The organism is Ferrovibrio sp. (genome assembly GCF_046297595.1).
Lineage (GTDB): Bacteria > Pseudomonadota > Alphaproteobacteria > Ferrovibrionales > Ferrovibrionaceae > Ferrovibrio.
In genome coordinates, this window is the sequence record NZ_JBKBHT010000005.1 from 108,448 (window position 1) to 160,915 (window position 52,468).

Annotated in this window: 64 protein-coding genes and 1 pseudogene (2 of these 65 running past the window's edge); 25 read left to right on the top strand and 40 right to left on the bottom strand. The window is 65.3% G+C overall.

Annotated features, from left to right (window positions below; all coding sequences use genetic code 11):
• The 5 genes in view from ACK4FJ_RS14400 to ACK4FJ_RS14420 are tightly spaced (at most 11 nt apart) and all read right to left on the bottom strand, a layout consistent with a single transcriptional unit that may run on beyond the window.
• Positions 1-171, bottom strand: partial view of a hypothetical protein gene (locus tag ACK4FJ_RS14400; RefSeq protein WP_409767411.1) — the start only. It extends 222 nt beyond the left edge of the window; the window shows 171 of its 393 coding nt (coding positions 1-171); its start codon is at positions 169-171; the stop codon falls past the left edge of the window.
• The gene (locus ACK4FJ_RS14405) at positions 168-539 is read right to left on the bottom strand and encodes a MaoC/PaaZ C-terminal domain-containing protein (RefSeq protein WP_409767412.1); all 372 of its coding nucleotides are present in this window, start codon (positions 537-539) and stop codon (positions 168-170) included. Before ACK4FJ_RS14405 ends, ACK4FJ_RS14400 begins: the two co-directional genes overlap by 4 nt.
• A 5-nt stretch (positions 540-544) precedes the next feature.
• Positions 545-2,044 carry an acyl-CoA synthetase gene (locus ACK4FJ_RS14410; RefSeq protein ID WP_409767413.1) on the bottom strand — a complete coding sequence of 500 codons (1,500 nt, stop codon included), beginning with the start codon at positions 2,042-2,044 and terminating at the stop codon, positions 545-547.
• Between the two features lie 11 nt (positions 2,045-2,055).
• Positions 2,056-2,826 (bottom strand): enoyl-CoA hydratase/isomerase family protein, encoded by a 771-nt coding sequence (locus ACK4FJ_RS14415; protein WP_409767414.1) that lies wholly within the window; start codon positions 2,824-2,826, stop codon positions 2,056-2,058.
• Positions 2,827-3,474, bottom strand: a complete 648-nt coding sequence (locus ACK4FJ_RS14420) for a TetR/AcrR family transcriptional regulator (RefSeq protein ID WP_409767415.1) — start codon at positions 3,472-3,474, stop codon at positions 2,827-2,829.
• Positions 3,475-3,750: 276 nt separating this feature from the next.
• Here ACK4FJ_RS14420 and ACK4FJ_RS14425 point away from each other — a divergent pair, with 276 nt between their 5' ends.
• The 8 genes from ACK4FJ_RS14425 (at position 3,751) to ACK4FJ_RS14460 (ending at position 10,709) form a co-directional block, all read left to right on the top strand.
• Positions 3,751-4,947 carry a substrate-binding domain-containing protein gene (locus ACK4FJ_RS14425; RefSeq protein ID WP_409767416.1) on the top strand — a complete coding sequence of 399 codons (1,197 nt, stop codon included), beginning with the start codon at positions 3,751-3,753 and terminating at the stop codon, positions 4,945-4,947.
• Between the two features lie 76 nt (positions 4,948-5,023).
• A complete protein-coding gene (locus ACK4FJ_RS14430; protein WP_409767417.1) occupies positions 5,024-5,806 on the top strand; it encodes an ABC transporter ATP-binding protein in 783 nt (260 codons plus the stop codon).
• Positions 5,803-6,528, top strand: coding sequence for an ABC transporter ATP-binding protein (locus tag ACK4FJ_RS14435; RefSeq protein WP_409767418.1), 726 nt, complete (start codon positions 5,803-5,805; stop codon positions 6,526-6,528). The genes ACK4FJ_RS14430 and ACK4FJ_RS14435 overlap by 4 nt, the downstream gene beginning before the upstream one ends.
• Positions 6,525-7,544 (top strand): branched-chain amino acid ABC transporter permease, encoded by a 1,020-nt coding sequence (locus tag ACK4FJ_RS14440; RefSeq protein WP_409767419.1) that lies wholly within the window; start codon positions 6,525-6,527, stop codon positions 7,542-7,544. The genes ACK4FJ_RS14435 and ACK4FJ_RS14440 overlap by 4 nt, the downstream gene beginning before the upstream one ends.
• A gap of 15 nt (positions 7,545-7,559) precedes the next feature.
• Complete coding sequence (locus tag ACK4FJ_RS14445) at positions 7,560-8,642, top strand: branched-chain amino acid ABC transporter permease (RefSeq protein WP_409767420.1); 1,083 nt, start codon at positions 7,560-7,562, stop codon at positions 8,640-8,642.
• A 26-nt stretch (positions 8,643-8,668) separates the two neighbouring features.
• Positions 8,669-9,511 (top strand): alpha/beta fold hydrolase, encoded by an 843-nt coding sequence (locus ACK4FJ_RS14450; protein WP_409767421.1) that lies wholly within the window; start codon positions 8,669-8,671, stop codon positions 9,509-9,511.
• Between the two features lie 72 nt (positions 9,512-9,583).
• Positions 9,584-10,081, top strand: coding sequence for a Fur family transcriptional regulator (locus tag ACK4FJ_RS14455; protein ID WP_409767422.1), 498 nt, complete (start codon positions 9,584-9,586; stop codon positions 10,079-10,081).
• 157 nt (positions 10,082-10,238) lie between these two features.
• A complete protein-coding gene (locus ACK4FJ_RS14460; protein WP_409767423.1) occupies positions 10,239-10,709 on the top strand; it encodes an aminoacyl-tRNA deacylase in 471 nt (156 codons plus the stop codon).
• A 23-nt stretch (positions 10,710-10,732) separates the two neighbouring features.
• On the opposite strand, the gene ACK4FJ_RS14465 is transcribed toward ACK4FJ_RS14460, so the two are convergent.
• From ACK4FJ_RS14465 to metC, 3 genes are read right to left on the bottom strand one after another with little or no spacing between them, the layout of a single operon-like run.
• Positions 10,733-11,488: an enoyl-CoA hydratase gene (locus ACK4FJ_RS14465; protein ID WP_409767424.1), complete on the bottom strand. Its 756-nt coding sequence runs from the start codon at positions 11,486-11,488 to the stop codon at positions 10,733-10,735.
• Positions 11,489-11,500: 12 nt separating this feature from the next.
• Positions 11,501-12,355: a GNAT family N-acetyltransferase gene (locus tag ACK4FJ_RS14470; RefSeq protein ID WP_409767425.1), complete on the bottom strand. Its 855-nt coding sequence runs from the start codon at positions 12,353-12,355 to the stop codon at positions 11,501-11,503.
• A 1-nt stretch (position 12,356) separates the two neighbouring features.
• Positions 12,357-13,538, bottom strand: a complete 1,182-nt coding sequence (gene metC / locus ACK4FJ_RS14475; RefSeq protein WP_409767426.1) for a cystathionine beta-lyase — start codon at positions 13,536-13,538, stop codon at positions 12,357-12,359.
• 129 nt (positions 13,539-13,667) lie between these two features.
• On the opposite strand from metC, the gene ACK4FJ_RS14480 reads away from it, so the two are divergent.
• The 7 genes from ACK4FJ_RS14480 (at position 13,668) to ACK4FJ_RS14510 (ending at position 20,293) form a co-directional block, all read left to right on the top strand.
• Positions 13,668-15,077, top strand: coding sequence for a M20 family metallopeptidase (locus tag ACK4FJ_RS14480; protein ID WP_409767427.1), 1,410 nt, complete (start codon positions 13,668-13,670; stop codon positions 15,075-15,077).
• On the top strand, positions 15,074-15,547 hold the full coding sequence (locus ACK4FJ_RS14485) for a YqaA family protein (protein ID WP_409767428.1): 474 nt from the start codon (positions 15,074-15,076) through the stop codon (positions 15,545-15,547). The genes ACK4FJ_RS14480 and ACK4FJ_RS14485 overlap by 4 nt, the downstream gene beginning before the upstream one ends.
• Positions 15,548-15,606: 59 nt before the next feature.
• Entirely contained in the window at positions 15,607-16,626 is a 1,020-nt protein-coding gene (locus tag ACK4FJ_RS14490) for an amino acid ABC transporter substrate-binding protein (RefSeq protein ID WP_409767429.1), read from the top strand.
• A 111-nt stretch (positions 16,627-16,737) separates the two neighbouring features.
• Complete coding sequence (locus tag ACK4FJ_RS14495; protein ID WP_409767430.1) at positions 16,738-17,931, top strand: amino acid ABC transporter permease; 1,194 nt, start codon at positions 16,738-16,740, stop codon at positions 17,929-17,931.
• 1 nt (position 17,932) lies between these two features.
• Complete coding sequence (locus ACK4FJ_RS14500; protein WP_409767431.1) at positions 17,933-19,021, top strand: amino acid ABC transporter permease; 1,089 nt, start codon at positions 17,933-17,935, stop codon at positions 19,019-19,021.
• A 14-nt stretch (positions 19,022-19,035) separates the two neighbouring features.
• Positions 19,036-19,776, top strand: coding sequence for an amino acid ABC transporter ATP-binding protein (locus tag ACK4FJ_RS14505; protein ID WP_409767432.1), 741 nt, complete (start codon positions 19,036-19,038; stop codon positions 19,774-19,776).
• A gap of 55 nt (positions 19,777-19,831) precedes the next feature.
• Positions 19,832-20,293 carry a hypothetical protein gene (locus ACK4FJ_RS14510; protein ID WP_409767433.1) on the top strand — a complete coding sequence of 154 codons (462 nt, stop codon included), beginning with the start codon at positions 19,832-19,834 and terminating at the stop codon, positions 20,291-20,293.
• Positions 20,294-20,302: 9 nt separating this feature from the next.
• Here ACK4FJ_RS14510 and ACK4FJ_RS14515 read toward each other — a convergent pair whose 3' ends face one another.
• Both ACK4FJ_RS14515 and ACK4FJ_RS14520 read right to left on the bottom strand, forming a co-directional pair.
• Positions 20,303-20,623 carry an AzlD family protein gene (locus ACK4FJ_RS14515; RefSeq protein WP_409767434.1) on the bottom strand — a complete coding sequence of 107 codons (321 nt, stop codon included), beginning with the start codon at positions 20,621-20,623 and terminating at the stop codon, positions 20,303-20,305.
• Complete coding sequence (locus ACK4FJ_RS14520; protein ID WP_409767435.1) at positions 20,613-21,344, bottom strand: AzlC family ABC transporter permease; 732 nt, start codon at positions 21,342-21,344, stop codon at positions 20,613-20,615. Before ACK4FJ_RS14520 ends, ACK4FJ_RS14515 begins: the two co-directional genes overlap by 11 nt.
• Before the next feature lie 52 nt (positions 21,345-21,396).
• Here ACK4FJ_RS14520 and ACK4FJ_RS14525 point away from each other — a divergent pair, with 52 nt between their 5' ends.
• Positions 21,397-22,032, top strand: coding sequence for a CGNR zinc finger domain-containing protein (locus ACK4FJ_RS14525; protein WP_409767436.1), 636 nt, complete (start codon positions 21,397-21,399; stop codon positions 22,030-22,032).
• Here ACK4FJ_RS14525 and ACK4FJ_RS14530 read toward each other — a convergent pair.
• The 6 genes from ACK4FJ_RS14530 to ACK4FJ_RS14555 form a co-directional block, all read right to left on the bottom strand.
• Positions 22,029-22,637 (bottom strand): GNAT family N-acetyltransferase, encoded by a 609-nt coding sequence (locus ACK4FJ_RS14530; protein WP_409767437.1) that lies wholly within the window; start codon positions 22,635-22,637, stop codon positions 22,029-22,031. The two genes, ACK4FJ_RS14525 and ACK4FJ_RS14530, sit on opposite strands and share 4 nt — an antisense overlap.
• A 14-nt stretch (positions 22,638-22,651) precedes the next feature.
• Positions 22,652-23,509 carry a 3-mercaptopyruvate sulfurtransferase gene (gene sseA, locus ACK4FJ_RS14535; protein WP_409767438.1) on the bottom strand — a complete coding sequence of 286 codons (858 nt, stop codon included), beginning with the start codon at positions 23,507-23,509 and terminating at the stop codon, positions 22,652-22,654.
• 28 nt (positions 23,510-23,537) lie between these two features.
• The gene (locus ACK4FJ_RS14540; RefSeq protein WP_409767439.1) at positions 23,538-24,260 is read right to left on the bottom strand and encodes an alanyl-tRNA editing protein; all 723 of its coding nucleotides are present in this window, start codon (positions 24,258-24,260) and stop codon (positions 23,538-23,540) included.
• 2 nt (positions 24,261-24,262) lie between these two features.
• Positions 24,263-25,264 (bottom strand): cysteine synthase A, encoded by a 1,002-nt coding sequence (locus ACK4FJ_RS14545; RefSeq protein WP_409767440.1) that lies wholly within the window; start codon positions 25,262-25,264, stop codon positions 24,263-24,265.
• A 62-nt stretch (positions 25,265-25,326) separates the two neighbouring features.
• Positions 25,327-25,974 (bottom strand): NUDIX domain-containing protein, encoded by a 648-nt coding sequence (locus ACK4FJ_RS14550; protein ID WP_409767441.1) that lies wholly within the window; start codon positions 25,972-25,974, stop codon positions 25,327-25,329.
• Positions 25,959-26,489: a gamma-glutamylcyclotransferase family protein gene (locus tag ACK4FJ_RS14555; RefSeq protein WP_409767442.1), complete on the bottom strand. Its 531-nt coding sequence runs from the start codon at positions 26,487-26,489 to the stop codon at positions 25,959-25,961. Before ACK4FJ_RS14555 ends, ACK4FJ_RS14550 begins: the two co-directional genes overlap by 16 nt.
• A 4-nt stretch (positions 26,490-26,493) precedes the next feature.
• On the opposite strand from ACK4FJ_RS14555, the gene ACK4FJ_RS14560 reads away from it, so the two are divergent.
• The 4 genes from ACK4FJ_RS14560 to ACK4FJ_RS14575 are packed head-to-tail and all read left to right on the top strand — an operon-like array spanning position 26,494 to position 29,001.
• Positions 26,494-27,189, top strand: coding sequence for a ChrR family anti-sigma-E factor (locus tag ACK4FJ_RS14560; RefSeq protein WP_409767443.1), 696 nt, complete (start codon positions 26,494-26,496; stop codon positions 27,187-27,189).
• Positions 27,168-27,800 carry a DUF6134 family protein gene (locus tag ACK4FJ_RS14565; RefSeq protein WP_409767444.1) on the top strand — a complete coding sequence of 211 codons (633 nt, stop codon included), beginning with the start codon at positions 27,168-27,170 and terminating at the stop codon, positions 27,798-27,800. Before ACK4FJ_RS14560 ends, ACK4FJ_RS14565 begins: the two co-directional genes overlap by 22 nt.
• On the top strand, positions 27,797-28,558 hold the full coding sequence (locus ACK4FJ_RS14570; RefSeq protein ID WP_409767445.1) for an SDR family NAD(P)-dependent oxidoreductase: 762 nt from the start codon (positions 27,797-27,799) through the stop codon (positions 28,556-28,558). Before ACK4FJ_RS14565 ends, ACK4FJ_RS14570 begins: the two co-directional genes overlap by 4 nt.
• Entirely contained in the window at positions 28,555-29,001 is a 447-nt protein-coding gene (locus ACK4FJ_RS14575; RefSeq protein WP_409767446.1) for a nuclear transport factor 2 family protein, read from the top strand. The genes ACK4FJ_RS14570 and ACK4FJ_RS14575 overlap by 4 nt, the downstream gene beginning before the upstream one ends.
• On the opposite strand, the gene ACK4FJ_RS14580 is transcribed toward ACK4FJ_RS14575, so the two are convergent.
• The 7 genes from ACK4FJ_RS14580 to ACK4FJ_RS14610 all read right to left on the bottom strand — a co-directional run bounded on the left by ACK4FJ_RS14580 (position 29,002) and on the right by ACK4FJ_RS14610 (position 36,248).
• On the bottom strand, positions 29,002-30,357 hold the full coding sequence (locus ACK4FJ_RS14580; protein WP_409767447.1) for a class I SAM-dependent methyltransferase: 1,356 nt from the start codon (positions 30,355-30,357) through the stop codon (positions 29,002-29,004). It abuts the gene before it with no gap.
• 20 nt (positions 30,358-30,377) lie between these two features.
• Positions 30,378-31,163 carry a DUF1365 domain-containing protein gene (locus ACK4FJ_RS14585; RefSeq protein ID WP_409767448.1) on the bottom strand — a complete coding sequence of 262 codons (786 nt, stop codon included), beginning with the start codon at positions 31,161-31,163 and terminating at the stop codon, positions 30,378-30,380.
• Positions 31,160-32,491: an NAD(P)/FAD-dependent oxidoreductase gene (locus ACK4FJ_RS14590; protein ID WP_409767449.1), complete on the bottom strand. Its 1,332-nt coding sequence runs from the start codon at positions 32,489-32,491 to the stop codon at positions 31,160-31,162. The genes ACK4FJ_RS14585 and ACK4FJ_RS14590 overlap by 4 nt, the downstream gene beginning before the upstream one ends.
• Positions 32,488-33,972: a cryptochrome/photolyase family protein gene (locus ACK4FJ_RS14595; RefSeq protein WP_409767450.1), complete on the bottom strand. Its 1,485-nt coding sequence runs from the start codon at positions 33,970-33,972 to the stop codon at positions 32,488-32,490. Before ACK4FJ_RS14595 ends, ACK4FJ_RS14590 begins: the two co-directional genes overlap by 4 nt.
• A 113-nt stretch (positions 33,973-34,085) precedes the next feature.
• The gene (locus ACK4FJ_RS14600; protein WP_409767451.1) at positions 34,086-34,949 is read right to left on the bottom strand and encodes a LuxR C-terminal-related transcriptional regulator; all 864 of its coding nucleotides are present in this window, start codon (positions 34,947-34,949) and stop codon (positions 34,086-34,088) included.
• Positions 34,950-35,114: 165 nt separating this feature from the next.
• Positions 35,115-35,741: a LysE family translocator gene (locus ACK4FJ_RS14605; protein WP_409767452.1), complete on the bottom strand. Its 627-nt coding sequence runs from the start codon at positions 35,739-35,741 to the stop codon at positions 35,115-35,117.
• Between the two features lie 63 nt (positions 35,742-35,804).
• Positions 35,805-36,248, bottom strand: a complete 444-nt coding sequence (locus ACK4FJ_RS14610) for a helix-turn-helix domain-containing protein (protein WP_409767453.1) — start codon at positions 36,246-36,248, stop codon at positions 35,805-35,807.
• A 105-nt stretch (positions 36,249-36,353) separates the two neighbouring features.
• Between ACK4FJ_RS14610 and ACK4FJ_RS14615 the strand changes: the two genes are divergently transcribed.
• The 3 genes from ACK4FJ_RS14615 to ACK4FJ_RS14625 all read left to right on the top strand — a co-directional run bounded on the left by ACK4FJ_RS14615 (position 36,354) and on the right by ACK4FJ_RS14625 (position 37,490).
• Positions 36,354-36,839 (top strand): DUF2938 domain-containing protein, encoded by a 486-nt coding sequence (locus ACK4FJ_RS14615; protein WP_409767454.1) that lies wholly within the window; start codon positions 36,354-36,356, stop codon positions 36,837-36,839.
• A 32-nt stretch (positions 36,840-36,871) separates the two neighbouring features.
• Positions 36,872-37,096 carry a DUF2798 domain-containing protein gene (locus tag ACK4FJ_RS14620; protein ID WP_409767455.1) on the top strand — a complete coding sequence of 75 codons (225 nt, stop codon included), beginning with the start codon at positions 36,872-36,874 and terminating at the stop codon, positions 37,094-37,096.
• A gap of 163 nt (positions 37,097-37,259) precedes the next feature.
• Complete coding sequence (locus tag ACK4FJ_RS14625; protein WP_409767456.1) at positions 37,260-37,490, top strand: type IV toxin-antitoxin system AbiEi family antitoxin domain-containing protein; 231 nt, start codon at positions 37,260-37,262, stop codon at positions 37,488-37,490.
• Between the two features lie 155 nt (positions 37,491-37,645).
• Here ACK4FJ_RS14625 and ACK4FJ_RS14630 read toward each other — a convergent pair whose 3' ends face one another.
• From ACK4FJ_RS14630 to ACK4FJ_RS14670, 9 genes are all read right to left on the bottom strand, one after another.
• A complete protein-coding gene (locus ACK4FJ_RS14630) occupies positions 37,646-38,896 on the bottom strand; it encodes an MFS transporter (protein WP_409767457.1) in 1,251 nt (416 codons plus the stop codon).
• Entirely contained in the window at positions 38,893-39,702 is an 810-nt protein-coding gene (locus ACK4FJ_RS14635) for an endonuclease/exonuclease/phosphatase family protein (RefSeq protein ID WP_409767458.1), read from the bottom strand. The genes ACK4FJ_RS14630 and ACK4FJ_RS14635 overlap by 4 nt, the downstream gene beginning before the upstream one ends.
• Positions 39,703-39,714: 12 nt before the next feature.
• A complete protein-coding gene (locus ACK4FJ_RS14640) occupies positions 39,715-40,257 on the bottom strand; it encodes a Chromate resistance protein ChrB (protein WP_409767459.1) in 543 nt (180 codons plus the stop codon).
• Between the two features lie 91 nt (positions 40,258-40,348).
• The gene (locus tag ACK4FJ_RS14645) at positions 40,349-41,140 is read right to left on the bottom strand and encodes a TSUP family transporter (RefSeq protein WP_409767460.1); all 792 of its coding nucleotides are present in this window, start codon (positions 41,138-41,140) and stop codon (positions 40,349-40,351) included.
• Positions 41,137-42,246 carry a molybdenum ABC transporter ATP-binding protein gene (gene modC / locus ACK4FJ_RS14650; RefSeq protein WP_409767461.1) on the bottom strand — a complete coding sequence of 370 codons (1,110 nt, stop codon included), beginning with the start codon at positions 42,244-42,246 and terminating at the stop codon, positions 41,137-41,139. Before modC ends, ACK4FJ_RS14645 begins: the two co-directional genes overlap by 4 nt.
• The gene (gene modB / locus ACK4FJ_RS14655) at positions 42,246-42,914 is read right to left on the bottom strand and encodes a molybdate ABC transporter permease subunit (RefSeq protein WP_409767462.1); all 669 of its coding nucleotides are present in this window, start codon (positions 42,912-42,914) and stop codon (positions 42,246-42,248) included. Before modB ends, modC begins: the two co-directional genes overlap by 1 nt.
• A gap of 4 nt (positions 42,915-42,918) precedes the next feature.
• Positions 42,919-43,752, bottom strand: a complete 834-nt coding sequence (gene modA / locus ACK4FJ_RS14660) for a molybdate ABC transporter substrate-binding protein (protein ID WP_409767463.1) — start codon at positions 43,750-43,752, stop codon at positions 42,919-42,921.
• A 77-nt stretch (positions 43,753-43,829) separates the two neighbouring features.
• Positions 43,830-44,201 (bottom strand): winged helix-turn-helix domain-containing protein, encoded by a 372-nt coding sequence (locus tag ACK4FJ_RS14665; protein ID WP_409767464.1) that lies wholly within the window; start codon positions 44,199-44,201, stop codon positions 43,830-43,832.
• A 59-nt stretch (positions 44,202-44,260) separates the two neighbouring features.
• Positions 44,261-45,232 (bottom strand): arsenic resistance protein, encoded by a 972-nt coding sequence (locus ACK4FJ_RS14670; protein ID WP_409767465.1) that lies wholly within the window; start codon positions 45,230-45,232, stop codon positions 44,261-44,263.
• 466 nt (positions 45,233-45,698) lie between these two features.
• Between ACK4FJ_RS14670 and ACK4FJ_RS14675 the strand changes: the two are divergent.
• Positions 45,699-46,118 (top strand): annotated as a pseudogene (locus tag ACK4FJ_RS14675) (LysR family transcriptional regulator); the annotation flags it as partial.
• 28 nt (positions 46,119-46,146) lie between these two features.
• Positions 46,147-46,581 carry a LysR family substrate-binding domain-containing protein gene (locus ACK4FJ_RS14680; protein WP_409767466.1) on the top strand — a complete coding sequence of 145 codons (435 nt, stop codon included), beginning with the start codon at positions 46,147-46,149 and terminating at the stop codon, positions 46,579-46,581.
• Here ACK4FJ_RS14680 and ACK4FJ_RS14685 read toward each other — a convergent pair.
• The 8 genes from ACK4FJ_RS14685 to trbE form a co-directional block, all read right to left on the bottom strand.
• The gene (locus tag ACK4FJ_RS14685; protein ID WP_409767467.1) at positions 46,554-46,796 is read right to left on the bottom strand and encodes a DUF2274 domain-containing protein; all 243 of its coding nucleotides are present in this window, start codon (positions 46,794-46,796) and stop codon (positions 46,554-46,556) included. The genes ACK4FJ_RS14680 and ACK4FJ_RS14685 overlap by 28 nt on opposite strands.
• Before the next feature lies 1 nt (position 46,797).
• Positions 46,798-47,940 (bottom strand): TrbI/VirB10 family protein, encoded by a 1,143-nt coding sequence (locus ACK4FJ_RS14690; protein ID WP_409767571.1) that lies wholly within the window; start codon positions 47,938-47,940, stop codon positions 46,798-46,800.
• Between the two features lie 74 nt (positions 47,941-48,014).
• Positions 48,015-49,040, bottom strand: a complete 1,026-nt coding sequence (gene trbG, locus ACK4FJ_RS14695; RefSeq protein ID WP_409767468.1) for a P-type conjugative transfer protein TrbG — start codon at positions 49,038-49,040, stop codon at positions 48,015-48,017.
• Positions 49,037-49,720: a conjugal transfer protein TrbF gene (gene trbF, locus ACK4FJ_RS14700; protein ID WP_203192636.1), complete on the bottom strand. Its 684-nt coding sequence runs from the start codon at positions 49,718-49,720 to the stop codon at positions 49,037-49,039. The genes trbG and trbF overlap by 4 nt, the downstream gene beginning before the upstream one ends.
• The gene (gene trbL, locus ACK4FJ_RS14705) at positions 49,720-51,066 is read right to left on the bottom strand and encodes a P-type conjugative transfer protein TrbL (RefSeq protein WP_409767469.1); all 1,347 of its coding nucleotides are present in this window, start codon (positions 51,064-51,066) and stop codon (positions 49,720-49,722) included. Before trbL ends, trbF begins: the two co-directional genes overlap by 1 nt.
• 4 nt (positions 51,067-51,070) lie before the next feature.
• Positions 51,071-51,454, bottom strand: coding sequence for a putative entry exclusion protein TrbK-alt (gene trbK-alt, locus ACK4FJ_RS14710; protein WP_409767470.1), 384 nt, complete (start codon positions 51,452-51,454; stop codon positions 51,071-51,073).
• A gap of 11 nt (positions 51,455-51,465) precedes the next feature.
• Complete coding sequence (gene trbJ, locus ACK4FJ_RS14715; protein WP_409767471.1) at positions 51,466-52,227, bottom strand: P-type conjugative transfer protein TrbJ; 762 nt, start codon at positions 52,225-52,227, stop codon at positions 51,466-51,468.
• Positions 52,224-52,468, bottom strand: partial view of a conjugal transfer protein TrbE gene (trbE, locus tag ACK4FJ_RS14720; RefSeq protein WP_409767472.1) — the 3' portion only. Its footprint extends 2,194 nt past the window's final position; only the last 245 of its 2,439 coding nucleotides appear in the window; its start codon lies off the right edge, out of view; its stop codon occupies positions 52,224-52,226. The genes trbJ and trbE overlap by 4 nt, the downstream gene beginning before the upstream one ends.

Consider the following 52,468-nt stretch of genomic DNA (forward strand, 5'->3'; position numbering starts at 1 on the left):
CAGGTAGGAGAACAGCGCGCCGATCAGCGGCTCGGGCACGGCCTGCAATGTCGCGCCGTCATGGGCGGCGAGTTGCTGGAACTGCCGCAGGTTGTCGGCCGAGAAACTGCGGGTGACGCTGGCATGGTCGCCGACGCGCATGCCCTTCAGGATAGCGGGAGCGTCGGTCATGGCAGGGCGATCTCCGTCTGGCCGTCCAGCACCACGGCGCCATCGGCGACGCGGGTGACTTTCGCGGCATAGCTGCGCCGGCCATCGCCGGCGGCGGTTTCATCCAGTTTGAAACGCAGGGCCTCGCCCGCATAGGCGGGGTTGGGGAACATCATGCTGTGGCTGATCTGGCGGGCGCCCGGATGCTGTTTCTGCAGCAGGCCCCACAAAACGGAGTAGAGCAGCATGCCGTGGCTGACGGTACGGCCGAAGCGCGTGCGGGCCGAGAAATCCGGGTCGACATGGATCGGGTTATTGTCGCCGCTGACTTTGGCGAAGAGGTCGAACTCGGCCTGGGTCAGAATGCGGTCATGGCTGATCGAGGGCATGGCACTCACTTTCCGGCTGCGCGGCTGCGCAGCACGTGTTTCTGGATCTTGCCGGCGGCGGTGCGCGGGAAATCTTCGACGATGTCGATGTATTTCGGCACCTTGTAGGCGGCGAGGTTCTGCCGGCAGAAGGCGCGCAGGGCTTCCGCATCGATGCTGGCGCCGGGCTGCGGCAGCACGCAGGCGCGGCCGACCTCGCCCCATTTCTCGTCCGGTACGCCCAGCACGGCGCATTCCAGCACGCCGGGGAATTTGTAGATCACGATTTCGACTTCGGCCGGATAGACGTTTTCGCCGCCCGAGATGTACATGTCCTTGATGCGGTCGACGATGTAGTAATAGGCATCCTCGTCGCGCCTGGCCACGTCGCCGGTCTTGAGCCAGCCGTCGCGCGTGAAGGCTGCTTTCGTCGCGGCCTCATTGTTCCAGTAGCCCGGCGTGACGCCGGGGCCGCGGATCTGCAATTCGCCGGCCTCGTTGGCGGGCAGGGGATTGTCGTCCAGGTCGACGACGCGCACCTCGGCCAGGATCTGCGGCTTGCCCACTGAACCGATCTTGGCTTCGGCATGGGCGGTATCCATCAGGAATACCGTCGGGCCGGTTTCGGTCATGCCCATGCCGTTGCAGACTTTCACGCCGCGCGCGGCGAATTGCGCGATCAGCGTGGCCGGCAGCGGCGCACCGCCGCAACCCCAGGAGCGCACCTTGGAGAAATCGGCCCTGCCGAAATCCTTATGCAGGCTGATCGCCTGATAGATCGCCGGCACGCCGAAGAAGGCGGTGCAGTCGCCCTTCTGTAGGGCGGCCATCACCGGATCGATCTCGAATTTCTTGAGTACCCGTACAATGCCGCCATGCAGCAGCACCGGCAGGGTATGCAGGTTGATGCCGGCCGTGTGGAACAGCGGCAGGAAATTCAGCGTCGTCTCGGTCGAGGTCAGGTCGATGGCCTGGCCGATATTGATGGCATTGGCATAGGCCATGCCCGGTGTCTGGATCACGGCCTTGGGCTTGCCCGTGGTGCCCGAGGTATAGAGCATGTACCAGACGCGGTCGCTGGCCCAGTAGGTATCGAAGGCCGCCGGTGCCGTGGCGGCGATGGCGGTTTCGTATTCCGCATAGGACAGCAGGTCGAGGTCGTAGACCCGCGCCAGTTCGTCGGCCACGGCGGCATTGTCGGCATCGAAGATCAACAGTTTCGGTGCGGCATCCTGCACCACGGGGCCGAGTTCCGGTGCCGGCTGGCGCCAGTTTAGCGGCACCAGGATCGCGCCCAGCTTGCCGCAGGCGAACAGGATTTCGAAAAAGGTCGCGCTGTTCAGGCAAAGGATCGCGACGCGGTCGCCGGCAGCCACGCCGCTGTTGCCGAGCCAGGCGGCGAAGCGGCAGGCGCGGTCGTCCAGGTCGCGATAGCTGAGGGTGCGGCCGCTTTCCAGTTCGATGAAGGCGGTCTGGTTCGGCGTCAGTTCGGCGCGCCGTGCCGCGATGTCGAAAACCTTGTGCATGGTTTCCCCCGTTATGCCGACTTGGCCAGGAAACGCGCCATGCCGTGATGCGCCTCCTCGCTGTCGATCTGTTCGAGAAAGGACTGTTTTTCCATTTCCAAAGCCGCGGCGATGGCGGCGCGGCGTGCGGGTGGCAACAGGTTGGTTTTGGTGCGGCGCATGGCGCCGGGCTGCTTGGCGACGACCTCGGCCAGCCATCCGTCGATGGTGGCATCCAATGCCTCCGGCTCCACCAGCGTGGTGGCCAAGCCAAGCTGAACGATTTCGGTGGCAGCAATGCGGCGGTTACGTAATTGAATCTCACGCGCGGCCGCATCGCCGATGCGGGTGGGCAGCAGGGCGGTCCAGCCGCCATCGGGACTGAAACCGACTTCCGTGTAGTAGGGCTGGATGAAGACCTGCGGCGTGATGGCGGCGAGATCGCAGGCGAGCAGGAACCCGAGCGAGCCGCCGGTGACCGGTCCCTGGATACGGCCCAGCACGGGCATCGGCAGGTCGAGCAGGGCAAGGATGCAGTCGTTCAGGCCGCCGACCAGTCCGTCGGCATAAGCGCGGCGCTGGCCGCGCGGCACGGCGAAGAAGCCGCCGACATCGCCGCCGGTGGAAAAACTGCGGCCTTCGGCCTGCAGCACCAGTGCGCGCAGATCGGGCATGGCGGCGATGCGCGCCAGGTCCTGTTTTAGCGTGTCGACCAGCGCCGGCACCAGGCTGTTATGCCGTTCCGGTCGATTGAGCGTCAGCCGCGCGACCGGCCCGGCGATATCAAGGCGGGCGAGGGACATTCAGCGCGCAGGGGCTTTGGGAGCGGCCATGCCATGCGCCAGCAGCGCGGTGGCGACATCGACGATGGGATCGAGCGGCGCCTTCGGGTCCCACAGGCCATAGCGCTGGCCGAGGAAAACCGCGATGCCCATCAGCATCCAGGCACGCACCTCGGTGGCATTCTCGGTGCCGCCGGGCGTGATCTCGCCGCGCTTCTCGGCCGCCGCCAGGGCGATGCGGTAGGATTTTGCGAATTCGGTGTAGTACTGGCGGTAGACCTTCTCGTCGACGAACTGCGATTCCTCCACCACCTTGTAGAGGTCGGGATTGCGGCGCACGAAATCGAGGAAGGCGCGCAGGCCCAGTCGTTCGGCCTCGATGCGGTTCGTCGCATCTTCGGTGGCCTCGGTCAGGTGGTGGCGCAGCATGCGGCCCATATGCAGGACCAGCTCGCGCATCACGTCTTCCTTGCTGCGGAAGTAGATGTAGAAGGTGCCCTGGGCGACTCCGGCCTCGGCCGTGATGGTGCTGATCGAGGCCTCGGCGAAGCCGCGACGGCCGATCTCGCGCTTGGCGGCATCCAGAATCTTGCGGCGGGTCATCTCGCCCCGGCCGGTCTTGGGCAGGGGCAGGGCGCGTTTTCTGGTTCTCGGGGCGGTGTTTAACATGATTCGACCGTCATGTTTGGTTTATCCGTCGTTTCCTCCGCCCACGGCTGAAATCGCTGGATTCCGGCTTGACGGGCTTATGGCGCAAGGCTACGAATAGTCGAGACATGAATCAAGTGTCATGTTTGGCGGGCGTCCATTGCGGACAACGCCCGCTACCGGCACCGGGACCACCCGGGCCGCAGGAAAGGGAGGAGCACGATGTCGCGCATCACGCACGCCTGTAGTCGCGTCTCCATCGCCATTCGTCCGCAACCGTCGCAAGGGAGAGACATAATGCAGCGCGTGATGAAGACGGTGGCTTTTGCCACCGCCCTGATCGCCGGCAGCGCCATGACCGCGCAGGCCGCCGATCTGAAAATCGCCCTGATCGCCAGCAAGACCGGTCCGCTCGAGGCTTATGCCAAGCAGACCGAGACCGGCTTCATGATGGGCCTGGAATATCTGACCAAGAACACCATGACCTGGCAGGGCCGCAAGATTCAGGTGATCGTCAAGGACGACCAGTTCAAGCCCGACGTGGCCAAGTCGCTGCTGGAGCAGGCCTATGGCGACGACAATGTCGACATCGCCATTGGCACCACCGGTTCGGGCGCCGCGCTGGCCATGCTGCCGGTGGCCGAGGAATACAAGAAGATCCTGATCGTCGAACCGGCCGTGGCCGATGCGATCACCGGCGAGAAGTGGAACAAATACATCTTCCGCACCGCGCGTAACTCGATGCAGGATGCCTATGCCGGCGCCGCGTCCTTCCCGACCTCGGGCGAGGTGAACGTGGCTACCCTGGCGCAGGATTACGCCTTCGGCCGCGATGGCATCAAGGCGATGAAAGAGGCGCTGGCTACCCTGCGTCCGAACGTGAAGGTGGTGTTCGAGGAATACGCCCCCACCCAGACCACCGACTTCACCGCCTCGGCCCAGCGCCTGTTCGACGCGCTGAAGGACAAGCCGGGCAAGAAGATCATCGCCATCGTCTGGGCCGGTCCGCATCCGCTGCCCAAGATCGCAGACTTGAAGCCGGAGCGTTTCGGCATCGAGATCGCGCCGGGCGGCAACATCCTGCCGGTGATGAAGCTCTACAAGCCGTATCCGGGCATGGAAGGCGCCGTCTATTACTACTACGATTTCCCGAAGAACCCGATGAATGACTGGCTGGTGAGCGAGCACAAGAAGAAGTTCGGCACGCCGCCCGACTTCTTCACCGCCGGCGGTTTCGCCGCCGCCTCGGCCGCGCTGACCGCCATCCAGAAGGCCGGCGGCACCAACACCGACAAGCTGATCGCCGCCATGGAAGGCATGGCCTTCGACACGCCGAAGGGCACCATGTTCTTCCGCAAGGAAGATCATCAGGCGATGCAGCAGATGTATCACTTCCGGGTCAAGAAGGACGGCAAGGACGAGAACGACCTGCTCGAGCTCGTGCAGGTGATCCCGGAATCGGCCATGCCGCTGCCGATCCGCAACAAGCGCTGATTATTGCCCAACCGGCCGGGACGATCTGTCGTCCCGGCCATTTTCATATCCGGTCTCCATTTTCATATCCGGTCTGATGTCTGCCACGCCAACGCTAGAAACCCGCGACCTGACGATCCGCTTCGGCGGCCATGTCGCCGTGAATGCCGTCAGCTGCGCCTTCCATCCCGGCACGCTGACCGCCATCGTCGGGCCGAACGGCGCCGGCAAGACCACCTATTTCAATCTGATCTCGGGTCAGCTCAAGGCGACCGCCGGCAGCGTGCTGCTGCACGGCCATGATGTGAGTGGACTGACAGCCTCGGCGCGCACCAAGCGCGGCATGGGGCGTGCGTTCCAGCTCACCAACCTGTTCCCCAATCTTACGGTCATGGAAAACGTGCGCCTGGCCGTGCAGTCGCGCGCCGGCGCCGGCCTGCAGCTGCTGCAGCTCTGGAGCCATCGGCGCGACCTGATCGAAAAGGCCGACGGCCTGCTCGACTCCGTGAAGCTGCTCGACAAGCGCAACGCCATGGCCGGTGCGCTGCCCCATGGCGACCAGCGCAAGCTGGAGGTGGCCCTGCTGCTGGCGCTGGAACCCGACGTGTTCATGTTCGACGAACCGACCGCGGGCATGTCGGTGGATGAAGTGCCGACGGTGCTGGACCTGATCCAGGGCATCAAGGCGCGCGGCGACAAGACCGTGCTGCTGGTCGAGCACAAGATGGACGTGGTGCGCAGCCTGGCCGACCGCATCATCGTGCTGCATAACGGCGCGCTGGTGGCCGATGGCGAGCCGGCCACGGTGATCGCTTCGCCGGTGGTGCAGGAGGCCTATCTCGGCATCTCGCCGGGAGCCGCACAGGAGGCCGCGCGATGAAAGACGCGATCCTGCGCCTGGAAGGCGTGCATACCCATATCGGGCAGTACCACATCCTGCACGGCGTCGACCTCGTGGTGCCGCGCGGCCAGCTCACCATGCTGCTGGGCCGCAACGGCGCCGGCAAGACCACCACTCTGCGCACCATCATGGGCCTGTGGCAGGCGTCGAAAGGCCATGTGCAGTTCGATGGCCGCGATATCACGAAACTGCCCACGCCCGAGATCGCTCAAGCAGGCATCGCCTACGTGCCCGAGAATATGGGTATCTTCGCCGACCTCACCGTGCGCGAGAACATGATCCTGGCCGCCCGCAACGGCGAGATCGATCCGAAACGCCTGAAATGGATCTTCGGCCTGTTCCCGGCGCTGGAGAAATTCTGGTCGCTGGCCGCCGGCACGCTGTCGGGCGGACAGAAGCAGATGCTGGCGATTGCCCGCGCCATCGTCGAGCCGCGCGAGCTGCTGCTGATCGACGAGCCGACCAAGGGCCTGGCGCCGGCCATCATCATGAACATGATCCAGGCCTTCCGCGAACTGAAATCCACCGGCGCCACCATCCTGCTGGTAGAGCAGAATTTCATGGCCGCCAAGATGCTGGGCGATGCCGTGGCCGTGATGGACGATGGCCGCATCGTGCATCGCGGCGCCATGGCCGAACTGGCTGAAGACACCTCGCTGCAGCAGAAACTGCTGGGCCTGAGCATGGACGCGCATCAATGAGCAATGCTGTCGCCGCCACCGAAACCGCTTCGCTGCCCAAGGTGAAGACCGACTGGCTGCCGGCCCTGCTGGTGCCGATCCTGGCCATCGCCGCCCTGCCGCTGGTGGGCAGTTTCTCCACCTGGGTCACGCTCACCGTGGCGGCGCTGGCCATGGGCATGATGATCTTCCTGATGGCGTCCGGCCTCACGCTGGTTTTCGGCCTGATGGATGTGCTGAATTTCGGCCATGGCGTGTTCATCTCGTTCGGCGCCTATGTCAGCCTGATGGTGCTGGGGCCGCTGACCGGCTGGGTCGAGAGCCCGAATATATGGCTCAATATCGGCGTGCTGCTGGCCTGCATCCTGGTCGCCATGCTGGTGACCGGCGCCCTGGGCTATGCCTTTGAGCGCGTTGTGATCCGCCCGGTCTATGGCCAGCATCTGAAGCAGATCCTGATCACCATGGGCGGCATGATCGTGGCCGAACAGATGATCCATGTGATCTGGGGGGCTAGCCCGATCCCGCTGCGGCTGCCCGAAGGCCTGCGCGGCGCCATCGTGGTGGGCGAGGCGGCGATGGAGAAATACCGCGTGATCGCCGTGGTGCTGGGGCTGCTGGTTTTCGGCCTGATGCATCTGATGCTCAACCGCACCAAGATTGGGCTGCTGATCCGTGCCGGCGTGGAGAATGCCGAGATGGTGGAAGCCCTGGGCTACAAGATCCGCCGCCTGTTTGTCGGCGTGTTCATCGCTGGTTCGGCCCTGGCCGGGCTGGGCGGCGTGCTCTGGGCCTTCTACCGCCAGACGCTCACCGCCGGCATGGGCATGGAAGTGAACGTGCTGATCTTCATCGTCATCATCATCGGCGGCCTCGGCTCTATCGGCGGCTGCTTCGTCGGCGCCATCCTAGTGGCGCTGGTGGCGAATTACACCGGCTTCCTGGCGCCCAAGCTGGCGTTGGGGTCCAGCATCCTGCTGATGGTGCTGATCCTGCTATGGCGGCCGCAGGGCCTTTATCCCGTGGCCAAGCGGTAAGAGGAGGGACGCATCATGCTGCCGAGCAATCCCATCCACAGCATCCTCTCCGGCGATTATCCGCGCTCGAAGGCGCTGTCGGTCGCGCTGGCCATCGTGCTGTTCAGCCTGGCCTTCGCGCCCTTCCTGTTTCCGGGCAGCCAGCCGCTGAACGTCGCCGCCAAGATCTGCGTCTTCGTGATCCTGGTGGCCAGCTACGATCTGCTGCTGGGCTATACCGGCATCGTGTCGTTCGCCCATACGATGTTCTACGGCATTGGCGGTTATGGCGTGGCGATTGCCATGTACAATTTCAATGCCGGCTGGGGTGCGCTGGGGCTGGGCGTGCTGGCAGCCCTTGTGCTGGCCATGCTGCTGGCTCTGCTGATCGGCCTGTTTTCCCTGCGGGTGCGGGCAATCTTCTTCGCCATGATCACGCTGGCGGTGGCCTCGGCCTTCGCCATCCTGGCTTCGCAACTCAACGAGATCACCGGCGGCGAGGATGGCCGCAGCTACCGCATCCCGGAAATGCTGCGCCCGGCCTTCCGCCTGTTCGACGAACCGGTGCTGGGCGTGATGATCAATGGCCGCATCCTGACCTACTACCTGATCTTCTTCGCCGCTCTGATCCTGTTCCTGCTGGCTTTGCGCGTGGTGAATTCGCCCTTCGGCCGCGTGCTGCAGGCCATCCGCGAGAATGATTTCCGCGCCGAGGCCCTGGGCTATCGTGTTGTGGTCTACCGCTCCATCGCCAACTGCCTCTCGGCCGGCATGGCCACGCTGGCCGGCGTGCTGATGGCCCTGTGGCTGCGCTATACCGGGCCGGATACCACGCTCAGCTTCGCCATCATGATCGACATCCTGCTGATGGTGGTGATCGGCGGCATGGGCACGCTGTATGGCGCCGTGCTGGGCGCCACCATCTTCATCCTGGCGCAGAATTACCTGCAGGTGCTGATGGGCCAGTTCAGCGGCATGCTGGAAGCCGCCGGCATCCCGCTGCTGCCCGGCCTGTTCCATGCCGACCGCTGGTTGCTCTGGCTCGGCATCCTGTTTGTGCTCAGCGTCTATTTCTTCCCGGTCGGCATCGTCGGCAAGCTGCGGCAGATGAAGTCATAACGCATGAAACCATGGCGCATGAAATCATGACTGGGCGCTCGCGCTATTACGACCTGCTCGGCCGGTCGGTCCATTGCCTGGAATGGGGCGACGAGGCCGCGCCGGCGGTGGTCCTGTGGCACGGCTTCGCCCGCAACGCCCATGATTTCGAGTATCTGGCCGCCGCTTTGGCCGGGCGTTACCGCCTGATCGCGCCCGACACCATCGGCCGGGGCCTGAGCGCCTGGAGCCCGGAACCCGATGCGGAATACACCGTGCCGTTTTATGCCCGGCAGGCCGCGGCATTGCTGGATATGCTGAAGCTGCAGAGCGTGCGCTGGGTCGGCACCTCGATGGGCGGCCTGATCGGCATGGTCTGCGCGGCGACAGCCCTGAAGGCGCGCATCACCCATCTGGTGCTGAACGACGTGGGCCCGGCCATCGCGCCGGGTGCCGTGCAGCGCATCCTCTCCTATGCCGGCACGCCGCCCAGCTTTGCCAGCCTGCCCGAGCTGGAGCAGTATTTCCGCACCATCTATGCGCCGTTCGGCATCGCCTCGGATGATGGCTGGCGCCGCCTGGCGGAAACTTCGGCGCGGCGGTTGCCCGATGGCCGGCTGACCACCCATTACGATCCCGAGATCGCCGCCGTGCTGGGTCGCCAGAGTGCGGGTACCTCGGGCGATGCCTGGCCGATCTACGACCAGATCGTGGCCAGGACGCTGCTGCTGCGTGGCGCCGTGTCCGACCTGCTGAGCGATGAGACCGCCGCCGAGATGACCCGGCGCGGCCCGAAGGCGCGGCGTGTCGACATGCCCGGCATCGGCCATGCCCCGGCGCTGGATACCGCCGAGCAGGTGGCCCTGATCGCGCAATTCCTGGCCGAATAGGGGACTTCCGGGCCCCGGCGGGCCCTCGGGCAGGCGGTTGGCCGGAACAGCCTGCCGTCCTATACTGGTTGTATGTCCAGCGCCTCGCCCCAGCCCCACAATCACGCCCACAGCCATCGGCACGGCCACGACCATGCGGCCTGCATCAGTGATGCCTTGAGCCAGGCCGAAGCCCATTGCGCATCGACTGGCGCCAAGCTGACGCCGATCCGCCGCCGTGTGCTGGAACTGATCTGGCAGAGCCACAAGCCGGCCGGCGCCTACGATCTGCTGGCGCAGATGGGCGGCGACGGCCAGAAGGTGGCGCCACCCACCGTGTATCGCGCGCTGGATTTCCTGGTCGAACAGGGGCTGGTCCATCGCGTCGAAAGCCTGAACGCCTTCATCGGCTGTACCCATCCGGGCCATGCCGTGCAGCAGGAAATCTTCATCTGCAAAACCTGCGGCACCGCCATCGAGATCAACGATCCCGAACTCAGCCAGCGCATCCTGCAGGATGCCAAGGGGCTGGGCTTCATGGTCGAGCGCCAGACCATCGAAGTGGTCGGCATCTGCCGCGACTGCCGCTGAAGTGCCACGTTAGGCCGGGATTCCGCCAAAACAGATTCCTTGCGCATCGCCTGATCGGGTGTAGCCTGTAGGCATCGGCGGCGCGGCCGAAAAAAGCTTCATCATTCAGGCGGCGACCGTCCCCTTGCCAGAGGCTCCCTTGCCAGAGGAGGAAGCGATGGGACTTGCGATCAGCCTGCAGGAATATCTTGAGCGCTGCGATGTGCCCTATGAGGTGATCGAGCATCAGCGCGCCACCACGATGCTGGCGGCGGCACATTGCGCCGGTGTGCCGGAAGAAAAGGTAGCCAAGGCCGTGCTGCAGGAAGACGAAGACGGCTACATGCTGGCCCTCGTGCCGGCGGCCTGCGCCGTCGAACTCGGCCGGCTCAGCCGGATGTTGCAGCGGCGGATCGGGCTGGCGACGGAGAGCGAGGTGGCCGAACTGTTCGGCGATTGCGAAACCGGGGCAGTTCCGGCGCTCGGCACGCCCTATGGCGTCGAAGTGCTGATCGACGACCGGCTGGACGGCTGCGACGACCTCTATTTCGAGGGCGGCGACCACCGCAGCCTGGTGCATATCCGCGGCCGCGACCTGCGGCGCCTGCTGCCCGAAGCCCTGCATGCAAGGATCGGCACAGCCCACTAGCTGGATGCGCTAGCCGAATTTGCCTAGGAGAATTTCGGTGGCCGTTTCTCGAAGAAGGCCGTCATCGCTTCGCGGGCTTCCGCCGATTTCAGCTGGCTGCGGAAATGCACGCCCTCGGCGGCCATCTGGCCGGCGATGTCGCCGCGTGTCTGACGCAACAGCTGTTTTGTCAGGCGTAGCGCCGTCGGCGGTTTGGCAGCCAGCTTCGCCGCCACCTGCATCGCCTCGGGCAGTACTCGGGCATCGGGGAAGATGGCGTTGGCGATGCCATAGGCTTTCGCGGTCTCGGCATTGAACGGTTCACCCAGCAGCAGCAGTTCGGCGGCACGGTGATAACCGATCATGGCCGGCAGCAGCAGCGAGGAAGCAGCCTCGGGCACCAGCGCCAGGTTGACGAAGGGCAGCGACAGGCGGGCATCGGTGCCGACATAAACCAGGTCGCAATGCAGCAGCATGGTGGTGCCCACGCCGACGGCAACGCCGCTCACGGCCGCGACCAGCGGCTTGGACGCCGTGCTGATCGCGCGCAGGAAACGGAAGACCGGGCTTTCGTCGCCCTGCGGCGGGGTGTTGAGGAAATCCAGCAGGTCGTTGCCGGCAGTGAAGGCGCCGCCATTGCCGGCGAACACGATCACGCGCACGGCAGCGTCGGATTCGGCGGCTTCCAGCGCATCGGCCATCGCGGCGTACATGGCGCTGGTCAATGCGTTCTTCTTGTCGGGCCGGTTGATCGTGATGGTCAGGATGCCATCGGCCTTGGCTGTCAGAATCTCGCTCACGGCGCTGCTCCCCTACTGTTTGAACAGCAGGATCGCATAGTCGCCGACGGGGGTGAAGCCTAACGCAGCGTAAGCCGTCCTGGCCGCTTCATTGTCGACTGGCGTGAACAGCACGGCGAGGGCGGCCCCGGCCTGCCGGGCGGATGCCAGCGCGCCGGCCACCACGGCGCGGCCATAGCCGCGGCTGCGCAGGTCGGGCGGTGTCCAGACATTGCCGACCTGCACGGCATCGGGCAGGCGCGCATTGAAGCAGCAGCCCGCCACCGGGCGGGTGCCATCGAACAGCAGGAACTGGTCGCCTTCGGCCACCCAGCGCTCGACCTCGGCGCGGCAATGCTGCGACACCGTCTGCGACGGTGTGGCGCTCAGCGTTTCCTGGGTGAAGGCGAGACGCCATTCGGTCAGCAGATCGAGATCGGCTTCCGTCGCGCGCCGGCAGGTGAGCGACTGGTTGGGCAGGGGTGCCGGCTGGCGCAGCGCGTCGAGCCGGAGCGTCATCAGCACTTCCTTCGAGCGCAGGGTGCGATAGCGGTCGTCCAGCGCCAGCGCTTCCTGGGCATCCAGTGCCTGCTGCCAGGGGCCAAGGATGCCGGCCACCGGGCGGTCCGATACGGCAGCCCGCGCCACGGCACCGGCATGGTCCGGCGCGAACACGAGCAGCATGCCCTGCCAGTAATGCGCGGCTACGCCGAGGATGCGGTCGCCATCGAAGGCCGCGGCATACCGGCCCTGGTAGGGCTGGTCGCCATCGACAATACCGCCTCGGGCCAGATTGCCGCGCAGGATCATCGTCTCGGCCAGATGGGCATGCAGGAAGGCTTCCAGTTTCGGCTGGTCCTGCGGCGTGAGGATGCGGATATCGGCCATGTTACCCCTGCGCCTTGTTCAGCCGGTCGAAGCCGGCCTTCAGGTCGGCGATCAGGTCGTCGGTCGCTTCCAGGCCGATATGCAGGCGCAGCAGCGGCCCGTGGTCGCGCCAGGGTTCGGCGCTGCGGATGCCATGGGGCTTGGCCACCGTGACCAGGCTCTCGAAGCCGCCCCAGGAATAGCCGATGCCGAAGAGTTCGAGATGATCAACGAATTCCGCCACGGCCTCTTCGCCGTATTTGCGGTCCAGCTCGAAGGAGAACAGCCCGCAGGCGCCGAGGAAATCGCGTTTCCAGATCGCATGGCCGGGATCCTGCGGCAGGGCTGGATGCAGCACGCTGGTGACTTCCGCGCGGCCGCGCAGCCAGTCGGCCACGGTGATGCCGCTTTCCATATGGCGCGGCAGGCGCACCGCCATGGTGCGCAGGCCCCGCAGGCCCAGGAACACCTCGTCCGGGCCAGCATTGTTGCCCAGCGCGCGGGCGCTGTCGCGCAGCATCGGCCAGCTTTCCTTATTGGCAATCACCACGCCCAGCATCGCATCGGAATGGCCGACGATGTATTTCGTCGCCGCATGCACCGAGAGATCGACGCCGTGGCTGAAGCTCTTGAAATAGAGCGGCGTGCCCCAGGTATTGTCCATCACCACCTTCGCGCCGTGCTTGTGCGCGATTTCGGCCATGGCCGGCACGTCCTGCATCTCGAAAGTGAGCGAGCCTGGCGATTCCAGGAAGATCAGCGCGGTGTTCGGGCGCAGCAGATCCTTGATCCCGGCATTGATCGTGGGGCGGAAATACTCGGTCTCGACACCCAGCCGCTTCAGCACGGTGTCGCAGAAATGCCGGGTCGGGCCATAGACGCTGTCGGTGACCAGGATGTGATCGCCGGCCTTCACCGCGCTGAGGATCGCGCCGGAACAGGCTGCGGCGCCGGAGGGAAAACTGATGGCGCGATAGCCGCCCTCTAGTTCGGCCAGGGTATTCTCGAAGGCATAGGTCAGGGGCGTGCCGATCCGGCCGTAGGACGTCACCTGCTCGTCGCGCTCGCGGGCGGCGTAGACCTCCTTCAGTGCCTTCAGGCTGGGCTGCAGGATGGTCGAGGCGCGATAGACCGGGATATTCACCGCGCCGTGGTGGCCGTCGGGATCGCGGCCCAGCGCGGCGAGCTTGGTTTCGTCTTTCATGGCGGAACTCCAAATCTGAGCCCCAACTATCGCAAAGGCCGGCGGCCATGAGAAGACTTGGCCGGGTCGTGACAGGCTTCCCAGCCGCGCGGCGCGGCGTTATGAAAAGAAAAAGGAGTTTTTTTGCCAATGACCCGCGAAGCCGCCATCAAAGCCGCCACCGACTATCTCGACCAGGGCGGTTTCACAGCCGATCTGGCCCGCCGCGTTGCCATCCCGACCGAAAGCCAGAACCCCGATCGCCGGCCGGCCCTGGCGGATTACCTGGAAAAGGAAATGCGAGGCACTCTGGAGAAACTCGGTTTCTCCTGTGCGGTCCATGACAACCCGTCGCCAAAGGGCGGGCCGTTCCTGGTCGCCACCCGGCGCGAACCCGGTGCTACGAAAACGGTATTCTCCTATGGCCATGGCGATGTGATCCGCGGCCAGGATGCGCAGTGGCGCAGCGGTCTCAATCCGTGGCAGGTCGTGCAGGAAGGCGAGAAGCTCTATGGCCGTGGCACCGCCGACAACAAGGGCCAGCATACGGTGAATATCGCAGCGCTGGAGGCCGTGCTGAAGGCACGCGGCGGCAAGCTCGGTTTCAATGTCGTGCTGCTGATCGAAACCGGCGAGGAAGTCGGTTCGCCGGGCCTGAACGAATTCTGCGCAGCCCATAAGGCGGAGTGGGGCGCGAACCTGTTCCTTGCCTCCGATGGGCCGCGCCTGTCGCCGGAACGGCCGACATTGTATTGCGGCGCGCGCGGCGGCCTGAATTTCGACCTGACGGTCAACCTGCGCGAGGGTGCACACCACTCGGGCAACTGGGGCGGGCTGCTGGCCGATCCGGGCATCATCCTGGCCCATGCCATCGCCAGCATCGTCGGCCCGACCGGGCAGATCCGCATTCCGGAATGGGTGCCGACAGAACTGCCGGCCGGCGTGCGCCGCGCCCTGGCCGATTGCGAAGTGGGGGGCGGCAGCGACGGCCCGGCCGTCGACGCGTGGTGGGGCGAGCCGGGCCTGTCGCCGGCCGAACGCGTCTATGGCTGGTGCAGTTTCGACGTGCTGGCCTTCAAGACCGGCAATCCGGAAGCGCCGGTGAACGCGATCCCGGGCTTTGCGACCGCGCATTGCCAGATCCGGTTCGTCGTCGGCCCCGATCACACGCAGTTCCTGCCCGCCCTGCGCCGCCATCTCGACCGTCACGGTTTCCCGCAGGTGCAGGTGGCGCAGGCGCGCGCCGATATCTTCAAGGCCACGCGCCTCGATCCCGATCATCCCTATGTGCATTTCGCGCTGGCCTCGGTGGAGCGCACCATGGGCCGCCGGCCGGCCCTGCTGCCCAATCTGGGCGGCTCGCTGCCCAACGATGTTTTTGCCGACACAATGGGCCTGCCCACGGTGTGGATGCCGCATTCATACGCTGCCTGTTCGCAGCATGCGCCGAACGAGCATGTGCTGCTGCCGGTGATGCGCGAAGGCCTCGCCATGATGGCGGGCCTGTTATGGGATCTGGGCGAGGCGAACCACGACATCACCGGCAGACGCGCGGCGTGATCCCCGATCCGGCGCTGGCCGCGCAGTTCGGCGTCGCGGGGCTTTTCCTCTGGTCGCTGCTGGCCGCCACCCTTGTGCCGCTGTCGTCCGAGGCGGCACTGGCGGCTGCACGTGCGGCGGAAATTGCGCCGCCCCTGATTCTTTTTGCAGCGGCGACTGGCGGAAATGTGATTGGTGCACTGATCAACTGGCTGCTCGGGGCATGGTGCCTGCGCTTTGAGCATAAGCGCTGGTTTCCGATCACACCTGTGCAAATGCACAAAGCGCAACTGCAGTTTCAGCGCTGGGGTGCGATAGCCCTGCTTTTCTCTTGGATTCCAGTGATTGGCGACCCGCTGACCTTTGCTGCAGGTGCGTTGCGCTATCCCTTGGCCCGTTTCTTGATAGCAGTCAGCCTCGGCAAGGCAGCCCGTTACGCGGCGGTTCTGTGGATAACTGAGCTTGTCTTGCCGGTTTTTGCAGCGTCGTGATAATTTCACCACGGTTCTGCGGAAACGCAGTCCAAGTCACAACAGGGAAGGGTAACAAGATGAAACTTCTGCAAACGGCCGCAGCCGCGGCGGTGTTCGTATTCGCTGCGCACGGGGCGCAGGCGGGTGCCACGTTCGACGCCGTCAAGGCCAAGGGCTTCGTGCAGTGTGGAACCAACACCGGTCTGGGCGGTTTCGCTGCCCCGGACAGCCAGGGTGTCTGGAAGGGCCTCGACGTCGATGTCTGCCGAGCGGTTGCCGCTGCGGTGTTCGGCGACGCCTCGAAGGTCAAGTATACCGGTCTGACCGCCCAGCAGCGCTTCACCGCCCTGCAGTCGGGTGAAGTCGACCTGCTGTCGCGCAACACCACCCAGACGCTGACCCGTGATGCCTCGCTGGGCCTGATCGGCGTCGGCGTGAACTATTACGACGGCCAGGGCTTCATGGTCCGCAAGTCGCTTGGCGTGAAGAGCGCCAAGGAACTGAACGGCGCCACCGTCTGCGTGCAGCCCGGCACCACCACCGAGCTGAACCTCGCCGACTACTTCCGCGCCGAGAAGATGACCTTCAAGCCGGTCGTGATCGAGAAGCTGGACGAAGTGGTGGCCGCCTATGATTCGGGCCGCTGTGACGTCTACACCACCGACGCTTCGGGCCTGGCCGCTACCCGCGCGACCCAGCTCGCCAAGCCGGACGATCACCTGATCCTGCCGGAAATCATCTCCAAGGAGCCGCTCGGCCCGATGGTCCGTCAGGGTGACGACCAGTGGCTGGTCGTGGTCCGCTGGGCGCTGAACGCGATGATCGAGGCCGAGGAATACGGCATCACCTCAAAGAACGTCGACGAGATGCTGAAGAGCGAGAACCCGAACATCAAGCGCATCCTCGGCGTCACCCCCGGTGGCGGCAAGGCGCTGGGTCTCGACGAAAAGTGGGCCTACAACATCATCAAGCAGGTCGGCAATTACGGCGAGAGCTTCGAGCGTAATGTCGGCATGGGCAGCCCGTTGAAGCTCGCTCGCGGCGTCAATCAGCAGTGGTCGAAGGGCGGCGCTCTGTACGCCTGGCCGATCCGCTGATGCACTGACGCGCAGGACCGGCGGCGAAACAGGGCGCCGCCGGTCTCTGCACGTCAGGCTGTGCTTTCAGTTTGCAGTTTGCGTTTGTTTCGTAACAGCCATGGGGGGCACATGGCCAAAGGTAGTGTAGACGGCGCGCGATCCGCGCCGCCGCGGCGTCTGAGCTGGAACGACCCGGATGTCCGTTCGATTGTCTATCAGGCGGTCGCGCTGGTTCTGGTGGTCGTGATCGGCTGGTTCCTGGTTTCGAACACGCTGCATAATCTTTCGACCCGCAATATCTCTACGGGTTTCGATTTTCTCTCCAGGGAATCCGGTTTTGCCATCGGCGAATCGCCGATCGCCTACGGGCCGGAAAACACCTATGCCCGCGCGGTTCTGGTTGGTGTGCTGAACACCATCCGGGTCGCCGTCGTCGGCATCATCCTGGCCACCATCATCGGCACCATCATCGGTATCGCGCGCCTGTCGAAGAACTGGCTGGTTGCCAAGCTGGCGATGGTCTACGTCGAGGTGATCCGCAACATTCCGCTGCTGCTGCAGCTGTTCTTCTGGTACGCGATCATCACCGAAACGATGCCGGGCCCGCGGCAGGCGCTGAACCTGCTGCCGGGTGTGTTCATTTCGAATCGCGGCGTGAAGGTGCCGGCGCCGACCGACCACTTCGCCTATGATCTAGCGGCCATCGGTTTCCTGTTCGCCATCCTGCTGATCATCATGGTCGTGCGATTTGCCCGCAAACGGCAGGACGCCACGGGCCAGGCTTTTCCGGTCTACCGCACTGGCATCGCCCTGCTGCTTGGCATGCCGCTGCTCGGCTGGCTGATCGGCGGCGCGCCGCTGGAACTGGATGTACCCAAGCTGCAGGGGTTTAATTTCGTCGGCGGCGCCACGCTCACGCCTGAATTCGCCGCCCTGCTGTTCGGCCTCGTGCTCTACACGGCCGGCTTCATCGCCGAAGTGGTGCGCTCGGGCATCCAGGCCGTGAATTACGGCCAATGGGAAGCGGCCGCTGCGCTGGGCCTCAGTCGGGCCCAGACCCTGCGCCTGATCGTGCTGCCGCAGTCGCTGCGCGTGATCATCCCGCCGATGACCAGCCAGTATCTGAACCTTACCAAGAACAGCTCGCTGGCCGTGGCGATCGGTTATCCCGACATCGTCTCCATCGCCAATACGACGCTGAACCAGACCGGCCAGGCCATCGAAGGCATCCTGATCATCATGGCGGTCTACCTGACCATCAGCCTGTCGATCTCGGTCTTCATGAACTGGTACAACAAACACATTGCGCTGGTGGAGCGGTAAGATGACGACAGCCAGCGAATCCCTGCCGCCGCCGACCTCCACCACCGGGCCGATTGCCTGGGTGCGCGAGCGCCTGTTCTCTTCGCCGCTCAACGCCATCCTGACCATCCTGTCGGTCTGGATACTGCTGATGGCGATCCCCCCCTTCGTGGAATGGGCGCTGATCAAGGCGAATTTCACCGCCGGCACCTATCAGGAATGCCGCGCCAGCGGCGGAGCCTGCTGGGCCTTTATCGGTCAGAAATACCGCCTGATCCTGTTCGGCCTGTATCCCTACGAGGAACAGTGGCGACCGCTGATCAGTGCGGTCCTGCTGATCGCGATGATCGTCATGAGCTGCATGCCGCGATTCTGGAATCTCAGTCTGATCGGCATCTGGATCGGAGGCCTGGTCGCAGTGGCGATCCTGATGTGGGGCGGAATCTTCGGCCTGCGCTATGTCGAGAATACCCTGTGGGGCGGCCTGCCGCTGACCCTGATCCTGGCCACCTTCGGCATCGCCCTGGCTTTCCCCTTCGGCGTGCTGCTGGCCCTGGGCCGGCGGTCGCGCATGCCGGCGATCAAGACGCTGTGCGTCATGTATATCGAACTGATCCGCGGCGTGCCCCTGATCAGCATGTTGTTCATGTCGTCGGTGATGCTGCCGCTGTTCCTGCCGGAAGGCTACAGCATCGACAAGCTGCTGCGCGCCCAGATCGCCATCATCATGTTCTCTGCCGCCTATCTGGCCGAGGTGGTGCGCGGCGGCCTGCAGGCGATCCCGAAGGGGCAGTATGAGGGCGCCGAATCGCTGGGCCTGAACTACGCGCAAAAGATGGGGCTGGTGATCCTGCCGCAGGCGCTGAAGATCGTGATCCCGCCGCTGGTCAGCCTGTTCATCGCGGTGTTCAAGGATACCTCGCTGGTGGTGATCATCGGCATCTACGACCTGATGCAGTCGGCCAAGGTCTCGCTCACCGATCCGGCCTGGCGCGGCTTCTCCATCGAGGCCTATGTCTTCGTATCGGCGATCTACTTCGTCTTCTGTTACTCCATCTCCAAATACAGCCAGTCGCTCGAAGCGCGTCTGGCCACCGGACACAAGCGTTAAGGGAACCGCCGCTCATGGCCGCACCGATCATCGAACTGCAGAAAGTCAACAAGTGGTATGGTGAGTTCCACGTGCTGCGCGACATCAACCTGTCGGTGGCGCGTGGCGAGCGCATCGTGATCTGCGGGCCTTCGGGCTCGGGCAAGTCAACGATGATCCGTTGCATCAACCGGCTGGAGGAACACCAGCAGGGCCACATCATCGTTGATGGCACCGAACTGACCAACGACCTGAAAAACATCGATGCCATCCGCCGCGAGGTTGGTATGGTTTTCCAGCATTTCAACTTATTCCCCCATCTTACCGTGCTGGAAAACCTCACCATCGGTCCGGTCTGGGTGCTGAAGAAGCCCAAGGCCGAGGCCGAGGCCACCGCGATGAAATACCTGGAGCGCGTGCGTATCCCCGAGCAGGCCAAGAAATATCCCGGTCAGCTTTCCGGCGGCCAGCAGCAGCGCGTCGCCATTGCCCGCTCGCTTTGCATGAACCCCAAGATCATGCTGTTCGACGAGCCGACTTCGGCGCTCGACCCGGAAATGGTCAAGGAAGTGCTCGACGTGATGGTCGGTCTGGCGGAAGAGGGTGGCATGACCATGCTCTGCGTTACCCACGAGATGGGTTTCGCCCGCAAGGTGGCCAACCGGGTGATCTTCATGGATCGCGGCGAGATCATCGAGCAGAACACGCCCGATGAATTCTTCTCCAACCCGCAGAACGACCGCACCAAGCTGTTCCTGAGCCAGATCCTGCACTGACCTCGGCTGATTCCATGCTATGCTCCTGCCCGGCTCATAACCGGGGAGGAGCGTCATGCGCAGCATCGCCGCCATTCTTCTTGCGTTGTTACCTGCGGCTGCCGCCGCTCAGTTGCCGGCGGTCGACCCGGCCGGACAATACCGGCTGATTGGCCCGGCCGAGCGCAGCGACAGCCGCTGCATCGGCCGGCCGGAAACCCCGCTCTGTGCCGTCGAAACCCTGCTGGCCTGCTTCGCCCGTCGCGATGCCGCACTCTGCCGTGCCGTCTGGCCGCAGGCGGCTTCGCTGGATTTCACCCGGGCGGGGCATATCCGCTACTGGTGGAGCTATCGCGTCGCCGCTGCCGAGCAGGCCAATCCGGACGAGGCGGTGATCGCCATTGCCGGGCGCAATTGCGGCCTGCAGATGGCCGAACCCGATTGCATCACCACGCCGGCGCCGCCGACGCGCTACCGCGTGCAGCGGCAGGGCAATGCTTGGCGCGTGGTGGAATGGTCGTCGCCGCCCGGCAACTGAGAGGCTAATTTAAAGCGGCAGCCAGCGCAGGCCGGCTGCCACCGCCATGCCGATCAGGATCGCCGTCATCGGCCGACGGAAGGCCAGCATCACGGCAAAGGTGGCGCCCAGGCCGCACCACATGGTCCAGTCGCCATTCATGGCCGCCGCTGTCACGATGGCGATCAGTACGCCGCCGGCGGTCTGGCGCAGGAAGCGTTCGATGCGCGGCGAGATGGTGACATAGCCCATCAGCCAGAAGCCGCCGGCCCGCGTCACGTAGGTGGCCAGCGCCATGCCGATGATGGCCAGCAGCGCGATGCTGTTGATGCCCAGGATCTCAGTCGGCATGGCGCAGCAGCCCCACAAGGCCGGCACAGAGGCCGCCGATCAGGATATACCAGTTGCCGGGCAGCCAGAGCAGGCTGGCCGCCGTGCCCGCAATGGCGGCGGCCCAGGGCAGTGCGTCGCCGCGTCCGCGATACAGGCCGATGACGGAGGTGGCGAACACGCCGGCGATCAGCACGTCCAGACCCCAGCGTTTCGGCTCCAGTCCGGCGCCGCCGACCAGGGCGCCGGCCAGCGTGCCGCCGGTCCAGACCGGCCATTGCATGATGATGGTGCCGAGCAGGATCCCGAGGTCGCGCCGGCCGCGCATCATTTCCTGCAGGGTGATGGCCCAGCCGGCATCGGTCATGCCGCCAGCCAGCGGCAGCACCAGCTTGCGCGGCAGGTTGGAAATGAAGGGGTGCAAAGCCGCGCCCATTACCACATGGCGCGCATTGACCAGAAAGGCCGTCAGCACCATCGCCATCAGCGGCAGCGGCGTGACCCACAGGCTGAGCACGGCGAACTGCGCGCTGCCGGCAAAGAGCAGCGCACTCATCAGCGTGGCCTCGCCCGGCGTCACGCCCACGCCGGCCGCTGCCGCGCCATAGGCCAGGCCGAAGGGCAGCGCGCTGATGCTGAAGGGCAGGGTCAGCTTCATGCCGCGCCAGACACCGGCGCGGGTGAAGACGGCCGGTTCGGCCTCGGCTTGCTGGGGGGCGGATTGCTGGGAGGCTGATTCCATCGGGCGGAAACTAGGCATTGGCGGCGGGGCAGTCAACCGGTATGATGGTTATATGAAAGAGCCGCTCCGCGTCCTCGACCTTGGCCTGCTCGGCGGGCATCCGGCGCTCGATTTCGTCAACACGCTCGACTGGCGCGGGCGCACGGCGGCCGAGGGTGGGCCGGAGGAAACCCTGGTCTCCTACGCCGCCCTGCTGGCCTGGTGCCGGCGGGCCGGAATCCTGACTGCACCAACGGCGACCGAACTCGAACGCCTGGCTGCCAAGGCGCCGGCCCGGGCGGAGGCCGTGCGCGGCGAGGCCATCGCCCTGCGCGAGGCCGTGTTCCACCTGGCCGATGCGCTGCGTCAGGGCCGCACGGCGGCAAAGGCCGATCTGGCGATCCTCAACCGCTGCCTGCTGGAATATCCCGAAGGCCGGGCACTGGCGCCGTCGCAGGGCCGGCTGGTCTGGCGCAGCCATGGCGACGGCATCGACCTCGGCTCGCCGCTTGGCGCCATCGCGCGGCTGGCGGCGGATCTACTGGTGACGGCGGAGCCTGAGAGTATCCACTGCTGCGCCGGGCCGGGCTGCGGCTGGCTGTTCCACGATACCAGCCCGAACAAGCGCCGCCGCTGGTGCTCGATGGAGGCCTGCGGCAACCGCGCCAAGGCGCGGCGGCATTACCAGCGGGTGAAAGCCGCCGGCTAGCGCCGCGGATCGAACAGCGCCTCGCGTGTCTGATACGGGCGGAAGCCGAGCTTCTGGTACAGCGGCAGGGCGGCCGGATGATCCAGGTTACAGGTATTCACCGTCAGGCGCTTCGTGTCGTAGGAAAACGCCTGCCGGATGCCGGCGCGCAGCAGCCACGGCCCGATGCCGCGGCCGAAGAATTCCGGCGCCAGGCCGAAATAGGCGATGTTGATCGGTTTGGTCTCGTCACTGGCCTCGGCGCGGCGGTCGAGTTCGATATAGCCGGCCGGAACGCCGCCCACATAGGGCACCCAGATTTCCACCAGCGGGTCGCCGATGATATGACCCAGCGCCACGTCGCTCATGCGGTGGCGGTCGACCCAGTGCCAGCGGCTGCCCACCACCTCGTAGAGATAGCGGTAGAAGCCCACCGTGGGCTTGTCGAGCCGCAGCAGCGCCAGCTTGGGCACCAGCGGCGGCGGGTTGGGCGCCTCGGGCGGCGCCCGCGTCATGTCGAGATAGACGACGGTGACGTTGTAGCGGCCGTCGTCCAGCAGCGTTGCCGGCGGCAGGCGGAAGATCGCCTGCTCGACGCGGCCCTCGCTGCTCCGCGCTTCCGCCATGCCGGACGTCTCGCTCAGGCCACTTCGGCCGGCAGGTCGGCGCGGCCGCCCCATTCGGTCCACGAGCCGTCATAGACCGCCACCTGGCGGTGGCCCAGCAGATGCAGCGCCAGCGTCAGCGAACAGGCCGAGACGCCCGAGCCGCAGGTGGTGATCACCGGCTTCGACATGTCGATGCCGGCATCCTGCAGCAGGGCCTTCAGCTCGGGACCGTTGCGGAACAGGCCGGTGGCCGGATCGGTGAGGCTGGCAGCCGGCAGGCATTTCGAGCCCGGGATATGGCCGCCGCGCAGGCCGGGGCGCGGTTCGGGTTCGGTGCCGTCGAAGCGGCCCTTGCTGCGGGCATCCAGCACCTGCTCGCGATGGCTGGCCAGGTTGGCACGCACCTGGTCCACGTCGCGCACCAGCAGGTCGTTGCGGCGCGCGGTGAAATGCCGTTCGCGCGGCAGCGGCGGCAGGTCTTCCACCGGGCGGCCCTCGGCCTTCCATTTCTTGAAGCCGCCATTCAGCACGGCAACGTCGGTATGGCCGAAGACGCGGAACATCCACCAGGCGCGCGGGGCGGAGAGGTGGTTGTCGGACCCGTCATATACCACGATGCGGTTGCCGTCGCCGATGCCCAGCCGGCGCATGCGCGAGGCGAATTTCTCCGGGCTGGGCAGCATGTGCGGCAGCTTGCTGTCGGTGTCGGAGATATCGTCGATGTCGAAATAGACCGCGCCGGGGATGTGGCTCTCGTTGTATTCCGCCTTGCCGTTGCGGTTCATGAAGGGCAGGTACCACGAGGCATCGACGATGCGCAGGTCCGGCGCCTTCAGGTGTTCGGCCAGCCATTCGGTGGAAACCAGCGCATCCGCATTCACATAAGCCATGTAACGCTCCCTGGACTCTCTTTCGGTCTCAGCCCGCGAACTCGATATTCACGCGGCGGTTCTGTTTGCCCTTGTTCTCGATCTTGCGCACGCTGACCGGCCCGATCTCGCCGGTCTGCCGCACATGCGTGCCGCCGCAGGCTTGCAGGTCCAGCGGCCTGTCCATGCCGGCCACCTCGATCAGGCGCACGCGGCCATGGCCCATCGGCGGTTTCACCGCCATGGTCTTCACCAGTTCGGGATTGCCCAGCAGTTCCTCGTCGGTGATCCAGCGCGCCGTCACGGCATGGTCCTCGCGGATCAGCTCGTTCAGCTTCGTGGTCAGCGTGTCCTTGTCGGGGATGCTGTCGGCCATGTCGAAATCCAGCCGGCCCTTGCCATCGCCCACCGAACCGCCGGTGACGGGGAAGGGCACCAGGGCCGAGAGCAGATGCAGGCAGGTATGCATACGCATCAGGCGATGGCGCCGCGCCCAGTCCAGTTCCAGCTTGCCGGTGCTGCCGACCTTCAGCGCGGCCGATCCCGAACCGGTCCTGTGGATGATGCCGTCAGGCCCGTCGCCCTTCACCGTGTCGGTGATCTCGACGATCTCGCCGGTCGACAGCACGAAGCGGCCGACATCGCCCGGCTGGCCGCCGCCCAGAGGATAGAACACCGTCTGGTTGGTCTGGAAGCCGCGCTCGTCGATCGCGGTTACCACCGCGTCGCAATGGGTGAGGTAGGCGTCGTCGCGGAACAGAAAGGTCGTCATGTTCAGGCCATCCACGGCGGAACCGGCAGGTTCTTGCCCCGCAGGAATTCCGGATTGAACATCTTGCTCTGATAGCGCGCGCCGCCATCGCACAGGATGGTCACGATGGTATGGCCCGGGCCCATCTTTTTCGCTAGGCGGATCGCGGCGGCGATGTTGATGCCGGACGAGCCGCCTAGCACCAGGCCTTCATGCTGGATCAGGTCGAACACCACCGGCAGGGCTTCCTCGTCAGGGATCTGGAAGGCGTCGTCGGGCGTGATGCCTTCCAGGTTCGCCGTGATGCGGCCCTGGCCGATACCCTCGGTGATCGAGCTGCCTTCGGCCTTCAGTTCGCCGGTCTTGTAATAGCTGTACAGCGCCGCGCCCATCGGATCGGCCAGCGCCACCTGTACCTTCGGATTGCGTTCCTTCAGCGCCATCAGTACGCCGGCGAAGGTGCCGCCCGAACCAACAGCGCAGGTGAATCCGTCCACCTTGCCCTCGGTCTGCGTCCAGATTTCCGGCCCCGTGGTGCGGTAATGCGCCTCGCGGTTGGCGACATTGTCGAACTGGTTGGCCCAGATCGCGCCGTTGGGTTCGCTCTTGGCCAGGTCCTCGGCCAGGCGGCCGGAATATTTCACGTAATTGTTCGGGTCCTTGTAGGGCACGGCCGGCACCAGGCGCAGGTCGGCACCGCACAGGTGCAGGAAATCCTTCTTTTCCTGGCTCTGGGTTTCCGGCATCACGATCACGGTCTTGAACCCCATCGCGTTGCCCACCAGCGCCAGGCCGATGCCGGTATTGCCGGCGGTGCCTTCCACGATGGTGCCGCCGGGGCGCAGCGCGCCGCGCTTGATGGCATCCTGCACGATGAACAGCGCGGCACGATCCTTCACCGAACCGCCTGGATTCATGAACTCGGCCTTGCCGTAGATTTCGCAGCCGGTGAGTTCGGAGGCGCGACGCAGGCGGATCAGTGGGGTGCGGCCGATGCTGTCGATGAAATCTTTCCGGATGTCCATTTTACTCTCGGTATCTGGGTATCGGGCTAATTCCCCCGCCACAATCCTATACCGAGGGGGGATCAGGGTCGCAACCCGCGCGGGTCCGTCCAGTTCTGCTGCAGCCGCTCACGATACAGGGCCAGCCACAGCATGCCGATTGCCATCGGGGTATTGGAGATTTCCCCGGCCTCCCACTGGGAAAAGGCGTCGCGGAACGGCAGCGTGAAAACCCGGATATCCTCATGTTCATGGTCCAGCCCATGGATGCCGCCGGCCTTGCCGGCATCCACCCGGGCGCAGAACATGTGGAACCGTTCGCTGCAAAATCCAGGCGTGGAATAGACGCTGGTGATCGGCAGCAGAGGGGCGGTGGTTTCCAGCCCGCTTTCCTCCTGCAATTCGCGGCGCGCGACCTCTTCCACGCTTTCGCCGTCCTCGACCAGCCCGGCCACCACCTCCACCGACCATGCCCGGTCGCCGTTGAACAGCAGCGAGGCGCGGAACTGTTCGATCAGCACCACTTCGTCACGCGTCGGGTCGTAGGGCAGCACGCAGACGGCATCGCGCCGCGATACCACCTCTCGGCTCATCTGGCCGCTCATGCCGCCACCGAACAGGCCGTGGCGCAGATGCAGTTCATCCACCTTCAGGTGGCCGCGAAAGACCGGATCGATGCGGGCAATCTCGATTGGAAAGGGCTGGTTGCTGGTGTCTAGCGGTTTGCGCATGGCGTGGAACCCTGGCGATGAAGAGAAAGCAGGAAGGCGGTCTTGTGGCGGCGTCGCCATGTCTCCAGCCGCCAGTCGCCAAAACCGGCCGGCAGCATGCCGGGAGCGGGCATGAACACCCGGGCCATCCGGCAGCCCTCGGCACCCCGGGGGCGTACCGGCAGGCGGCGGGTGACATATTCCGGCCCCTCATAGGCGGCCAGCCGGTCGGCATCCCCACGCTCGCGCGGCGTGAACAGCAGGCCCTGCACCCGGCCGGCGGGGGCAGGGATCAGCAGCGGATAGCTGCGGCCCCGGGCCATCTTGCGGCGAAAGCCGGCCAGGCTGGCCGGCCTGATCTGGCGTGGGCCGGGCCGGTAACCGAGGATCAGGCGGTGGACATCCGGATCGCACAAAGTACCGTAAAAGAAATAGTCCATGGCCTGCCGGGTTGACGCGTCTGAGGTATGATCCAAATTCGGGCCGGATACGTACATTATGTAGTAGTCCAGTGACGGGGACTTGGCAAAGATCATGGTTGTGAACGATTTAACCGCCATTCCTGCGGCGACTCAGGCGCCGACCCACCATATTCCGGCCGAGTTGCTGCTTGATTACGCTGCGGGCTCGCTGGCCGAGCCATGGTCGCTGGTGGTGGCCTGCCATTTGTCGCTCTGCCCCCATTGCCGGGCCGAACTGGCTGCCATCGAGCGGGTCGCCGGCGCGATGCTGGACGATGTTCCGCCCCAATCCCTCAAATCCTCCGGCTTCGCCGCCATCGAGGCCCGCCTGGGCGACCAGGAACCGGCCCCGGCCCGCAAGGCCGCATCCGGCCGGCGGGGTGGCGGCATTCCGGCGCCCCTGCGCGAATACCTGAAGGACGGTATCGACCGTATCGACTGGCGCTGGAGCGGCGCCGGCCTGCATTCCTGGGCGCTGCCGGTGCCCAAGGCACGGGGCGGGATGGTCAGCCTGCTCAAGATCGCCCCCGGCGCGGCGATGCCGCTGCATACCCATCGCGGCGAGGAAATGACCCTGGTGCTGAGCGGCGGCTTCACCGACGAGGGCGGCGCCTTCACCCGGGGCGATGTCGAGATCGCCGACGGCAACACCGAACACCGTCCGGTGGCCATGAATGACGGCCCCTGCATCTGTCTGGCCGTCACCGATGCGCCGCTGAACTTCCGTGGCTCCTTTGGCTGGGTGCTGAACCAATGGGCAAGGCTCTCGTCATAGCGGCTCTGGCCGCGTTGCTGGGCATCGGCACCGCACAGGCAGCCGAGGTCGAGTCACGTGATTTCGAGGTCTTTCGCAACGGCGAGCGGATCGGTCATCATCGCGTTGAGATCGCCCGCGAGGGCGAGCGCAGTGTGGTGAATGTCGACATCAACCTGCGTGTCACCTTTGGCCCGTTGACGCTGTATCGTTACGTCCACCAGTCCCGCGAAGAATGGCAGGGCGATCGTCTGGTCAGCCTGGTGTCCAGCACCGATAACGACGGGACCGAGGAAAGGTTGCGCGCCATGGCCGATGGCGACGGCCTGAAGGTGAACGGCACCCGTTTCACCGGCATGCTGCCCGCCGATACCATGCCGACCAGTTACTGGCGGGGCGATTTCGTCCGCCGCGACACCATCATGGACAGCCAGAACGGCCGCGTGCTCGACCTGCAGGTGCGGCCGGAATCCTTTGAAATGGCCAGTGCCGCGCGCGACGAAATCCCGGCGCGCCGGTTTCACCTCACCGGCGATATCGATCTCACGCTCTGGTATGACCGCGACGGGCGCTGGGTGAAATCGGCCTTCAAGGCCACGGATGGCTCGCAGGTCGAGTATCGCCTGCGATGACCGCCCCCGGCATCGTCTGGATCACCGGGGCGGGATCGGGCATAGGCCGGGCATTGGCGATCCGTTATCTGCGTGCCGGCGCCATCGTGGCCGGCACATCGCGGCGCACCGACACTCTGGACAGCATTCCGGGCGAGGCGCGCGGCGCCGGCGGAAAATTCCACGCCATGCCGGCCGACATGACCGATCCGACTGCCGTGCGGGATGCGGTGGCGCGGATCGAGGGTGGGATCGGGCCGATCCGGCTGGCGGTATTCAACGCCGGCACGCATATCCCTTCACCGGGCATGGCGTTTAAGGCCGATACGGTGCGCGTGCTGCTTGACAATAACGTGATGACGGTCGCCAACGGGCTGGAAGCCGTGCTGCCAGCCATGCTGGCGCGGCGCAGCGGCCAGGTGGCGATCAATGCCTCGCTGGCCGGATATGGCGGTCTGCCGCTGGCTTCGGCCTATGGTGCCAGCAAGGCGGCCTTGATCAACATGGCCGAATCGCTCAGGCTCGATCTGGAATCCAGCGGCGTGGCGGTGCGCCTGATTTCGCCGGGTTTCATCAAGACCCCGCTCACCGACCGCAACACTTTTCCGATGCCATTCCTGATGCCGGTGGAAGATGCCGCCGAGCGGCTGTGGCGTGGCCTGGATTTCGAGCGCGGCTTCGAGATAGCCTTTCCCTGGCAGTTCGCAATGATTTTGAAAATCCTGCGGCTGCTGCCCTATGCGGCCTATTTTCCCCTGGTGCGGAGATTCACCCGATGACGGCCGATCCCGTTGCTGCCGGCCTGCAGCGGTATGCCGATTTCTTCGCCGGCCTTACGTCGCAAAGCCTGGACGGGCTGGATGCGCTGGTGACCGAGGATGTGCATTTCCGCGATCCGTTCAACGACGTGCATGGCCGTTCCATCATGAAGGTGCTGTTCGCCGACATGTTCCGCGACTGCAGTTATGTGAAGTTCCGCATCGACGGCGCGGTGCGCGAGGGTGATCAGGCTTTCCTGAAATGGACTTTCTTCTACACGCCGCGTCGCTTCGGCGGGCCTGAGCCATGGCAGGCCATCGGCGTCAGCGAGTTGCATTTCACGCCGGACGGACGGGTGAAGGCCCATCTCGATCACTGGGATGCCGGCAGCCAGTTCTATGCGCGGCTGCCCATCGTTGGTGCGCTGGTGCGCTGGGTGCGCAACCGGCTGAGGCATTCCTGACTAGAGCGGTTTCTCGAACCCGTATTGCAGCACGTCGATCGTGCCGGCGTTGAAGCCACCCTCGCAATAGGCCAGGTAATAACGCCACATGCGGCGGAAACGTTCGTCGAACGGCAGGCCGTTGCCTTGCGTGCCGCGGATCTGCGGCCAGGCGGCTTCGAAGCGGCGATGCCAGTCATTCAGCGTGCGGGCATAGTCGCGGCCGAATCTGAAGGTGTCGACAATGTCGAGGCCCGCGCCGGCCGCCTGTCGCGAGACAGTCTCGGGCGATAGCAGCATGCCGCCGGGAAAGATGTACGCCTGGATGAAATCCATCGTGCCACGGTAATCCTCGAAATACCGGTCGGCGATCACGATGGACTGGATGCCGGCGCGGCCGCCCGGCCGCAGCCGGTCACGCAGCTGGCTGAAATACAGCGGCCAGTATTTTTCTCCCACCGCCTCGATCATCTCGATTGAGGCCACCGCATCATACTGATCGGCAAGGTCGCGGTAATCGCGCAGCTCGATCCGCACGCGCTCGTTCAGCCCCTCCTGCTGCACGCGGCGGCAGGCATAGTCATGCTGTTCGCGACTGATCGTCACGGCATGTACGCGGGCGCCGTATTCCTTTGCCGCCAGGCAGGCAAAGCCGCCCCAGCCGCAGCCGATCTCCAGCACGTGCTGGTCGGGCCGCAGGCGCAGCACGTCGCCGGCCAGACGGCGGTATTTATTCAGTTGCGCGTCTTCCAGACTTTCGTCGCCGCTTTGCCACAGGGCAGAGGAGTAGGTCATCGAGGGATCGAGCCACAGGCGGTAGAACGCGTTGCCCAGGTCGTAGTGATAGGCGATGTTGCGCCGGCTGCCACGTTTCGAATTGGCGGCCAGCGCAAAGCCCAGGCGGCGCAGGGCGCGCAGCCAGGGCTTGCCCATCAGGGTGGAATCGAGATCGCCGTTCAGGCAGGCCCATTCGGTCAGCGCGGCGAGGTCGTCGCAGTCGAAGTCTTCGTCGATATAGGCCTGACCCACAGCGAGGTTGCCGCCCAGCAGCAGGCGGCGGGCGAAACGGTGGTGGCGGATATGCAGGGTGGCGGCCGGGCCGGGTTCGCGGCCCTGCGCCATCAGGGCGCGGCCATCGGGCAGGGTGATCGTGATGCTGCCATGGCTGACCCGTGCGGCCAGCGACAGCATCAGCCGTGTCCAGCGCGGCACGCGCGGCAGCCGCAGGGCATCCTGCGCCGACCGCAGCAGCATGACCTGGCCGGCCGGGCGCGGTTCGCTGCGGTGGAGATGGGCGATGGCGTCGACGGCGACATCGAGGGCCGCTTCCGCTGCGCGGTCCAGGCTGGTCTGCCGTTCGGCGTAGGCTTCGCTCATTCAGTGGGCTCCCTGGTTTTTCAGTCTTTGCTTTTGCCGGCCGACACCGCGTTCGGCGGCGGCGTGGTCCAGCGGAAGAAGGCAGCGCCCTTGCGCCAGAGCTGCAGCGCCTCCCAGTGGATGCCGGCCATGACTTTTACGGTCATCAGCGGATGACGGATGAAGGCCTTCAACAGACTGTGATCGCTGACATCCTCGCGACGGCCGCTCTGGGTGGCGATCATCTGCAGCGCGCCGCTCTGGCCGATCTGGCGGATCATGATGCCGATCTTCTCGCCGGGCGGCAGGATGCGGAACTGGTATTCCCCCTCCAGCGGCAGGAAGGGCGAGACATGGAAGCGTTTGGCCACGCTCTGGTCCACGGTCTTGCCGCGGTTCCTTCCGGCCGGTACGTCGATCAGGTAGGCATGCTGGTCGCCGAAGGTGTTCTTCACCTCATACAGCGTGGCGCGCAGTTGGCCTTCAGCGTCGTAGCAGAAGAACACGCTGAGCGGATTGAACACATATCCCAGCAGACGCGGGAAGCAGAAGATGCGAATGCTGGCTGCGGCTTCCTGCAGGCCGTGTTCGGCCAGCGCCGCCTCCACCCAGGGCCGCAGCGGCGTACCGTCGCGCGGGCCGTGGTCGCGGTCATGGAAGCCGATCAGGGCGAAACGGTTATAGCCGAACAGCCGCAGGTCGCGATTCAGTTCGGCCAGCCGGTCGATATCCAGCAGCAATGAGAAGACGCGGTATTCGAACTTGTGTCGGAACGGCAGCAGCCGCTCGTGCATCACGCGGCACCAGTAGATAGCCGCGCGGGTCACGCCACCTGCTCCAGCGTATCGGTCGTCACTTCGAAAGGCAGGTCGGCGCCGATCTGCCTGGCCACGGTCAGTCCCGCCGTGAAGCCGTCCTCGTGGAAGCCGTACCGGCACCAGGCGCCGCAGAACCACAGCCGATCCTTGCCCTGGATCTCATGCAGCCGCGCCTGTGCCGCGATGGCGGCCTGGTCGAACAGCGGATGCTCGTAATCGAATTCGGCGAAGACCCTGCCGCGGGGCGGCGGCTGCACCGGGTTCATCGTCACGAAGAGCGGGCGGCTGTCGTCGAGCGACTGCAGGCGGTTCATCCAGTAGGTAAGGCCGACGCGGCGGTTCAGGTCTCGGCGCGGTTCGGAGAGGTAGTTCCAGCTGGCCCAGACCGAGCGCCGCACCGGCATCTGCGCCTCGTCGCGATGCAGCACCGCGCGGTTGGACTGGAAGCGGAAGCGGCCGAGGATGTCGCGCTCGGCCGTCGAGGCGTGATGGCCCAGAATGCGCAGGGCCTGGTCGCCATGGCAGGCCAGGATCACCTGGTCGAAGGTCTCGGCATTGGCATGGCCGGCGACCATGATGCCGTCGGCCTGGCGCATTACCGCCTGCACTGGCCGGTTCAGATGCAGCGTGATGCCGGACTCGGCCAGCAGGCGGCGCACATATTCCCGGCTGCCGCCCTGCACGGTGTACCATTGCGGCCGGTCGTTGATGCTGAGCAGGCCGTGATTCTTGAAGAAGCGTGCGAAGGTCTGCGCCGGAAAGGCCTGCATCTCGACCAGCGGCGCCGACCAGATCGCCGCGCCCATCGGCAGCAGGTAATCCAGCATGAAGCCGTCGCCGTATTTCCCGGCGGCGAGATACTCGCCCAAAGTCAGGTCTGCCATGCGGCCGGAGTCGAGATCGGCCACGGCGGCGCGGTTGAAGCGCAGGATGTCGCGCCACATGCGATGGAAACTGGGCCTGAGCAGGTTGCGCTTCTGCGCGAACAACGTGGCGATGCTGCTGCCGCTCCATTCCAGCCGGCCGGGCCGCCGGCTGTCGCCGACGCTGACGGCGAACGACATGTCGCTCTTGATCGCCGGCACCTTCAGATGCGCGAACAGCCGCGTCAGGTTCGGGTAGTTCCAGTCGTTGAAGACGATGAAGCCGGTATCCACCGCGACCGGCGTGCCGTCATAGTCGATTTCGACAGTGTTGCTGTGGCCGCCGGGATAGGCATTCGCCTCGAAGACGGTGACGTCATGCCGGCGCGACAGGGCCCAGGCCGCGCCCAGTCCGGCGATGCCCGCGCCGATCACGGCGATACGCTGTCGCCGGATGGTTTCGTGCCTGCTCATGCAGCCCCCGCTGTCTGACGATCATCATTGCGCAACTGGGCGAAGGCCGCCAGTGCCGCTTTTCTCGCAGTGTCGTGATCGACCAGCGGTTGCGGATAATCCTGCTCCAGCCGCAGCCCGGCCTCACGCAGCACCGATGCCGGCGCCAGCCAGGGTTTGTGGATGTATTTGTCGGGCAGGCGCGCCAGTTCGGGCAGCCAGCGGCGCACATACGCACCCTGCGGATCGAATTTCTCGCCCTGCAGGATCGGGTTGAAGATGCGGAAATACGGCGCGGCATCGGCGCCCGAGCCGGCCACCCATTGCCAGCTGGCGGCGTTGTTGGCCAGGTCGGCATCCACCAGCGTGTCCCAGAACCAGGCCTCGCCATGGCGCCAATGCTGGCGCAGATGCTTGACCAGGAAGGAGGCGGCGATCATGCGCACGCGGTTATGCATCCAGCCGGTCAACCACAGCTCGCGCATGCCGGCATCGACGATGGGGTAGCCGGTCTGGCCCCGCTGCCAGCGGCGCAGCAGGGTCGCATCGTCCTGCCAGGGGAAGGCATCGAAATCGGTGCGGAAATTGCGTTCGGGCAGGTCGGGGAAATGGAACAGCAGGTGGTAAGAGAATTCGCGCCAGCCGATCTCGCTTAAAAACTTGTCGGCATGGCGCGCCGCCGCGCCGCTTTGCCCGGCCGCCATCTGCACCGCCTGCCAAATCTGGCGCGGCCCGATCTCGCCGAAATGCAGATGCGGCGACAGCCGCGAGGTCAGCGCATGATCGGGCCGGTCGCGGCCATCGCTGTAACCATGCAGGGCCTGCGCGATGAAATCATGCAGCCGCTTCGCCGCACCGGCTTCGCCCGGCTGCCATGTTGCGCGCAGGCCGCCGGCCCAGTCGGGCTTGTGCGGCAGCAAGCGCCAGTCTTCCAGCCGCTCGCCCGGCGCCAGCCCGGCAAAGCCATACAGTTTCTGCGGCGCACGGATCGGCGCGGCGGGCGGGGGCAGGGTGCGGCAGGCGCGCCAGAAGGGCGAATAGACCTTGAACCAGCCGCCGCTCTGCGTCTTCACCTGCCAGGGTTCGAACAGCAGCGCCGCATTGCAGGTCTCGACCGCGATGCCATCGGCCGTCAGCATGGTTTTAAGCGCGGTATCGCGCGCCACCGCCGCCGGTTCGTAGCAGCGGTTCCATACCACGGCCGATGCGCCGGTCTCGCGCACCAGCGCCGGCAGTATCTCGCGCGCATCGCCGCGCCGCAGGAGCAGGCTCACGCCATACAGCCGCTTCAGCTCGGCGGACAGCGCGCTGAGCGAGTGATGCAGCCACCACAGGCTGGCGCCGCCCATCTGCCATGCCGGCGGTGCCGTATCGAGCAGATACAGCGCGATCACCGGCCGGCCGGTCGCTGCGGCGGCAGCCAGCGCGGGATTGTCGTTCAGGCGCAGGTCCTGCCTGAACCACAGGATAACGGGGGAAGAAGAGGAGGCTGAATCCGCCATGCCGAGGCCGTATCGATGTTCTTCTTTTGATACGCAGGGCATGGCCGGCCGGATCAATCCGGCGCGGCATTTTTTCCGGTGTCAGATGGAACCGGTGTCAGATGGAAAAAGGCTCAGCGGCCGGTATCGGCGTCGCGTTCCAGCAGGCGCAGGGCCAACGAGGCGGCCTGGGTGCGGTTGAATACCTGCAGCTTGGCGAAGATCTGCCGCAGATGCGCCTTCACGGTCACTTCCTGCACGCCGAGGCGGATGGCGATGGCCTTGTTGGAATCGCCCTGGCTGACCCATTTCAGAACTTCGCGTTCGCGGTCGGTCAGCGCGGCCAGGCGCGGATCGGCCGGTTCGCTGGGGCGCGGCAGCACGCCATCCTCGCCGATATCGGCTTCCTGCCGCAGCAGGCGCAGCAGCTCGCGGTCGTCGGCGCCGTTGCGGGCGCGGTCGGTCAGGCTGGCGAATTTCGCCGCCGCGATGTAGCTCGGCAGGAATTCCTCATACAGCCGCAGCGCCTTCACCACGGTGAGGATCATGCTCTGCTGCGTGATCTCGGTCTTTTCCTTGTAGTCGTTGATGCCGTGGTTCGACACCACGGTCAGCGGCGGCGCCTGGCCCGGCTGGCCGGTGCGGATCACGATCTGGGTCGACTTGTTGGCCAGGTCGTTGCGGATGTAGTCCACCAGTGCCAGCCCGGCATGCTCGGTTTCCATCACCACGTCCAGCAGCACCAGCGCGGTGTCGGGATGCTCGCGCATCACGTCGCGCGCCTCGGTGGCGGAATAGGCGCTCAGGAAACTCAGGCCGCGCTTGCGGTAGTTGAAATTGCGCAGCAGCAGCTTGGTCAGGGAATGGACATCGGGCTCGTCGTCGACGATCAGCACCTTCCACGACCGCCGGTCAGGCGTCGAACCGTCGGTCGGTCCGCCCGGTGGCCCGCCTGATGGCCGGCTTTCAGCGATGTAGTTCAGCGAGCTGTCCGCCACTGACTTTGTCTCCCGTGTCGCGCGCATAATAACCCAATGTTCGCCAAACCGGAACGTGTATGCGCTATCACTTTTGGGGAATGTGACGGATTTAATGAAGCCCGACCGGCGCCATTTGCGACCGATTCTGAGCGTAAGGCGTTGTTTTTAATGAAAAATGGGCCGTTATTGTAGGCGGGTGGTCAGCAGCTTCACCCCGGCATAGCCGAAGGCCAGCGCAAAGGCCCCCTCGAACCAGCGGCGCAGACGCATGTAGCCGCGCGCCACCGGCGGGCTGGAAAACAGCAGGGCATAACCATGGAAGACCAGCGCGCTCTGGATCGCCGCGGCGGCGATGATCAGCAGCAGCGTGGACGGCGCGGCATGGGCCGGCACGCCCACGGCATAGAGCGAGCCGAAAAACAGGATCGCCTTCGGGTTGGTCAGGTGCAGGCCAAGGCCGGCGGCATAGGCGCGTTTCCAGGTCGGGTTCGCCAAGCCCCTCGGTTCCATTTCGCCGAGTGTCAGCGCCGAGCGGGCCGACTTGATGGCCAGGAAGATCAGGTATCCCGCGCCGCAATAGCGCAGCAGTTCGAACACCCAGGCATTGGCCAGCATCACCGCGCCGAGGCCGAAGGCCGCCGCCGTCGACCACATCAGCGATCCACTGCTGATCCCGCTGGCCACGGCAAGGCCATATTTGCGCCCGGCCTTCATCGAGGTGCCGGCGATGGTGACGGTGGCCGGGCCGGGGCTGGATGTCGCCATCAGCGCGGCCAGCAGGATGAGGGGCAGGTTGATGTCGTCGGTCATGGGCCAAGTCTGGCCGCGCGGCCCGCATAAAGGCAAGTCCGCAGATGTATCGCTACAATTCGCCTATGAGGCGCGCCGGCGCCGTTTTGTCTTCACGGTCTCGGGCGTGCCAAGCTTGCCGGCGCCGGCCACCCGCACCAGCCGGCGGAAGCTGGGGCATTCCATGTGGCTGGGCGCCTTGCACACGGCGGCATGGCGCAGGCCGTCGCGCATCGCGGCCAGGTGCCGGATGGTGTTGTCCAGCTCGTCGGCCTTGGCATTCAATGCCTCGCGCCGGATGCGAACCTTGCCATTGGGGCCGAATATCGCGGCGATTTCCTCCAGGCTGAATCCGGCAATGCGGCCCAGCGCGATCAGCGCCAGCCGCTCCAGCACATTGGGCTCGAACAGGCGGCGCAGGCCGCGCCGGCCGACCGAAACGATCAGGCCCTTTTCCTCATAGAAGCGCAGGGCGGAGGCGGGAAGCCCTGAGCGCTGGGCCACCTCGGCGATATCGAGCAATGGCATGCCGAAGAGATTCCGTCTTGACCTCAAGTGAACTTGAACTTGTAGGGTAGTCTTATTCCCGGCCGAAGCAAGCCCGGTTTTTTTGAGACACAAGAGGTGAAAGAAATGTCGGAGTTGATATTGCGTATTGTCGCCGTCGGCGTTGGCGCCACGCTGGCGATGGATCTGTGGGGCCTGGTGCTCCGGCGCGTCTATGGCGTGAACGGCCTGGATTACCGTCTGGTGGGCCGCTGGCTCGGCCATATGCCGCGCGGGCAGTTCCGCCATGCCGGCATCGGCAAGGCGGCGCCGGTGGCGGGCGAGGCGGCCATCGGCTGGGCCGCGCATTATGCCATCGGCATCGCCTTTGCCGCCGGCCTCGTCGCCGTGTTCGGCGCCGGCTGGCTGCAGGCGCCCACGATCCTGCCGGCCCTGCTCACCGGGCTGGTCACCGTCGCCATGCCGTTCCTGGTGATGCAGCCGGCCTTCGGCATGGGCATCGCCTCGTCGCGCATGCCCGACCCGACGGCTTCGCGCCTGCGCAGCCTGATCACCCATCTGGTGTTCGGCACCGGACTGTTCATCGCCGCGCGCTTGACGGCGGCACTCTAAACCGCTCTCCCAAACCCGAAAGGAAAACAAAGATGATCTCCCCCCGATTTGCCCCCGTTGTCTTCGGCTTTGTGCTCTCCGCCCTGATGTCGTTCATCGTCTCGGGCATCGCCACGCTGCGCACCGCCGGCTGGGTCGAAAGCTTCATGACGCTGTGGACCGATGCCTGGCTCACCTCATGGCTGGTGGCGTTTCCGGTTGTGCTGGTGGTCGCGCCGGTGGCGCGCCGCATCGTGCAGGGACTGGTGAAGGCGTGAAGAATGCTGGCCGGATGCGCAGACATGCGTGTCCGGCCGCTGCCCGTGCAGCGGTGAATACGTCTCTGACAATGTCTGGAAAGAATGGCTCCCCGGGGTCGGCGAAGATGCGAACTACGAGTTCTCGATTTCCCTACTCCCAACTACGCCAGAACTGCCTAAAATGCGCAAGCGCGACCGGGATCGCGCAGAGGCGCTACGCCTCGCCGGCGGCCCAAAACCCTCGCTGAGGGACCGAGCCGTCGCCCTGGCCAATGAGCGCGGCGTGGTGCGAACACGCGATCTCACGGACATTGGAATTCCCCGTTGCTACCTGAGCCGTATGTGCAACGAGGGACTGCTCATCAAAGTCGGATATGGACTCTATCGAACCGCTGAACGCAAGGCGGCATAATGCAAACTTGGCTCAGCTCCTCTCGTTGGCAATTACGGCAGCGCGCCGAAGCATAACGGAGGCCGGGCGGCAAAATCGGCCCTTCGTGGGGCTTACAGGTGGTTGGCTTCTAGGACGCCGAGTGGGTCTTGAAGTCGGCCACTCAAATCGCCCTCCTATCGAAGGCGCATGAGAGCGAGAGTGCCTGCGGCCATCAAGATGGCCGCAGCAGCGAAGCTGAAGGTGGGTGATACGGCGGTCCACAACACACCGACGGCCGCGCTGGATACGAACTTCGCTGCGCCGTTGACCGTGCCGAGCGCCCCATAGCTCGTCGCGAGCGTATCCTGGCTGACCATCTCGGCGGTCACGGTCGATTCAAGGGCTTCCTGAACGGCGACATAGAGGCCAGCAACGAAGAATATTCCGGCAAGCATCACGACGGTGCCCGCGCCAGTGGCGAAAGCGTACGCGGTCAGCGCCGCAGTGAGTGCGCCCAAGCTATAGCCCGCGATCAGCACGCTGCGCTGGCCGTAGCGATCCGCCAACACGCCGATCGGATAGGAAATCGCGACCTGGACGATATTGCGCCAGACATAGAGCAGGCCCGCGACCTGGGCGGCTTCGATCACGCCCATCGAAGGCGTCAGCATCTGCGTCGCGGCCAGAATGAGCAGGCTGTGTGAGAAATCGCCCATCCCGAAAATGCCGACCGCGGCAAGGTAGCGCTTGAAGCGCGCCGGCAGGCCCCGCAGCGTCGAGAACAACTTCAGTCCCGGGTTCGGCGATTGCTCGGGATCACGAACGAGCACCAGAAACGCGAGCACCGCGAGGACGCCAGGAATGAGCGTCAGCCAGAACACCAGCCGGAAGGGATCTTCTGGCGCCTCCCATTGGAGATGCTGCGCCCAGCCGAGCAAGGCGACGCCGAGCAGCGGTCCGGCGACCGCGCCGATGGTGTCCATCGCGCGATGGAAGCCGAAGGCCCGTCCGCGCTTATCCGGCGCAATCGACTGGATGACGATGGCGTCGCGCAACGGGCCGCGCAGGCCCTTGCCGAACCAGGACACGATGCGCCCGAGCAGGATGAGCGGCCAGCCGACGGCAAGCGCGATCAGCACCTGGCCGAGCGGGGTCAGGCCATAGCCGACCAGCACCAGCAGCTTGCGATGGCCGAATTTGTCGGCGATGTAGCCGGCGATCATCTTGGTGAAGCTCGCCACGGCGTCGGCAATGCCCTCGATGATGCCGAGCGCCGCCGCCGGCACGCCCAGAACGGCAAGAAAGCCCGGCAGGATGACCGTCGTCGTCTCGTAGCAGAAATCCCCGAGCGCGCTGGTGAGCCCCGCACCGGCCACGGTCCGGTTGAACCAGCCCTTCGGCTGGCCGTTGGGGGTTGTTGCGACGGCCTCCGTATTCGAAGTCATGGCGCCACCTCGAAGGTTGCGACAATGGGATAGTGATCCGAAGCCATATTCGTCGCAGGCGCGCGGACGACCTCGTAGCTGGCAGCGCTTGCCGCCAAGGCCTTTGTTGCCAGCACATAGTCGCAGCGCATCGCCGCGAACTCCGTGCCTACGAACCCGGCCGTCGGCACGGTGGGCGTGATCGCCTTGTCGAGGACATGGCCGACATCGACCCACCCGGCGGCCTCCAGATGGGCGAGCACGCTGCGGTCGGCCGCCTTCAGATCGTCGGCGAGATAACGGGTGCGATGGTGCGCCGGCAGCGTGTCGAACCCCGCCGGCTCGGGATCGTGCGGCGACGCGGAATTGAAGTCGCCGGTGAGAAGCGCGAGGGTATCCGGCGCGGCCTGGACCGCGAGGTGTGCGGCCTCGCGCCGACGGATTGCCGGGCCATTTGGGCAGAGATGGGCGCTAATCAGCGTCAAGGGCCGCTCGTTGCCCCGCAGCTTCACTTTGAGCGTGGCCAGCGTGTGGTGGAAATTGGCGCTGTCCGCTTCGAAGGAGATCGGCTTGAGCGGTTCGCGAATGAAGATCGCGACGTTCTGCCCGGTGCGCGGCGCGACTGCGAGGAAGCCGCGCATGCCGATCCTAGCTTCAAGCGCGTGCAAGAGTGCGCCGCCTGCGGCATCGAACCCTTTTGCCTCCTGCATCAGGAAGACGTCGGGCTTGATGCCGGCGATCAACTTGATCTGCGCCGCGGCCCGGCGATCATCACCGCCGTCGCGGCCGGCAAAAAGCGTGTTGTAGGTCAGGATGGTTAGCGTCACTGAGCGCCCCCTTCATTTGTTCTCGTCATGGGCGTCGAAGACGCGTTGCGCATATGTATCGAGCAGACCTTCGCAGGCTTTCAGCCGCTCAACCGACTCAGCCGCCAGGGGTGCGCCGTAGAAGTCGAGTTTCCGGATCTTCTCGATCCAGCCCTTGAGTTTCTTCAGATCGACGTCGTTCTCTTCCAGCTCGGCATAGGTGAAGTGCTCCGCTGCCGTTTCCTTGGCGATTTCTTTTTCGAAGTCGTCACACTTGTCAATGAACTCGCGGTAGGCCTCGTCCCTGTCGGCCTTGAAGCGACCGACGACCTTTTCTTCCTGGCTACGGTCGAGCGCGACCGTCTCCAGAAGCACCGATTCACCGGCGACTTCGGCGACGTCGTTCTCCAGCATTTTGAGGCGCCGCACATGATCGTCCGTCTTCGGGAGCAAGCAGACGCCGTTCTGCAGATAGACGGCGCCCATGCCTTTCAGCCGCCGCCAGATTGCGACGCGCTTGGAAGCCGGCTCGGGCGGAACTTTGTAGGTGAGGAGGAGCCATGAGTGAGATGCCATGTCTCAAAAATATTGTAACGGCCGTAACAAGTCAATCGATACTAAACAGCGTTGCCGCTGGTGCCTAAGTCGGTCTCGTCCCGTTCTATAGCTAGGCGTGCCGCCAGACTTTGACCGCCGAGACCAGCAGGATCGCCGCCAGCGCCGGCAGCAAGATCGCGGCTGGCACGATGCCGAGCAGCAGGCCGCCTACGAGCGATCCGGCAATCGAACCCAACGCCATGATGAGGATGAAGCGACGGTTGCGGCCGAGCACTGCGAAGCTGCTGTCACGGCTGTAGCGGGTGAAGCCAACGATCATGGTGGGCAAGCTGACCGCTAGCGACAGGCTGCCGGCAAGCTTGATGTCAGCGCCGAACAGGAGCACCAGCGTCGGGATCAGCATCTCGCCACCCGCCACGCCGAGCAGGGAAGCGACCACGCCGATGACGAACCCCGCGGCGACGCCTGCGATGGCCTGCGCGATCCCGCCCATCAGCGGGACGCCGGAGCCATCCGCGTCGTGTCCGAACAGCAGCACGATCGCGATGCCGACAAGCATCAAGGCGATGACGCGATAAAGCACATGGGCCTTCATGCGAACCGCCCAGCCGGCCCCGAGCCAGGCGCCCAGCAGGCTGCCAACGAGAAGATTGACGATGACGGACCAGTGATCGGCAACGACGGCGAACGGCACCGTACCGGCGCGGAACGGCAGGGCTGAGGCCACGACCACCAGGCTCATCGCCTTGTTGAGGATGATTGCCTCCAACGCGGCGAACCGGAATAGCCCGATCAGCACCGGCAGGCGGAATTCCGCGCCGCCGAGGCCGATCAGGCCGCCGAGCGTTCCGATCATGGCACCCCAGCCGAAGGCCATCGCAGGGCGGTCGACCTGCGTCATTGCGCTGCCTCGTTGTGGGTCGGGGCACGGGCGACGTGATCGCGGGCGACCGACATCGACTTGACGATGGCGTGGACGTCATCGCCGGGTTTGAGGCCCAGTTGCTCGACGGCACGGCGCGTGATGCGGGCGAGGATCTCACCATCGCCCACCTGGACGTGGACGATCACGCCCGGCCCTGTGCCGGGAACGATGCCGGCGACTTTCCCCGCGAGGATGTTCTGCGCGGAAAGGCCCTCCGGCCGCTTCCGCGCCAAAATGACCTCATGCGCCATGATGCGCACGCGCACCCGCGTGCCAGGTGCGCTCTCGATGGTGGGCAGGAACAGCGGACCCGTGGCGGCGTCGAGCCGAGTCAGCCCGTCATCCAAATGCTCGACAATGATCGCCGGCAACATAGCGGCGACCTCGCGGATGCCCATGGCACGCAGGGCTTCGGGATCGGCCATCACCTCCGCCGTCGTGCCTTCACGCACCACGCGCCCATTCTCGATCACAACCATCCGGTCGGCCAGCAACTGAGCTTCGTTCATGTCGTGGGTGACGAGCACCACCGGCATTTTGAGATGGGCGCGCAAAGCGATGATCTCATCGTACAGCCGCTCGCGCGTCGCTCGGTCGACGGCCGAGAACGGCTCGTCCAGCAAAAGCGCCTGCGGGCGGCGGGCCAGCGCGCGCGCTACCGCGACGCGCTGCTGTTGGCCGCCCGAAAGCTGGCTTGGCTTGCGATTGGCTAGCCCTGGCATGTTCACGAGGGCGAGAAGCCGCTCGGCCTCGGCCCGCGGGTTCGGCGCTCCCCGGTCCATCGCCGCGGTCACGTTCTGCGCCGCCGTCATATGCGGAAACAGCGCATAGTTCTGGAACACAATGCCGACATGCCGCCTGTGGGGCGGCAGGTTCACGCCGGCAGTCGTGTCGAGCCACACCTCGCCATCCACCGCCACCCGCGCCGTCTCCGGCCGCCAGAGCCCCGCGATGGTGCGCAAAAGCGTCGTCTTGCCCGAGCCGGAATGACCGACCAGCGCGAGCAGCTCACCCGGTTCGGCGCGGAATGAAGCCTCGAGCGGAATGGGGGCTGCCGCCCGTGCCATCACTTCCAGCGCCATCAGGACAGTCTCCGTCCCACGCGCGCCGACAGCATGTAGGTCGCCGCGATGGTGAAGAGTGAAATCGCCACGAGGGTCGCCGACATGATGCCGGCGCCGGCCATGTCGAAGCCCTGCACCCGGTCGTAGATTGAGATGGCGATCGTCTTGGTTTCGCCAGGGATCGAGCCGCCCATCATCAGGATAATGCCGAACTCACCCAGCGTATGGGCGAAGGTCAGAACCATGGCCGTCATCACGCCAGGCCAGGCCAGCGGTAACTCGACCCGCCAGACGCCGCGCAACGGCGACATGCCGCAGCAGGCGGCCGCTTCGCGCACCTCCACCGGAACCGCCTCAAATCCCCGTTGTGCCGGCTGAATAGCGAAGGACAGATTGAAGATCACCGAGGCTACCAGCAGTCCCTCGAACGTGAAGACCAGTTGGTGGCCGAAGGCCGCCTGCCAGAAGGCGCCGATGGGCGAGTTCCGCCCGAAAGCCAGCAGGAGGTAGAAGCCGAAGACCGTCGGCGGCAGCACCAGCGGCAGCATCACCACGGCCTCGACCAGCCCCTTGCCTCGGAACTGGCGGTAGGCCAGCCAACGGCCGGCCACAATGGAGACCGGCAAGAGGATCGCCACCGTCCAACCGGCGAGCCTCAGGGACAGGGAGAGGGCGGTCCAATCCAAAGGGTCAGCCCTCAGCCGGCAGCACGAAGCCGAATTTCTTCATGATCTCGCGGGCTTTCGGCGTCTTCATATAGGCGTAGAACTCCTCGGCGACGGGACCGGCGTTCTTCAGCAGCGCCATGCGCTGCAATAGCGGTTCGTGCCAGTCATGGGGGATCAGCGCGAATTGACCCTGCGAGCGCACTTCCGGCGCCAGCGCCAGCGAATAGGCGATGATCCCGCCCTGCGCATTGCCCGAGAGCGCGAACTGGGCCGCTTGGCTGACGTTCTCGCCGAGAACTAGATGCGGCTGCACCTTATCCCACAGGCCGCGATGCTTGAGCGCCTCTTCGGCGCGCAGACCGTAGGGCGCGTGCTCGGGGTTGGCGATGGCGAAGCGGGTGATCCGGCCCGCTGCCAGTTGGGCTGCGAGATCGTCCATCGCCTCATCGGCCTTCAGCATCGAGCCGTGCGGCACCATCAGCACGATGCGGCCCTCGGCATAGAGATCGCCCGCGTCCCGGGTGAAGCCTTCCTTGTAAAGATCGGCGATGAATTTCTGATCGGCGGCCATGAAGACTTGAAAGGGTGCGCCCTGGCGGATCTGGGTGGCGAAGTTGCCCGTGGAGCCAAACGAGAGCTTCACCTCCTTGCCGGTGTCCGCCTTGAAGGCCGAGGCGAGTTCGGTCACGGCGAATTTCAGGTCGGCCGCGGCGGCGATGACGGGCACGTCCGCCTGCTGGGCATCCGCGCCGGTCATCTGAATTGCGAGGGCCGCGATCGCGGCTCCAGCCCCGAGGCCAAGCGTGAGAAGAGCACGTCGTGTCCAGGCATGAGCCATCGCCGAATGGGTCATCATGAGCGTCTCCGTTCCGATGTAGTCATTTGACTATATCGGGCGCGACCCAGCCTGCCAAGGCTGTACGCCTTGAACACTCAGCCTTCGGGGGACTCGTCGACGATAAGGTCGGAAAAGGCGTCGAGATCGCGCGCCGCCGCTTCGGACGCCTGATTCTCGATCGACCGGTAAAGTTCCAGCACCTTCTCGCCTATCGCCGTCAGATGCGCGCCGCCACGCGAGCTGCCGCCCTTGCTGGCCACCACTAGCGGTTCGCGGAAGCACCGGTTCATGGTGTCGATCAGGTACCACGCCTTCTTGTAACTCATGCCCATCGAGCGCCCTGCGGCCGAGATCGATCCGGTCTCGGCGATGGCTGCCAGAAGATCGGCTTTGCCAGGGCCGATGGCGATCGACCGGCCCAGGACGAGCCGGAAACGCAGACGTGGTTGAAGTGATTCACTTGCCATGGTGCCTGATCTTAGCCCGCCCGTGCCGACGGACGAAGCCGTCTCAGTCGTTGTCTGTCTCAGGAGGCCGAGGTGGACAGAGGAAGCAGCTTGCGCGGCACGAGCCACAGAAAGCCGACCATTCCGAACAGCTCCACGAGCGACTGAAACACGATGACAATTACCGCCAGCTCCCAGGCCGCGGGTAGGGCGAGCGCGAAAGGCAGCACGACGAAGGAATTGCGCGTCGCCACACTGAAGACCAGCGTGCGCGCCTGCGGCACCGGCAGTGAGAATAGACGCGCCACGAAGATACCGATCGCCGCGGCGCCGACGAGAAACAGCAGGAAGGCGAGGAGCACCTGCCCGAGAACCGGCAGCGAACCGGCAACCGCCTCCACCTGTGATCCGGCAATCAGGAAGACTACCAGGGCCAGCAGCGGAACGGGGAACCAAGCGAGCCGCTCGACGACGGCGCTCCGCGCTCCGTTCCGTTCCGACCAGACCTCGGTCAGGAAGGCCAGGGCAAGCGGCAGCAGGATCAGCACGACGAATACCGCCGCGATGCGATCGGCTGAAAGAATCTCGGCAAAGCTCTCCCCCATGAAAATCCAGAGATAGAGCGGCAGCAGCGCGATCTGTAGCAGCAGATTGACTGGCGTCACCGCGATCGCTCGCCGCGTGTCGCCCCGCGCCAAGTGTGTGAAGGTAATGAACCAGTCGGTACAGGGCACGAGAAGGACGAGCAGCACACCGAGTCTCACCGCCGGCTGATCGGGCACGACTAGCAGCAGCGCCCAGACAAGCAACGGGACGAGGATGAAGTTGGAAAGCAGGATTGCCGCCATGAATCGGCCATCGCGGAAGGCCTCGGGCAGATGATTCAGCGGGACCTGCGTGAACGTAACGTAGAGAAGCGCGGCCAGGCTCGGCCACAACAGCACTTCCAGGACACCGCCCAAATCCGGTGCTGCCATTCCAAAAATCAGGCCAATCGTGATTGCCACGAGATAGATCCATGCCTGAAGTCTTTCGATCGTCTCGCGCGTCATATCGATGGCCGGTCTCCTTTTGCGTTCACGCTTGTAACATGACTAGACGCATGTCCGACTGATCTTGGCGGATGCGGATGCGGCCCGAAAGCTTGAGGTACGGGAGGTCCGCCAGATTGTGTCGCCAAGCCCGCCGAACAGCTTGGGGGCGCTGGACACCAAGTTCCGTGAAGCGGTCAAGCACGTCGGCCGACAAATATGTCCATTTCGTATGGAATCTTTGCAAACGCGTCTCAATAGCAATTTTATGTAGGGCTGATTACAGTCCTACCAGCAGTTCTGCCGATCCGAGTCGGTTGCGCTCCCGGACAGTCAAAATTCCGGCGCGCAATTCCCATATTGGTTGAGGCGGTTGCCGCTCGGCCGGGCACATAAATTTCGGGAGTGCCATGACAGGAGGTTGCCGGAATCACTGGAGGAGTTCCGATCGCTGGAAGCGCATATCGAACTGAGACACCTGCGCTATGTGGTCGCAGCTGCACACTATGGCAGTTTTCGGCGGGCGGCTGAGGCGCTTGGGGGCAAGCAATCGACCCTGAGCCGCTGCATTTCGCAATTGGAAGAGCGTCTGGGCGTCGTGTTGTTCGAACGAACCAGCGGTGGCGTTCGGCCGACTACGGCTGGCGTCGAGATATTGCGGACATCCCGGCATCTCGTCGAAACGGTCGATCATATGGCCGCGACCGCCAAGGACATAGGCAGAGGCGAGGCCGGCCGCCTCACGGTCGGGTTCTACACCTCGCTGTCGGCCGGGAACCTGCGGGCCAGCCTGATCGAGTATGCATCGCGGTTCCCCAAGGTCGAAATCCAGACATATGAAGGCGCACGCGCATGCCTGTTCGCCGGCGTCGACGCTGGCCGGCTTGATGTCGCCATCGTGACGGGCGATCCGATCTCTCGCGGGGGGGAAGGTCATGGGGCTCTGGAGCGAGCGCATCATGGTCGCGCTGCCCGAAGGTCATCGATTGGCCGGCAACAACATCGTCTATTGGACCGATCTGAAGGACGAGACCTTCCTTTTCAGCCAGCGCGATCCCGGGCCGGAGATCCAGGATATCTTGCTGGCGAAGCTCGCCGCGCCGGGCGAACGGCCCAAGGTCATCAGTCACGATGTCAGCCGCGAGAACATCAAGAGCCTCGTGGGAGCAGGCTTCGGCGTCAGCCTGATGTGCGAAGCCTGCATCGGGGCTTCTTATACAGGCGTCGTCTGCCGCGAGGCGCGGGACGGCAATGGTCCGAGCCGGATCAACTACGCAGCCTATTGGCAGGGTGATAACGACAATCCGGCACTGGCGGGTTTCATCAACCTGCTGCAAGAGCGCTATCCCTCCTTGCCCGCGGGCGACTGACGCGGTCGCCGGGCCTTCGCGAAGCCGCGATCGGTGGCCATGAAGCGCTCCACCATGGGGACGATCAGTTTGGCCGGGTCGCTTACTGGATGGCCGGTCTCGCGGGCCAGGATTTCCGCGTAAGCGACCAGATCGCGATGAACGGTCGCCGGAAATTCGATCACGAGCTTGACCGGCTTGTCGTCGGCAACGGCCCCGAGCTTCAGCTTCGCCATGTCAGCCTCCGTAGGGTTCGAGTACGAGGTCGCGGGTAACGATGACGCGAACGGGGAACCCCGGGCGGATCGTCAAGGTCGGGGCGATGTTCAACTGGCGGCGAACGATCTGTTGACCGGCATCGTTGATGGTGTCCTGCCCGCCGTTGCGGATCGCCTGGATCAGGCGGTCGTCGTCGTTGGTGGCGAGCTCTGCCCCAATGCTCAGCAGCGTGGACAAGCCCGCAGCCTTGGCGAGATCCCACCAGTGATAGTCGACGCCATCCTGGAGGCCGGCATAACCTTCGACATCAGCGCCAGGTTGACGCTCGAGCACGATCGAGCGGCCGTTCGGGAAGATCAGCCGGTTCCAGACCAGCAGCACGCGGCTTTGTCCGAACTGAACATTGTTGTCGTACTGGCCGATGATGCGCGTGCCTTGGGGTACAAGAAGGATGCGGCCCGTCGGGCTGTCATAGATGTTCTCCGTCACTTGCGCGGTGATCTGGCCCGGAAGATCGGACCGGATGCCGGTGATGAGCGCGGCCGAAATCACGGCACCCGCCTGAAGGATGTTCGGCGACGCCGGAGCCACGATGCGATCCGGCGAGACGGTGCGGCGATCGGCGGCGGCGTTGAGGAAGGCGAGTTGCCGATCCTGGGCCGACGACGTCGCTGGCTGGGGAGCAAGCCCGAGGCTGGCGAGGTCAGGTATTGGTGGCGGAACAGCCGTCGCAGTGCCAGAGGCTGATGATGGCGTCGGCCGGTTCTCCGTGCCGGCGAAGAGCTTGGCGGTGCGGGCGCTCTCAATTTCCTGCAGGCGGCGTTGCTCCTCGGCGCTGAGACCAGGATTGGGTGATGCTACGCCGGGGTTGGGCACGGGCTGGCCGCGATTCTGCGCGCCGAGGATGGGACGACCGAGGTCGCCGGGTAGCGGCGGGCCAAGCTGAGGCACACCGCTGTAGTCGCGGGGCAAGCCCGCCAAGCCGTCGGCGGTCGATCGGTTTTCGGTCGAATAGAGTTCTTCGGCGGACTTGCCGCCGTCGCGCGTCTGAAGGGCGTAGATCAGCGCTCCGCCCAGGCCCACGCTCGCCACGAGACCAATGCCGGCAAGCACCTTGCGCGACAGCCGCGTAACGCGCGGAGCCTCCGCACGAAGCCGCATCGGGGCGACCGCATCGGCGGTCGACCCGGTCAGCGGTGCATCATCCTCATCCTCTTTCCGGGCTTCAGGCTCGCTCACGACGCCGGCCTCCCATCGGTGCGGGTGATCCGAACGCGCTTCTGGTGGTCACCGGCGCCGAAGCGCAGCTCGGCGGCCGCGAACAAGCGATCGACGATCATGTAGTTGCCGCGGACGCGGTAATTCACGAGTTCGGAGGTGTTGCCCTCGGGGCCGACCACGAAGATCGGCGGCATCTCGCCCTGGCCGATGCCGCGCGGAAACTCGATGAAGACCTGCCGTCCGTCGTCATAGGCCCGCAGCGGCCGCCAGGGCGCACGATCGCCCTCGATGGCATAGCGGAAGTTGATGTTGGCGAGGTCGACGCCGGTGGCGATGGGACGCGCTGCCTCGGCCTGCGCGTTCTGGCGGCGCAGGGCGATGAGCTGATCCTGCGGGTACTGCCACGAGACCGACGCCATATAGGTGCGCTCCGTCGAGCGCAGTTCCAGGTGATAAGTCCGCAGATTGGTGTTGATGACCAGGTTGGTCATCAGGTCGGCGCGGGTCGGCTTCACCAAGATGTGGACTTGCAGGGTCGCGCCCGAACCGCTCTGCGTGTCGCCGATGATCCAGCGGACCGTGTCGCCAGCGGCCACCGGCCCGGAACCCACGAGCTGCTCGCCGGGCTGCAGGGCGATATCGGTGATCTGACCAACGGCGGTATAGACCTGATAGAGCGCTCCGCCAGTGTACGGATAGACTTGCATCGCATTGATGAAGCCGTCTCGGACTGGCTGCACGCGCGCAGCCGCATTGGCTTGATTGACGCGGGCCGTCGGATCGGTCGGCTCTGGGGTTCGGCGCGATTCTTCAACGGGCTTCATCTGTCCTGGCAGCGGTAGCGGACGTGGAAGCTCCACGACCTGCACTGGCCCCGCCGGATCGGCCGTCTGCACGGCGGGCGCTGCGTCGTCATAGGATATCTCGGGCGGCTTCTGCGTCGTGGCGCAGCCGGCGAGCGCAGTTGCTGAAAGCAGCAGAGCCGCGAGTGTGGAAGTGTGAGAAGCCGGGCTTCCGGCTTTACGGAAAGACGGCTTCATTGCCCAAGCTCCCGTGACCAATTGATGGCGTTGACGTAGATGCCGAGCGGGTTCGCTCGCAGCCGGTCGGCGTTGCGAGGCACCTGCACGACGATGGTGAGGATGGCGGTCCAGCGGGTCGTCTCGGCGAGCTGGCCGTTCTCGTAGCGCCGCTCGGTCCAAGCGACGCGGAAGCTATCCGGCGACGCGCGGATCACGCTCGAAACGTCGACGGCGACCTGCTGCCGGCCGACCTTGGTGAAAGGGTCGTTCGAGCGCGCATAGTCGTTCAGCGCCATCGCGCCGCGATCAGTCGTGAAGTCGTAGGCGCGCAGCCAGTTCTGGCGGACGATGATGGCATCGGACGGGATCGAGCGGACCTGCTCGATGAAACGTGCGAGGTGGAAGGCGATTTGCGGGTCGGTCGGGCGATAGTCGGCGACCGCTGGCGCCACCGCCTGCGCCTGACCGAGCCGGTCGACCTGCACCACCCAGGGTACGACCGTGCCACGCGCTGATTGCCAGACGAGCGCAGCAGCGAATCCAGCCGAGAGGATCAGCGATCCGAAGGCCATGAGGCGCCAGTTCTTGGCCTGGACGCGAGCGCCGCCGATACGATCGTCCCAGACCTGGGCGGCCCGCTGGTAAGGCGTCTCTGGTTCGGGGGACTTGCCGTAGTGAGTGGAGGGTCGTTTGAACATCAGCGGTCGCTTTCGGAAAGGTTGATGGAGGAGCCGCCGCCGTGGCTGTCGCCGCTGCGAATGGCATGGGCGGCCGCTGTCACGCCATGGCTCAGCGTTTGGGAGCGCTTCATGCGGCGAGCCCAGGCCGGTGGTCCGTCAGCCGGTGCGGCCGCCTCGGGCGTGCCTCCGCCGATCGTGCCCATGGTCGAAGTGCCACCGGTGGCTTCGAAGGCGGATTTCCCGCCCTCCGAGAAGCTCGACCGCATGCTGTCGGCGGTGCGTGAGGCCGCCCGGCGGAGGGGCGAAGCCGCCGCGCCACCGGCTGCGCGGGCGACGCCGCCAAGGCCGGAAGCGACGCTTGCCGCGCCCGATTGGCCCGCGGCCCCGAGGCTGTAGGCAGTGGCTGCGCCACCTGCCATAGCGGCGCCACCGCGTGCGGCGGCGGCCGCTCCGCCGGCCATAGCGCCGACGCCGCCGGCTGCTGCGCCGAGAGAGGCTCCTCCGGCTGCGACCATTCCGCCGGCGGCAAGGCCAGTGCCGACCGCCGCGCCGGCCCCGAGCTGAGGCCCGCCCGAGACGAGGCCGTTGGCGATGCCGGGACCGAAGATTCCGAGGCCGAGCAGTGACAGCGCGGCGAGCACGATCGCCATGGCGTCGTCAATGGTCGGATTGGCTCCACCGAAGCCTGCAGTGAATTCGGAGAACAGCGTCGAGCCGATGCCGATGATAACGGCCAGCACCAGGACCTTGATGCCGGAGGAGATGATGTTGCCGAGGACGCGCTCGGCCATGAAGGCCGATTTGCCGAAAAGGCCGAAGGGAATGAGCACGAAACCGGCGAGCGTCGTCAGCTTGAACTCGATCAAGGTGACGAAGAGCTGGACGGCGAGGATGAAGAAGGCCAGCAGCACCAGCGCCCAGGCGAGGAACATGCAGGCGATCTGGATGAAATTCTCGAAGAACGACCAGTAGCCCATCAGGCTGGAAATCGAATCGAGCAGCGGCCGTCCGGCATCGAGGCCGGTCTGCGCGACCTTGCCGGGGCGAAGTAGATCCGCTGTCGTAAAGCCGGTGCCGGAGGCCTTCAGGCCAAGACCGGCGAAGCTCTCGAAAACGATGCGGGCGAGATTGTTCCAGTTGCCGATGATGTAGGCGAAGACGCCGACGAACAGCGTCTTCTTGACCAGGCGCGCGATGATGTCGTCGTCAGCGCCCCAGCTCCAGAACAGGGCGGCCAGCGTCACGTCGATGACGATCAGAGTGGTCGCGATGAATGCGACCTCGCCGCCAAGCAGACCGAACCCGGAATCGATGTAACGGGTGAAGACCTCGAGGAAATGGTCGATGACGCCGGTGCCGCCCATGATGCTATCGGGCCTCGTCTTGCTGCGGCGTTGTTTCCCGGGGGGTAGGATTGTCCAGCGTCGTGTTTCGCAGGTCAGCGCCAAACTGGGGCTGCGGGGCCGTCGCCGCGTCGGGCAAGCGGTCCTTGGGTCGCGCGCCCGGTGCGAGAAACCGCTCGCGGTTTTCCGCCCAGGCGCGCAGGCACGCGGCGTCACGGGGGCCGGCATCGCCGAGGCGCTGGCAACGGATCAGCTCGGTGCGGAGCGGATCGGCCTGCGAATTCTCGACGCGCCCTGCGGACCAGCCGGCCGGCTCGTCCTCCTTTCGGGTCAGCTCGATGGCGGTCGCGGTGACCGCGACCGCGACGAACACAACGGCGCCGAGGCGAGCCAGCATCTTTCCGTCCATGACTCCGCCCCTCAGTTGCCGCCGTAGAACATCTTGGCGTTGCCTGGCTGGTAGCCGGTGCCCGGAGTCAGGAAGCGCCGGCGCTGCTCGCGGCCCTGCTCGGCGGCCGTGGCCTGTTCGGCCGACTGGAGCGCCTGCGCCCGGCCGTTGGCGGCGACGACGGCGGTGAGGTCGGCGAGCTGCTGGGCCTGCAGGGCGAGGAGCTGGTTGCCGGCCTGGGTCGCCTGCAATGCGCCGGTCGCGCCTTGGCTCTGACCGACCAGCGCCGACATCTCGGCGCGGTTGGTGTCGATGTTGCCGACGACGCCGGCCTGCACCCGCATGGCGTCCTGCAATCCGCCGACGGTGTTCTGCCAGCGCTCGCGCGCCTGCGCCACGAGTTGCTGGTCAGACGCCGACATCGACGCATTGCCGTAGGTGGATGTGAAGGCCCGGTCGATCTGTTGGACGTCGTAGGCGATGCGCTGGGCCTGCTGTAGGAGCTGCTGCGTTCGCTGCACGGACTGCTGCAGGTGCTGAAGCGAGGAGTACGGCAGGCTCGCGAGGTTACGCGCCTGGTTGATCAACATCGTCGCTTCGTTCTGAAGCGATGTGATCTGATTGTTGATTTGCTCCAGCGCGCGAGCTGCGGAGAGAACATTCTGCACGTAGTTCGTCGGGTCGTAGACGATCCATTGCGCGGATGCGGGCGAGACCATCACGGGCGATAGCGCCACGGGAATTGAAAGGATGGACGCGGCGAGAAACGCCGCGCGTGAGCGACGGAAGATCATGGCTTGCTCTCCAGGTTGGTGAGGTTGGGAATGAGGTCGGACGCCCAGGCGACGCCACGCAACCGCAGCCAGGCCGGCAGGAAGCCCTCGCGGCCATGCTCGGCGATAGTGCGCTCGATGGCGGCCTGGTCGGTCTTCGACGAGGCGGCGCACAGCGCCAACGCAACGTCGGATAGGCCGAGCTCGAACAGCCGGTTGCCGCGGCGGGACTGGCAGTAATAGTCGCGCTTGGGCATCGCGC

What these genes read in the sequence shown, in the direction of transcription:
- ACK4FJ_RS14410 (WP_409767413.1), bottom strand. Translation starts at nt 2,044, where the DNA reads ATGCACAAGGTTTTCGACATCGCGGCACGGCGCGCCGAACTGACGCCG.
- sseA (WP_409767438.1), bottom strand. Translation starts at nt 23,509, where the DNA reads ATGGCTTATGTGAATGCGGATGCGCTGGTTTCCACCGAATGGCTGGCC.
- trbG (WP_409767468.1), bottom strand. Translation starts at nt 49,040, where the DNA reads ATGAAGCCGTCTTTCCGTAAAGCCGGAAGCCCGGCTTCTCACACTTCC.
- ACK4FJ_RS14610 (WP_409767453.1), bottom strand. Translation starts at nt 36,248, where the DNA reads ATGCCATTGCTCGATATCGCCGAGGTGGCCCAGCGCTCAGGGCTTCCC.
- ACK4FJ_RS14490 (WP_409767429.1), top strand. Translation starts at nt 15,607, where the DNA reads ATGAAACTTCTGCAAACGGCCGCAGCCGCGGCGGTGTTCGTATTCGCT.
- ACK4FJ_RS14620 (WP_409767455.1), top strand. Translation starts at nt 36,872, where the DNA reads ATGATCTCCCCCCGATTTGCCCCCGTTGTCTTCGGCTTTGTGCTCTCC.
- ACK4FJ_RS14505 (WP_409767432.1), top strand. Translation starts at nt 19,036, where the DNA reads ATGGCCGCACCGATCATCGAACTGCAGAAAGTCAACAAGTGGTATGGT.
- ACK4FJ_RS14645 (WP_409767460.1), bottom strand. Translation starts at nt 41,140, where the DNA reads ATGACGCAGGTCGACCGCCCTGCGATGGCCTTCGGCTGGGGTGCCATG.
- ACK4FJ_RS14555 (WP_409767442.1), bottom strand. Translation starts at nt 26,489, where the DNA reads ATGATCTTTGCCAAGTCCCCGTCACTGGACTACTACATAATGTACGTA.
- ACK4FJ_RS14690 (WP_409767571.1), bottom strand. Translation starts at nt 47,940, where the DNA reads ATGCGGCTTCGTGCGGAGGCTCCGCGCGTTACGCGGCTGTCGCGCAAG.
- ACK4FJ_RS14605 (WP_409767452.1), bottom strand. Translation starts at nt 35,741, where the DNA reads ATGACCGACGACATCAACCTGCCCCTCATCCTGCTGGCCGCGCTGATG.
- ACK4FJ_RS14590 (WP_409767449.1), bottom strand. Translation starts at nt 32,491, where the DNA reads ATGAGCAGGCACGAAACCATCCGGCGACAGCGTATCGCCGTGATCGGC.
- ACK4FJ_RS14450 (WP_409767421.1), top strand. Translation starts at nt 8,669, where the DNA reads ATGACTGGGCGCTCGCGCTATTACGACCTGCTCGGCCGGTCGGTCCAT.
- ACK4FJ_RS14670 (WP_409767465.1), bottom strand. Translation starts at nt 45,232, where the DNA reads ATGACGCGCGAGACGATCGAAAGACTTCAGGCATGGATCTATCTCGTG.
- ACK4FJ_RS14630 (WP_409767457.1), bottom strand. Translation starts at nt 38,896, where the DNA reads ATGACTTCGAATACGGAGGCCGTCGCAACAACCCCCAACGGCCAGCCG.
- ACK4FJ_RS14545 (WP_409767440.1), bottom strand. Translation starts at nt 25,264, where the DNA reads ATGGACATCCGGAAAGATTTCATCGACAGCATCGGCCGCACCCCACTG.
- ACK4FJ_RS14680 (WP_409767466.1), top strand. Translation starts at nt 46,147, where the DNA reads ATGGGGCTCTGGAGCGAGCGCATCATGGTCGCGCTGCCCGAAGGTCAT.
- ACK4FJ_RS14415 (WP_409767414.1), bottom strand. Translation starts at nt 2,826, where the DNA reads ATGTCCCTCGCCCGCCTTGATATCGCCGGGCCGGTCGCGCGGCTGACG.
- ACK4FJ_RS14510 (WP_409767433.1), top strand. Translation starts at nt 19,832, where the DNA reads ATGCGCAGCATCGCCGCCATTCTTCTTGCGTTGTTACCTGCGGCTGCC.
- ACK4FJ_RS14460 (WP_409767423.1), top strand. Translation starts at nt 10,239, where the DNA reads ATGGGACTTGCGATCAGCCTGCAGGAATATCTTGAGCGCTGCGATGTG.
- ACK4FJ_RS14470 (WP_409767425.1), bottom strand. Translation starts at nt 12,355, where the DNA reads ATGGCCGATATCCGCATCCTCACGCCGCAGGACCAGCCGAAACTGGAA.
- ACK4FJ_RS14515 (WP_409767434.1), bottom strand. Translation starts at nt 20,623, where the DNA reads ATGCCGACTGAGATCCTGGGCATCAACAGCATCGCGCTGCTGGCCATC.
- ACK4FJ_RS14445 (WP_409767420.1), top strand. Translation starts at nt 7,560, where the DNA reads ATGCTGCCGAGCAATCCCATCCACAGCATCCTCTCCGGCGATTATCCG.
- ACK4FJ_RS14625 (WP_409767456.1), top strand. Translation starts at nt 37,260, where the DNA reads ATGCGCAAGCGCGACCGGGATCGCGCAGAGGCGCTACGCCTCGCCGGC.
- ACK4FJ_RS14530 (WP_409767437.1), bottom strand. Translation starts at nt 22,637, where the DNA reads ATGGCGGAAGCGCGGAGCAGCGAGGGCCGCGTCGAGCAGGCGATCTTC.
- modA (WP_409767463.1), bottom strand. Translation starts at nt 43,752, where the DNA reads ATGATGACCCATTCGGCGATGGCTCATGCCTGGACACGACGTGCTCTT.
- ACK4FJ_RS14595 (WP_409767450.1), bottom strand. Translation starts at nt 33,972, where the DNA reads ATGGCGGATTCAGCCTCCTCTTCTTCCCCCGTTATCCTGTGGTTCAGG.
- ACK4FJ_RS14540 (WP_409767439.1), bottom strand. Translation starts at nt 24,260, where the DNA reads ATGACGACCTTTCTGTTCCGCGACGACGCCTACCTCACCCATTGCGAC.
- ACK4FJ_RS14640 (WP_409767459.1), bottom strand. Translation starts at nt 40,257, where the DNA reads ATGGCATCTCACTCATGGCTCCTCCTCACCTACAAAGTTCCGCCCGAG.
- ACK4FJ_RS14565 (WP_409767444.1), top strand. Translation starts at nt 27,168, where the DNA reads ATGGGCAAGGCTCTCGTCATAGCGGCTCTGGCCGCGTTGCTGGGCATC.
- trbL (WP_409767469.1), bottom strand. Translation starts at nt 51,066, where the DNA reads ATGGGCGGCACCGGCGTCATCGACCATTTCCTCGAGGTCTTCACCCGT.
- ACK4FJ_RS14405 (WP_409767412.1), bottom strand. Translation starts at nt 539, where the DNA reads ATGCCCTCGATCAGCCATGACCGCATTCTGACCCAGGCCGAGTTCGAC.
- ACK4FJ_RS14685 (WP_409767467.1), bottom strand. Translation starts at nt 46,796, where the DNA reads ATGGCGAAGCTGAAGCTCGGGGCCGTTGCCGACGACAAGCCGGTCAAG.
- ACK4FJ_RS14425 (WP_409767416.1), top strand. Translation starts at nt 3,751, where the DNA reads ATGCAGCGCGTGATGAAGACGGTGGCTTTTGCCACCGCCCTGATCGCC.
- trbF (WP_203192636.1), bottom strand. Translation starts at nt 49,720, where the DNA reads ATGTTCAAACGACCCTCCACTCACTACGGCAAGTCCCCCGAACCAGAG.
- ACK4FJ_RS14570 (WP_409767445.1), top strand. Translation starts at nt 27,797, where the DNA reads ATGACCGCCCCCGGCATCGTCTGGATCACCGGGGCGGGATCGGGCATA.
- ACK4FJ_RS14430 (WP_409767417.1), top strand. Translation starts at nt 5,024, where the DNA reads ATGTCTGCCACGCCAACGCTAGAAACCCGCGACCTGACGATCCGCTTC.
- ACK4FJ_RS14480 (WP_409767427.1), top strand. Translation starts at nt 13,668, where the DNA reads ATGACCCGCGAAGCCGCCATCAAAGCCGCCACCGACTATCTCGACCAG.
- ACK4FJ_RS14455 (WP_409767422.1), top strand. Translation starts at nt 9,584, where the DNA reads ATGTCCAGCGCCTCGCCCCAGCCCCACAATCACGCCCACAGCCATCGG.
- ACK4FJ_RS14665 (WP_409767464.1), bottom strand. Translation starts at nt 44,201, where the DNA reads ATGGCAAGTGAATCACTTCAACCACGTCTGCGTTTCCGGCTCGTCCTG.
- ACK4FJ_RS14440 (WP_409767419.1), top strand. Translation starts at nt 6,525, where the DNA reads ATGAGCAATGCTGTCGCCGCCACCGAAACCGCTTCGCTGCCCAAGGTG.
- metC (WP_409767426.1), bottom strand. Translation starts at nt 13,538, where the DNA reads ATGAAAGACGAAACCAAGCTCGCCGCGCTGGGCCGCGATCCCGACGGC.
- ACK4FJ_RS14525 (WP_409767436.1), top strand. Translation starts at nt 21,397, where the DNA reads ATGAAAGAGCCGCTCCGCGTCCTCGACCTTGGCCTGCTCGGCGGGCAT.
- ACK4FJ_RS14420 (WP_409767415.1), bottom strand. Translation starts at nt 3,474, where the DNA reads ATGTTAAACACCGCCCCGAGAACCAGAAAACGCGCCCTGCCCCTGCCC.
- modC (WP_409767461.1), bottom strand. Translation starts at nt 42,246, where the DNA reads ATGGCGCTGGAAGTGATGGCACGGGCGGCAGCCCCCATTCCGCTCGAG.
- ACK4FJ_RS14500 (WP_409767431.1), top strand. Translation starts at nt 17,933, where the DNA reads ATGACGACAGCCAGCGAATCCCTGCCGCCGCCGACCTCCACCACCGGG.
- trbK-alt (WP_409767470.1), bottom strand. Translation starts at nt 51,454, where the DNA reads ATGGACGGAAAGATGCTGGCTCGCCTCGGCGCCGTTGTGTTCGTCGCG.
- ACK4FJ_RS14575 (WP_409767446.1), top strand. Translation starts at nt 28,555, where the DNA reads ATGACGGCCGATCCCGTTGCTGCCGGCCTGCAGCGGTATGCCGATTTC.
- ACK4FJ_RS14615 (WP_409767454.1), top strand. Translation starts at nt 36,354, where the DNA reads ATGTCGGAGTTGATATTGCGTATTGTCGCCGTCGGCGTTGGCGCCACG.
- ACK4FJ_RS14495 (WP_409767430.1), top strand. Translation starts at nt 16,738, where the DNA reads ATGGCCAAAGGTAGTGTAGACGGCGCGCGATCCGCGCCGCCGCGGCGT.
- ACK4FJ_RS14520 (WP_409767435.1), bottom strand. Translation starts at nt 21,344, where the DNA reads ATGGAATCAGCCTCCCAGCAATCCGCCCCCCAGCAAGCCGAGGCCGAA.
- ACK4FJ_RS14580 (WP_409767447.1), bottom strand. Translation starts at nt 30,357, where the DNA reads ATGAGCGAAGCCTACGCCGAACGGCAGACCAGCCTGGACCGCGCAGCG.
- ACK4FJ_RS14550 (WP_409767441.1), bottom strand. Translation starts at nt 25,974, where the DNA reads ATGCGCAAACCGCTAGACACCAGCAACCAGCCCTTTCCAATCGAGATT.
- trbJ (WP_409767471.1), bottom strand. Translation starts at nt 52,227, where the DNA reads ATGATCTTCCGTCGCTCACGCGCGGCGTTTCTCGCCGCGTCCATCCTT.
- ACK4FJ_RS14435 (WP_409767418.1), top strand. Translation starts at nt 5,803, where the DNA reads ATGAAAGACGCGATCCTGCGCCTGGAAGGCGTGCATACCCATATCGGG.